At 62.8% G+C, this 56,087-nt stretch carries 47 protein-coding genes, 1 tRNA gene and 1 other annotated feature (1 of these 49 running past the window's edge); of the genes, 23 read left to right on the plus strand and 25 right to left on the minus strand.

All coding sequences use genetic code 11. The annotated features are described in order from the left end of the window. Positions 1–490 carry the 3' portion of a BLUF domain-containing protein gene (locus Q0L48_RS02805; protein WP_296716935.1) on the plus strand. It extends 41 nt beyond the left edge of the window, so 490 of the gene's 531 nt are visible here — the last part of the coding sequence; its start codon lies off the left edge, out of view; its stop codon occupies positions 488–490. A gap of 86 nt (positions 491–576) precedes the next feature. On the opposite strand, the gene Q0L48_RS02810 is transcribed toward Q0L48_RS02805, so the two are convergent. Further along, positions 577–972, minus strand: a complete 396-nt coding sequence (locus Q0L48_RS02810) for a dihydroneopterin aldolase (protein WP_296716938.1) — start codon at positions 970–972, stop codon at positions 577–579. Between the two features lie 259 nt (positions 973–1,231). On the opposite strand from Q0L48_RS02810, the gene Q0L48_RS02815 reads away from it, so the two are divergent. From Q0L48_RS02815 to Q0L48_RS02825, 3 genes are all read left to right on the plus strand, one after another. After that, complete coding sequence (locus tag Q0L48_RS02815; RefSeq protein ID WP_296716940.1) at positions 1,232–2,203, plus strand: hypothetical protein; 972 nt, start codon at positions 1,232–1,234, stop codon at positions 2,201–2,203. Positions 2,204–3,072: 869 nt separating this feature from the next. Next, positions 3,073–4,038, plus strand: coding sequence for a glycosyltransferase family 2 protein (locus Q0L48_RS02820; protein WP_296716943.1), 966 nt, complete (start codon positions 3,073–3,075; stop codon positions 4,036–4,038). Positions 4,039–4,355: 317 nt separating this feature from the next. Next, positions 4,356–5,537, plus strand: coding sequence for an acyltransferase (locus tag Q0L48_RS02825; RefSeq protein WP_296716945.1), 1,182 nt, complete (start codon positions 4,356–4,358; stop codon positions 5,535–5,537). A gap of 50 nt (positions 5,538–5,587) precedes the next feature. Here Q0L48_RS02825 and Q0L48_RS02830 read toward each other — a convergent pair whose 3' ends face one another. From Q0L48_RS02830 to Q0L48_RS02865, 8 genes are all read right to left on the minus strand, one after another. After that, positions 5,588–6,016: a hypothetical protein gene (locus Q0L48_RS02830; RefSeq protein ID WP_296716948.1), complete on the minus strand. Its 429-nt coding sequence runs from the start codon at positions 6,014–6,016 to the stop codon at positions 5,588–5,590. 11 nt (positions 6,017–6,027) lie between these two features. Next, a complete protein-coding gene (locus Q0L48_RS02835) occupies positions 6,028–7,470 on the minus strand; it encodes a GMC oxidoreductase (RefSeq protein ID WP_296716951.1) in 1,443 nt (480 codons plus the stop codon). 41 nt (positions 7,471–7,511) lie between these two features. Further along, complete coding sequence (locus Q0L48_RS02840; RefSeq protein WP_296716953.1) at positions 7,512–8,660, minus strand: phosphoribosyltransferase family protein; 1,149 nt, start codon at positions 8,658–8,660, stop codon at positions 7,512–7,514. A 64-nt stretch (positions 8,661–8,724) separates the two neighbouring features. Continuing rightward, entirely contained in the window at positions 8,725–10,206 is a 1,482-nt protein-coding gene (locus Q0L48_RS02845; protein WP_296716956.1) for a lipopolysaccharide biosynthesis protein, read from the minus strand. Positions 10,207–10,540: 334 nt separating this feature from the next. Further along, positions 10,541–10,978: a response regulator gene (locus Q0L48_RS02850; RefSeq protein WP_296716957.1), complete on the minus strand. Its 438-nt coding sequence runs from the start codon at positions 10,976–10,978 to the stop codon at positions 10,541–10,543. Positions 10,979–10,982: 4 nt separating this feature from the next. After that, positions 10,983–12,935: an ATP-binding protein gene (locus tag Q0L48_RS02855; protein ID WP_296716959.1), complete on the minus strand. Its 1,953-nt coding sequence runs from the start codon at positions 12,933–12,935 to the stop codon at positions 10,983–10,985. After that, a complete protein-coding gene (locus Q0L48_RS02860; RefSeq protein WP_296716961.1) occupies positions 12,932–13,585 on the minus strand; it encodes a response regulator transcription factor in 654 nt (217 codons plus the stop codon). Before Q0L48_RS02860 ends, Q0L48_RS02855 begins: the two co-directional genes overlap by 4 nt. Then, on the minus strand, positions 13,585–14,673 hold the full coding sequence (locus tag Q0L48_RS02865; RefSeq protein WP_296716963.1) for an ATP-binding protein: 1,089 nt from the start codon (positions 14,671–14,673) through the stop codon (positions 13,585–13,587). Before Q0L48_RS02865 ends, Q0L48_RS02860 begins: the two co-directional genes overlap by 1 nt. Before the next feature lie 191 nt (positions 14,674–14,864). Between Q0L48_RS02865 and Q0L48_RS02870 the strand changes: the two genes are divergently transcribed. Both Q0L48_RS02870 and Q0L48_RS02875 read left to right on the plus strand, forming a co-directional pair. Continuing rightward, positions 14,865–15,467 carry a phosphoribosyl-AMP cyclohydrolase gene (locus Q0L48_RS02870; RefSeq protein WP_296716966.1) on the plus strand — a complete coding sequence of 201 codons (603 nt, stop codon included), beginning with the start codon at positions 14,865–14,867 and terminating at the stop codon, positions 15,465–15,467. 101 nt (positions 15,468–15,568) lie between these two features. Continuing rightward, positions 15,569–16,252, plus strand: a complete 684-nt coding sequence (locus tag Q0L48_RS02875) for a DUF2490 domain-containing protein (RefSeq protein ID WP_296716968.1) — start codon at positions 15,569–15,571, stop codon at positions 16,250–16,252. A 33-nt stretch (positions 16,253–16,285) separates the two neighbouring features. Here Q0L48_RS02875 and Q0L48_RS02880 read toward each other — a convergent pair whose 3' ends face one another. The 3 genes from Q0L48_RS02880 to Q0L48_RS02890 all read right to left on the minus strand — a co-directional run bounded on the left by Q0L48_RS02880 (position 16,286) and on the right by Q0L48_RS02890 (position 21,535). Continuing rightward, positions 16,286–17,881 (minus strand): hypothetical protein, encoded by a 1,596-nt coding sequence (locus tag Q0L48_RS02880; protein WP_296716971.1) that lies wholly within the window; start codon positions 17,879–17,881, stop codon positions 16,286–16,288. Between the two features lie 342 nt (positions 17,882–18,223). Next, positions 18,224–20,806, minus strand: a complete 2,583-nt coding sequence (locus tag Q0L48_RS02885; RefSeq protein WP_296716978.1) for a zinc-dependent metalloprotease — start codon at positions 20,804–20,806, stop codon at positions 18,224–18,226. Between the two features lie 96 nt (positions 20,807–20,902). Next, the gene (locus Q0L48_RS02890; RefSeq protein ID WP_296716980.1) at positions 20,903–21,535 is read right to left on the minus strand and encodes a methyltransferase domain-containing protein; all 633 of its coding nucleotides are present in this window, start codon (positions 21,533–21,535) and stop codon (positions 20,903–20,905) included. A gap of 524 nt (positions 21,536–22,059) precedes the next feature. Between Q0L48_RS02890 and Q0L48_RS02895 the strand changes: the two genes are divergently transcribed. The 9 genes from Q0L48_RS02895 (at position 22,060) to Q0L48_RS02935 (ending at position 30,555) form a co-directional block, all read left to right on the plus strand. Then, entirely contained in the window at positions 22,060–22,545 is a 486-nt protein-coding gene (locus Q0L48_RS02895; protein ID WP_296716982.1) for a copper chaperone PCu(A)C, read from the plus strand. A gap of 79 nt (positions 22,546–22,624) precedes the next feature. After that, positions 22,625–24,880 carry a PAS domain S-box protein gene (locus Q0L48_RS02900; protein ID WP_296716984.1) on the plus strand — a complete coding sequence of 752 codons (2,256 nt, stop codon included), beginning with the start codon at positions 22,625–22,627 and terminating at the stop codon, positions 24,878–24,880. A gap of 22 nt (positions 24,881–24,902) precedes the next feature. Next, a complete protein-coding gene (locus tag Q0L48_RS02905) occupies positions 24,903–25,277 on the plus strand; it encodes a response regulator (RefSeq protein WP_296716987.1) in 375 nt (124 codons plus the stop codon). A 76-nt stretch (positions 25,278–25,353) separates the two neighbouring features. Next, positions 25,354–25,701, plus strand: a complete 348-nt coding sequence (locus Q0L48_RS02910) for a helix-turn-helix transcriptional regulator (protein ID WP_296716989.1) — start codon at positions 25,354–25,356, stop codon at positions 25,699–25,701. A gap of 4 nt (positions 25,702–25,705) precedes the next feature. After that, positions 25,706–26,134 (plus strand): arsenate reductase (glutaredoxin), encoded by a 429-nt coding sequence (gene arsC, locus Q0L48_RS02915; protein WP_296716991.1) that lies wholly within the window; start codon positions 25,706–25,708, stop codon positions 26,132–26,134. Beyond that, complete coding sequence (gene arsB / locus Q0L48_RS02920; protein ID WP_296716994.1) at positions 26,131–27,201, plus strand: ACR3 family arsenite efflux transporter; 1,071 nt, start codon at positions 26,131–26,133, stop codon at positions 27,199–27,201. Before arsC ends, arsB begins: the two co-directional genes overlap by 4 nt. 14 nt (positions 27,202–27,215) lie before the next feature. Beyond that, positions 27,216–27,956: an arsenical resistance protein ArsH gene (arsH, locus tag Q0L48_RS02925; protein WP_296716997.1), complete on the plus strand. Its 741-nt coding sequence runs from the start codon at positions 27,216–27,218 to the stop codon at positions 27,954–27,956. 101 nt (positions 27,957–28,057) lie between these two features. Next, positions 28,058–28,112: a sequence feature (sul1 is cis-regulatory element that is thought to sense ions involved in sulfur or methionine metabolism; They are found in Alphaproteobacteria), on the plus strand. A 92-nt stretch (positions 28,113–28,204) separates the two neighbouring features. Beyond that, positions 28,205–29,689 carry a SulP family inorganic anion transporter gene (locus Q0L48_RS02930; RefSeq protein ID WP_296716999.1) on the plus strand — a complete coding sequence of 495 codons (1,485 nt, stop codon included), beginning with the start codon at positions 28,205–28,207 and terminating at the stop codon, positions 29,687–29,689. A 14-nt stretch (positions 29,690–29,703) separates the two neighbouring features. Next, positions 29,704–30,555, plus strand: coding sequence for a universal stress protein (locus Q0L48_RS02935; protein WP_296717003.1), 852 nt, complete (start codon positions 29,704–29,706; stop codon positions 30,553–30,555). 14 nt (positions 30,556–30,569) lie between these two features. On the opposite strand, the gene ctaD is transcribed toward Q0L48_RS02935, so the two are convergent. Together ctaD and coxB are read right to left on the minus strand one after the other, a co-directional pair. Next, the gene (ctaD, locus tag Q0L48_RS02940; protein ID WP_296717006.1) at positions 30,570–33,098 is read right to left on the minus strand and encodes a cytochrome c oxidase subunit I; all 2,529 of its coding nucleotides are present in this window, start codon (positions 33,096–33,098) and stop codon (positions 30,570–30,572) included. Continuing rightward, complete coding sequence (gene coxB / locus Q0L48_RS02945; RefSeq protein ID WP_296717011.1) at positions 33,095–33,970, minus strand: cytochrome c oxidase subunit II; 876 nt, start codon at positions 33,968–33,970, stop codon at positions 33,095–33,097. The genes ctaD and coxB overlap by 4 nt, the downstream gene beginning before the upstream one ends. Here coxB and Q0L48_RS02950 point away from each other — a divergent pair. Continuing rightward, a complete protein-coding gene (locus Q0L48_RS02950; protein ID WP_296717014.1) occupies positions 33,899–34,435 on the plus strand; it encodes a DUF2231 domain-containing protein in 537 nt (178 codons plus the stop codon). The genes coxB and Q0L48_RS02950 overlap by 72 nt on opposite strands. On the opposite strand, the gene Q0L48_RS02955 is transcribed toward Q0L48_RS02950, so the two are convergent. The 5 genes from Q0L48_RS02955 to Q0L48_RS02975 all read right to left on the minus strand — a co-directional run bounded on the left by Q0L48_RS02955 (position 34,356) and on the right by Q0L48_RS02975 (position 40,197). Beyond that, the gene (locus tag Q0L48_RS02955) at positions 34,356–34,874 is read right to left on the minus strand and encodes a CopD family protein (RefSeq protein WP_296717016.1); all 519 of its coding nucleotides are present in this window, start codon (positions 34,872–34,874) and stop codon (positions 34,356–34,358) included. The genes Q0L48_RS02950 and Q0L48_RS02955 overlap by 80 nt on opposite strands. Positions 34,875–34,877: 3 nt before the next feature. Beyond that, the gene (locus Q0L48_RS02960; RefSeq protein ID WP_296717019.1) at positions 34,878–35,582 is read right to left on the minus strand and encodes a cytochrome c oxidase assembly protein; all 705 of its coding nucleotides are present in this window, start codon (positions 35,580–35,582) and stop codon (positions 34,878–34,880) included. Between the two features lie 103 nt (positions 35,583–35,685). Continuing rightward, on the minus strand, positions 35,686–36,675 hold the full coding sequence (locus Q0L48_RS02965; protein ID WP_296717021.1) for an SDR family oxidoreductase: 990 nt from the start codon (positions 36,673–36,675) through the stop codon (positions 35,686–35,688). Positions 36,676–37,236: 561 nt separating this feature from the next. Continuing rightward, the gene (locus Q0L48_RS02970; RefSeq protein WP_296717025.1) at positions 37,237–39,600 is read right to left on the minus strand and encodes an EAL domain-containing protein; all 2,364 of its coding nucleotides are present in this window, start codon (positions 39,598–39,600) and stop codon (positions 37,237–37,239) included. 126 nt (positions 39,601–39,726) lie between these two features. Continuing rightward, entirely contained in the window at positions 39,727–40,197 is a 471-nt protein-coding gene (locus tag Q0L48_RS02975; protein WP_296717028.1) for a DUF3429 domain-containing protein, read from the minus strand. 76 nt (positions 40,198–40,273) lie between these two features. Here Q0L48_RS02975 and Q0L48_RS02980 point away from each other — a divergent pair, with 76 nt between their 5' ends. From Q0L48_RS02980 to Q0L48_RS02990, 3 genes are all read left to right on the plus strand, one after another. Next, positions 40,274–41,047: an SDR family oxidoreductase gene (locus Q0L48_RS02980; RefSeq protein WP_296717030.1), complete on the plus strand. Its 774-nt coding sequence runs from the start codon at positions 40,274–40,276 to the stop codon at positions 41,045–41,047. Positions 41,048–41,141: 94 nt separating this feature from the next. Further along, entirely contained in the window at positions 41,142–42,524 is a 1,383-nt protein-coding gene (locus Q0L48_RS02985; RefSeq protein ID WP_296717033.1) for an AarF/ABC1/UbiB kinase family protein, read from the plus strand. Between the two features lie 98 nt (positions 42,525–42,622). Then, entirely contained in the window at positions 42,623–43,099 is a 477-nt protein-coding gene (locus tag Q0L48_RS02990) for a low molecular weight protein-tyrosine-phosphatase (protein ID WP_296717035.1), read from the plus strand. Here the strand turns inward: Q0L48_RS02990 and recG are convergent. Next, positions 43,096–45,159 carry an ATP-dependent DNA helicase RecG gene (recG, locus tag Q0L48_RS02995; protein WP_296717038.1) on the minus strand — a complete coding sequence of 688 codons (2,064 nt, stop codon included), beginning with the start codon at positions 45,157–45,159 and terminating at the stop codon, positions 43,096–43,098. The two genes, Q0L48_RS02990 and recG, sit on opposite strands and share 4 nt — an antisense overlap. Before the next feature lie 71 nt (positions 45,160–45,230). On the opposite strand from recG, the gene Q0L48_RS03000 reads away from it, so the two are divergent. Then, positions 45,231–45,509 (plus strand): succinate dehydrogenase assembly factor 2, encoded by a 279-nt coding sequence (locus tag Q0L48_RS03000; protein WP_296717040.1) that lies wholly within the window; start codon positions 45,231–45,233, stop codon positions 45,507–45,509. Positions 45,510–45,570: 61 nt separating this feature from the next. Continuing rightward, positions 45,571–49,086, plus strand: coding sequence for a transcription-repair coupling factor (gene mfd, locus Q0L48_RS03005; RefSeq protein WP_296717043.1), 3,516 nt, complete (start codon positions 45,571–45,573; stop codon positions 49,084–49,086). A 97-nt stretch (positions 49,087–49,183) separates the two neighbouring features. On the opposite strand, the gene Q0L48_RS03010 is transcribed toward mfd, so the two are convergent. The 3 genes from Q0L48_RS03010 to Q0L48_RS03020 all read right to left on the minus strand — a co-directional run bounded on the left by Q0L48_RS03010 (position 49,184) and on the right by Q0L48_RS03020 (position 51,354). Further along, on the minus strand, positions 49,184–49,462 hold the full coding sequence (locus tag Q0L48_RS03010) for a hypothetical protein (RefSeq protein ID WP_296717044.1): 279 nt from the start codon (positions 49,460–49,462) through the stop codon (positions 49,184–49,186). A 162-nt stretch (positions 49,463–49,624) separates the two neighbouring features. Then, positions 49,625–50,401 carry a transglutaminase family protein gene (locus tag Q0L48_RS03015; protein WP_296717046.1) on the minus strand — a complete coding sequence of 259 codons (777 nt, stop codon included), beginning with the start codon at positions 50,399–50,401 and terminating at the stop codon, positions 49,625–49,627. Between the two features lie 122 nt (positions 50,402–50,523). Then, positions 50,524–51,354, minus strand: coding sequence for an EAL domain-containing protein (locus tag Q0L48_RS03020; RefSeq protein WP_296717049.1), 831 nt, complete (start codon positions 51,352–51,354; stop codon positions 50,524–50,526). A gap of 146 nt (positions 51,355–51,500) precedes the next feature. On the opposite strand from Q0L48_RS03020, the gene Q0L48_RS03025 reads away from it, so the two are divergent. Further along, the gene (locus tag Q0L48_RS03025) at positions 51,501–52,295 is read left to right on the plus strand and encodes an NAD kinase (protein ID WP_296717051.1); all 795 of its coding nucleotides are present in this window, start codon (positions 51,501–51,503) and stop codon (positions 52,293–52,295) included. Positions 52,296–52,390: 95 nt separating this feature from the next. After that, a tRNA-Asn gene (locus Q0L48_RS03030) sits at positions 52,391–52,465 on the plus strand. Between the two features lie 136 nt (positions 52,466–52,601). Here Q0L48_RS03030 and Q0L48_RS03035 read toward each other — a convergent pair. Together Q0L48_RS03035 and Q0L48_RS03040 are read right to left on the minus strand one after the other, a co-directional pair. Further along, on the minus strand, positions 52,602–55,604 hold the full coding sequence (locus Q0L48_RS03035) for a TonB-dependent siderophore receptor (protein WP_296717054.1): 3,003 nt from the start codon (positions 55,602–55,604) through the stop codon (positions 52,602–52,604). Between the two features lie 196 nt (positions 55,605–55,800). Beyond that, the gene (locus Q0L48_RS03040) at positions 55,801–56,052 is read right to left on the minus strand and encodes a hypothetical protein (RefSeq protein WP_296717059.1); all 252 of its coding nucleotides are present in this window, start codon (positions 56,050–56,052) and stop codon (positions 55,801–55,803) included. Between the last annotated feature and the right edge of the window lie 35 nt (positions 56,053–56,087).

Here is a 56,087-nt window from a genome sequence, read left to right on the forward strand (position 1 = left end):
CAAAGCGAGCTCACCTATGTTCGACGAACCCGGCTTTCCCAGCGCACCCGACTGGGAATTCGCTGAAATCACGCTCCAGACTTTCGTTTACTGTAGCCGGGCCGCCGAGGGCATCGATGATGTCGAGGTTGCGCGCATCGTCGAGTTTTCTCAACGCCGCAATGTCGCCCGCGGCATCACCGGGGTGCTGGTTTTCGGCAGCGGTGTCTTCTTTCAATGGATCGAGGGGCCGCCCGCCGAGGTCGAAAAACTGATCGCGAGCCTGCATGGCGATACGCGACACAATGATGTCGTCGCGCTGGATCTGAGCGTCGAAAAGCGTGAACGTCTGTACCCGGGCTGGGAAATGGAGTTGGTCGAAGCTGACGATATCCGCACGGTGCTGCACGATGCGCTCGACTGCGCCGAAGACGAAAAGAACGTGGCGGCACTAAAGCGCATTCTCCAGCACCTCGATACAGAGCCGCTGGCTTCGCTCGGACGCAATTGATCGGGCGGACGGTGGCCAGTTCCGAACCGTGCTGTCCTGTTCGATCTGCCAGCTTGATTGCGGCGCAAGACTCGCTGGATGACTAGTCAGCGCTGAAGACGTCGCATCGCGGCCAGATCCTCATCCCCAAGCATCAACCGAACCCCCAGCGAGCCTGTGCCAGCCAGCACCGGCGATTTCCTGAGGCAAATCTCCACAGCGACGATCTGGCTGTAAGCCGCGCAAGCCTGTGCGATCAGCGTCATCAGGTATTCCTGCGTTTCGAATTTCCGGCTCCGAGCGATCACCGCGATCCGTGCGATCAAGGGATCGTAATCGAACACATGGGCCATGTCGTCCGACGCAACCTGAACCAGTTCAGGCGAGATCGTCAGATCGAAATCCAGAACGTGGTGATCAGGCACCACATCATCCGGCCCGTAGGTTCCGATCGATGCCGGAAGATGGAGATCGCGCAGTTCAATCCGGGCTTGGCGGGTCATTAATTCAGCTTTCTGTTCGTCCGGGCAAGAAACTCGCCGCACGAAGGCAAGAGATTTAAACGTGGCGCGTCATACAATGAGATGTCTGCAATGACAGCTTTCCGTCGCGCGAAGTTGCCTTCGCGATGTCCGATAAAGGGTGGTTTCCGGAACGGCGGCTTCCGAACGGCGGCACCCTCCCGTCTTAGAGATTTCCGGCTTTCTCGTCCAAATGATCCTCGGACCCTCACCAATGCAATCCAATTAGGGAACTTGGGTTTTGGCGCAGCGCGTGTATCGGTTTGATGGTCAGAGCCTGAAAGTATTCCAAACCGGGGCTCAACATCAAATGCTTAAATGGCAAATCCGCATCGCGGCCAATTCCCTGAAGGCCTGCGTCCCTTTTCAGGCGAAGCTGAGAAGGCTGAAGCATTCGATAAAGCCTCCCGTCCCCGGCCGACATCATGAACTTGTGCTAGACGGTATCTTTGAACAAGTTTCGATGATCAGACAGGCTGGCGGGCGGATCGAAGGCGCCAGGGTGCTCGAAATCGGCAGCGGCTGGATACCGGTTGCTCCCCTGATCTACCGGATCGCCGGAGCCCGTGAAGTTGTATTGTCGGACCAGCACAGACTATTGCACCCACGTTCGGTGCAGGCGGCGGTCGCATTCCTGCGCAAGCGAACCAGCCGGCTCGCAAGAGAATTGGATGTCGACGAGGCCAGGGTTTCCGAAGTGCTTGACGTTCCAATGTCAGGACGTCTGAGTTCGATGCTTGAAGCTCTTGGCCTACGCTACGTTGTTCCGCTGAACGGCGAAACCCTGAAGGGCGAAATCGACATCGCCTACACTCATACCGTGCTTGAACACATTCCGCCGGAAGCCCTCACCGAAGTTTTCGCACTGGTTCGTACCCGGCTCGGAAAAGGGGGGGTGTTCTGTAACGGGATCGACAACAGCGATCACCGGCGATCATACGACGAAGGCCTCTCGACGGTTGATTTCTTGAGTTATTCTGACTTCGCATGGGATATGCAGTGCATAAATCCGCAGGATTATACCAACCGCTTACGGCACTCGGATTACATATGCCTGCTCACGGAGACCGGTTTTAAATTGCTCAACACTCAGGTCCACATTGCGAAAGACGCAATGGCCAAAATCGAGCCGCAAAAACTGCCCCAACGGTTCCGCAACAAAACTGCCGAAGACCTTTGTACGACATGGAGCTTGATACTGGCGCGCGCCTGAGGCGGGCTGCCACATGACGATCGCCATGATGGCGGGCGTGAATGGCTGCTTTTGGACACGTAGCGCAATACGGCCCTATGTTGGCACAAGAGTGACGCGTCAGCCTCTCTATCATGGCTTGCTAAGTGTCGGGTACAGTCGACATTGACCAGGATTGAGCGGGAGCGCACCGCTTAGGCGGCGGACAACTCGTCCTTACGCCGATTGCTGCCGTTGCCCTGATGAAAAGGTTCCGCGGAGCGCGTCGAGCCTGAACAGCGAATTGCGAGGCCGGACGAGAAATTTCGCTTAGGTTAGATTACATTATTCGCGGCCCGCCTAAGATATCGCAAGCTGTCCACCGGCGCATTGTTGGGGCAATTCGAGTGGACGGGTGGAGTAAATCTGCGTCGTCATTGCGGTGATGAACGCAATGCGGCGGGTCCGGGCTATGTGTGCTCAGCGCTGGCGCAGCTCGAGATTGCCGAGGGGGTGGTAATGGACGATAACTCACACGATTTGATCGCGACTACGGCGCTCGCCCCCAGCGAGGGCGACGGACGGTTGCTGGCCTTCAAAAATCTGGACGATCTCGGCCCTGCGGGGCGCGCGCAACTTCGAACCCGGGCTCTCGCATGCGCTGCTAGTGGCGGTTCCCGCTACCGACGACGTGATACAAAGCGGCCGTTCGGACCAAGGGGCCTGTGCGACGCAGTATGCAGCGCTGCGCTCGACATGGCTGTGGTTCTGCAAAAGTGCAATGTTTACACCTCCGTGAAGGCAAGTCGCCAGCCCCACAATCTGGTGGGATGTTTATGATGACGGGTCATCCCACGGCCGCCCAATCGGGCGCGGACTCCCAGTCTCGTGCAGTGATCGAGGCGGCACGGGTGGTCGTCATCCTCGCAACCCACAACGGGGCGGGCTGGATCGAACGTGTGCTTGCCGGCTACGAATGCCAACAAGGTGTCGATTTCCGCTGGGCCTTGCTGGTCATCGACAATGCCAGCACCGACGCGACGCCTGCCGTTCTCGAACGTTTCCGCTCCAAGTTGCCACTCGTTGTCATAACGGAACCGCGTCCAGGCAAGAACGCCGCCTTGAACCGCGGACTTGCCACTATCGACAACCCGAATTGCGACTACATCTTCACCGACGATGATGCGGTGCCTGACAGCCGCTTTCTCGCTTCCTGGCGCAAGGCGCTCGCGCCGAGCAAGGCTTACGGTCTGTTCGGCGGAACCGTCCTTCCCTGCTTCGAAGAAGTCGATGTCACGGTTCCGCAGCGCTATGCGAAATGGTACGCTGAGATTTACGCTTGCAACCAGCGTGGCGAAGGAGAAATTCCGCCGGGCGCGATCTTCGGTCCGAACATGGGGGTAGCGGGCCATATCCTGCGTGCGGGGTTCCGTTTCAACGAAGCGATCGGGCCGAAGAGCTCGGACCCCTTCTACGCGATGGGTAGCGAAACCGAATTTTGCGTGCGCGTTGCGCGTGAGGCGAAGGCGCGGTGCTGGTTCACGGCGGCGCCCAGCGTCAAGCACATTGTGCGTCCGACGCAGACGACGGAGGAATTCATCCTTGCGCGCGCCTTTCGCCACGGCCGCGGCTGCGCGACCAAGGAGGGGGCCCTTGCCAGCGGTTTACTCGAGGTGTTGAAGAGGCGGCTTCTTCTCGCCCGTTTTGGCACTGCCGGCCTGCTGGGAAGCGCCGAGGCGCGCTGGAACGAGGCGTGGCACCGGGGCTTCCTAGCGGGTCTGCGCGACAACCTTGCCGAAGGACTGGCGCCGAGTGCCTTGATTGATTTGGCCAGTCTGAGTGATCAATGCGGCGCTGAGCCCGTTACAAAGTCCTGAGTGGAGGATCGATCCGTGCAGGGGTAGGCCTCATGCAGCCGGGCTGCCGCGCGCATCAGTGGTGATCCCAAACCTTGCAGGCTGGCTAGTCTTCTGTTGGATCGCCAGCGTTTGGTCGGGATTTCCGGCCCAGCAAAGATGTCTGTTGTCTCGATCTGAGCAAGGTCGCAGCCTCTAGGTGCTGGTTCGCTTGAGACGATGGCAGCCTGACCCGTGCCAAAGCCCGCTTTACGCCGGATGCATGGGCGTGCGGAACTCAGGTTAGAGCATTCCTTTGCCTATCCGGCAATTGTTCATCTTCCGGGATGGAGATGATCGTGACGAAGAAGCTTGCCGACATGGAGGCACTGCGGGGCTTGGCTGCTCTCGGCGTGGTGATCTACCACTACCTTTACGGCTTCGTACCAGCCGCTGGGCACAGTTCTGCCGCACCCATCAACGAGATGGTGATGGTCGAGAGGCCATTTCTGCTGGCCTTCATCAACGGCCCCTTCATGGTCTCGATATTCTTCGTTCTGTCCAGCTTCGTCCTGACCACGAGGCTTGTCAGGGAGGCAGACCCGCGGGTCGCGATCATTGCCATGGCAAAGCGCTTCCCGCGCCTGTTCCCGCTCACGCTAATCGGTGCGCTCCTGCCAGCGCTGCTGTTCGCGGCGGGCTGGACGTATAATCATCAACTCGCCGATGTGATCGGTTCGATCTGGCTCGAACGCAGCGGCGGAGTCAAAATCCGGGACGATTGGCCAGAGCCGTCCGTCTTCGGCGGCGTCCGCGATTCCATTCTGCTGTTCGGGCGCGGTCTCAGCCAGTACAATTCGGCGCTCTGGACGATGAAATACGAACTGGTCGGCAGCATTTTTGCGCTTGCCGCGGCAATGCTCTTGGGCTCGCGGCGGAAGGTTGGCGCGGACGCTGTCATCACGCTGGCGCTTGGAGTGGTGGGGCTGACGGTCCACCCGCTGATCTCGATCTGTGTCGCCACGGTGTTCGTGACGAAGTATGTCGCACATCCAGACTTCAAGATCGGTCCCTTCACCGTCGCGGCCTGCATCATCGGCGGCCTCATCCTCGGCAGCACCTACAAGTCGCTCCCCGAGGAACTGCTGATCGATCCGTGGAGCAGAAGGCAAGTGTTGCGGCTCGACTGGCTGGCACATGGGGCCGGCGCCATCCTGTTGTTTCTGGGCGTCCGAGGGGCGTCGGGAAGCTCTTTCGGCGCAGGCTCGTTCGGCACGTATCTCGGACGCCTGTCGTTTCCCATCTATGTCCTACACCTTCCGGTCTTTGCCTCGGTGGCGAGCGGTCTTATCCTCGTTCTGGGTTACAGCGAATCTTCGGTGATGCTGGCGTTCTTCGTTTCAATGGGCGTCCTTTTAGCCATCTCGCATCCCGCAGCCATGTTCGACGAATGGTGGGTCGGACGACTAAACGCGATGCTGCGCCGGTTCTATCCCCAGCGCGCACGCGCGCAAGCCGTGACCGCTGATCCTGCGCCGTAACCAAATCTCATGCGCATGAGACCGGTTGCGGCCGGTGCCCTGAACACCACTCAGGTGAAGCGGGCGAAGGGGCTCGCACAGGCCTCGCCGCCGATGAAGCGCACGTTCTGCGCTACGGGATCGGCGGAGAGATAGTCGGTTTGGGTCACGAAGGTGGTGACTACGCGCCTTTCGTATTCCTCGAACTCCCGGCCGATCCGCTGGGGCCCCCATTCCGTGAGAGGGTCGGGGCCAGCGACGGTAGCGGCGCGGTAGAATGCCAGCCGCTGCTGCGAGGGAGCAAAGGGCCGGTCTATCTCGTCTAGCAAGGCGGCGAAATGGTCGTCCGCCATACGGAAATCTCCCACGGAGCGACGAAGGATGTCGCGCACGAGCGCGGCGCGGTGGTCTTGCATCAGGCCAATGCTGCCGCCGCCGACGATGACGGCCCCTGACACAGCAATCGCGGCGAATGTCTGGCGGCGGGTCAGTTCGGGCATGATGCTATCCTTCAGACCAGGCTTGCAGCGCGCAGCGAGAGGGCGGCGGCCGTAAGGCTAGGATTGGCGATTCCGCAGGTCGGAAAGGTCGAGGTGCCGACCACGGTAAGGTTGCGCCAGCGGTGATGCACGAGGCCCGCATCCACGACCGACGCGGCAGGGTCATTGCCCATCCGCAACGTGCCTTGAAGGTGGGATTCAGTTGGCCGCTGCGAGCGCAGGACGATATCCTCCACCGGCAGCGGCGCGAGCAGATCCGGTAGCTTTGCCAGTGCGCGTTCCTGCCCTCGCTCGGCATAGGCGGAAGTGCCGCCGTAATGCACGACCACCTCGCCCTCACGATTGACGCTGACCCGGTTGCTATCCTCGACCGCCTCCTCGACGACGATCATCAGCGGCAGGCTCTGGCGCATTCGACCGGGCTCGGCCCGCAGGCCATGGGTCCAGCGGTTGTCGAAATAGACCAGCGCCGCGCCGCCCTCGCGGCGATGCTCGCCGTCGTAGAGCCCGTAGTTGAGCCCGGTGGTAATCGTGCTGCCGTCGAAATTGTCGACCCCGTCGAGCAGCACCTCCACATTGCAGCCAAAGGTTTCGTGCAGCCCGGCGCCGGTGAGCGGGTCGGCCATTCCCGAACGGTGCAGGATCGCCGGACTGTGAATGGCATTGGCGCCGAGCACAAAGCGGTCGCCCGCCACGCGCACCTCGCTTCCATCGCTTTCAACCACAGCGCCGACCACCGCGTCGCCGCGCGTTTCAAGGCGGGTGACTTTGGCTCCGAGCGCCAGGTCGACCGAGGGGTGATCGAAAAGGTGCAAGAGGCCGTTGTTGAGCGTGAACTTGGCGTCGACCGGGCACAGGCTGCAACGAAAGCTCGCGCAGCAGGCCGAACGCTGCGCGGTTGCCACCCGCGCCCGCGCTGTCGGCATGGCGAAGTGCCGATCTGGCTGAGCCGCCGCCATCAATCGGTCGGGGGCGCTCATGCGGTGCGGGGGCTGCGGGAAGGGAGACGACCGGGGCAGCACTGCGGCCATCCGCTCGTCGCCCGATATGGCCATGATCGCCTCGGCCTGGCCGTAATACGGCTCGAGTTCGTCGTAATCGATCGGCCAGTCTGCCCCCACACCGTAAAGAGAGCGCAGGCGGAAGTCGCTCGGGTGAAATCGGGGGGTCTGGGCGAACCAGCAATTCGTCCCGCCACCAAGGCCGATGGTAAAGTTCCAGACCTTGTCCGAGGCCGTCCGGAAGGTCTCCTGCGGTGCAATGTCACTGTGGCGATTATCTGCGATTTGCCGGTCGTGCAAACGATGCTGGCCCCACTCGAGCACGAGGATACGCGCGGGCGCCTTTCGTTCGAGCAGGCGGTGAAGATAGAAGGACGAGCCGAAGCCCGACCCGATGATCACGAGATCGTAGGCAGTGTCGGGCAGGCGCGCGATGTCGACGAACTGACGCATAAATAAGTGGGCTCTCCCGTTCTCTCAGTGCGATGCCGCGCTTAGGGGCGGGTTGAGCGCGCCGGCTCCCGCAATTTCCGGCTGCTGTCTTCGGCAATAGGCAATTCCGCCCGGGCACGATTTTCAGTGGGCGAACGGACCGGTCGCGATGTTTCGCCGCGTATTGCCCGCATCGCTTTTACGAACGCGCTCCTCGCCGGTTCGTAAATCGCATGTGGCAGCACCCTGCGCATCTTGCGATTGAGGGCGTCCAGGCTGGCCAGCGGAGAGCCGGACATTCTCGCGTGAACGCTGAAATTCCGCAGCCTTTGCACCGCGGCCGCGCTGGACCAGGCGTCTGGGCCGACGATCTGTTGCCGCTCGATCGACAGCACCGACTTGCCCGAGACCTTGGCGATCTCGATTGCCTGACCATGATCACTCTCGATAAACAACACCGCCTTGCTGTCTCTGTAAACCTCGCCCTTGAACTGCCCGTGCAAGCCAAGCCGGCGCCGCTCGCTGGCGGTCGGCAGGTCGAGCATCACCAACTTGTCGTATTGAACGCCGTGGCGCTCCAGCCATGACTCGGTCTCGGCGCGGTATTTCTCGAGCCGACTGGTGACGAGACATCCAATTCGCTGGGTTGGCCGATAGAGCGGCGACACGCCGGCAAGAAAGCGAAGATAGTTCGGACCGTCGTCATTCTCGGTTTCGTCCGGATCGACGCAAAGAACCCCGTCGATATCGACGCAGGCGTGCTGCAGGTAGACGTGGTGCATGAAGTTCCATTCGAACATCCGCGGCATCGGAAGCTCTTCGAAGGCAAAGTCCACCTCGTTGCGACCATCGGGAACGACATAGACAACCGCAAATGTGAACTTCGTGTCGCCAGCGAAGTGGCGGAGCCGTTCCCGCGCTTCCTGCATCGCGTTGCCGCGGTTGAGGCTGTCATCGATCACGAGAACATGCCGCGCCGCGCGGAAATCGTCGATCAGGCCCGCGTGCCGCTTGGTCGAACCGACACCCGACAGGCGGCCTTCGAGGAAACTGTCGAGATCCGCGTAACGCAGATTGAGCAGCAGCGAAATCGTGATCGCAGGGAGAATGCCGCTGCGAGGAATGCCGACGACCAGATCAATGTCGCGGGGGATGAGATGCAGATTCTTCGTGATCAGACCGGAAAGATCGGAAAGACTGCGATACTTCATCAAGGATCCCCCGGCATGGCCAACGGAGCGGGGGATCGTGGAGATTAGCCTTAAGTGCCCTAACTCACGTTAGCACGCCCCGCACCAGCGACAGGCTTTCGGCGATGGAGCGGCGTCCTTGCGGAAACAGGGCCGTGGCAAGAGTGGCTGCAAGATAGGCGAGTGCCACCGAGGCCAGAAGGTGAAGGATTTCCCGAAGCCCGCCGCCATCGGGGGCGAACCCTCCCCACCACAGGAGAGCGACGGCCGCCGCACCGCCGGCAAACAGGCATTGCAGGGCAACACGGTAGAGGTCGCCGGCCTTGACCGGTCCCTTGCGGCCGACGAAGGCATAAAGGACCGGCGCCAGAACAAGGGCATCGGTCAAAGCATAGGCCTGAGCGACCCCGACAGCGCCGCCGAGAAAAGTGATGCCGAACAGAAACGCGGCCAGCACAGTCGCGCCGTTGACGATGCCCCAAAAGGCGAATTCGTCCGATCGTTGCTGGCTCAGGAACAGCCAGCCGATGGTGGTGGTCAACGGTTGGTGTAGCCCGGCTATGGCCAGCCATTGCAGGATGACGATTGCCTCCTCCCAGCCCTCGCCCAGAAGCAGAGGAACCAGCCGCTCGGCCTCCATCAACAAGACGACAACGCCGGGCAGCGTCACGAGCATGATCTGGCGCACTGTCCGCAGATAGGCTGCGCGGTAGCGTTCGGGCTGTTCGACAAGCTGCGAAAGGATGGGCAACAGGACGCGACCGATCGGTCGCGACACCTGCTCGAGCGGCAGGAGAAGCAGCTTGTAGGCGCGGTCGTAGGCGCCGAGCATCGCCGATCCGGCGACCCGGCCGATGATGATGTCGTCCGCGTTCCGGGCAACGAAATTGGCAAGGTTGAAGCCCGTCACGCCGGTCCCGAACCGCAACATGGCCGCCACGTCCGCGAACGGTCCGGGACGCGATGGCACCCAGCCTGCCGCAAGCCACGATCCGATCGACACCACGAGACTGGAGACGATCACCGCCCCTACAAGCGCCCAAGGACCGGGATAGATCAGTGCGAGGCCGAGCGCCACGGCGAGGCTTATGGCCGCGGCCGAGGTTTCAATCGCTGCGATTGCGGCAAAGCGCAGGCCGCGATTGAGAACGGAGAGGTGCTGCGTGGCGACGCCGGACAGAAGAACCGAGGCGGACAAGGCGACGACGAGTGGTGCGACGTCGGGCTCGCCGAAAAACTCGGCGATGAGCGGCGCCAGCAACACAAGGAGAACCGCGAGCAACGTGGCGATGGCCATGTTGCACCAGAACAGGGTGCTGGCCTGGCTCTGGCGAATGGTCTTGGCGGTGATCAGCGCCTGGCCGATGCCGAGATCCCCCACAAGTGTGGCGAGGGCGACGACCGGCGTGACCATGGCGAACAACCCGAAGTGCTCGGGTTCGAGCAGGCGGGCCAGCAGGACCACCGAGACTATCTGAAAAACGAGCCTGACCGCCTGTGTGCCGCCGAGGATCAGCGTGCCCGAAACCCCTTTGGCCCGCAGGTCTTCGCCAGGCGGGAAAAGCAAGGGGTCGGAAGCTGACAGAGCATGGACCTTTCGACAACCGCTCAGTGGTATGATTGCGGACAGGCCTGCAGCCCTAGCGCGCAAAGCCGTGCTCACCCACGCCCCGCCTCGCGTCCGTGTACTGGGCGAACCGTATTGGCATTGCAAGCCAGGCGCCTCGCGGCCCGCCCCTTCTGGAAGGCTAACCGTCGCAGCGGGCGAGCGGGTGTTACATCGATTGCAGCCACTGGCTGAGCCCAACGAACTCGGTGCACTTGCGGGCGCACAAGTCGCGAGAGCTGCCGGAAGGTGATCACAGGTTGCTGGTCGGCCGAACGCGGGCCCGACATGTGCCTCACGAACCGCGCAGCCTTTCGTAGAGCCGCCTCGTCTCGAGCAAGTTTGCGATGCGCAACCCGACCTCGATAACGTCGAAGGGCTTCGAGACGAAGTCCTTGGCGCCCAATGCGAGCGCCCGGCGGCGGGCCTGGATCGTGGTGTCGGCTGTCAGCACAAGGACAGGGCGAAATTCATCCGCTGCATCATGGCGCGAGAACGCTTCGAGCAATTGGAACCCGTCGACCTCGGGCATCATCAGGTCCAGCAGGACAAGGTCGGGCTGAAGCGCGATGTAGGTCTCGAGCGCGCGCGTGCTTTCGGTCAGGCAATGCACATCGCGGTAGCCTTCGCGCTCGAGGATGTTGGCGAGCAGGCGCACGTTCGCTTCTTCGTCATCGATCGCGAGGATGCGGCAGGCGAGGATTTCCTCGCTGTCGATCAATTGGACGGCCATCGCGTCATCCTTCCTGCGCTTGCGTGACGGCCTCGTTCCTCACCGCCTCGCCGCCGAGCCGGAACCAGAAACGCGCGCCCGGTTGGCCAGCCGTGTAACCGATTTCGCCGCCCATCGACTGCACAAGGGTTTTGGACAGCGCGAGGCCAAGTCCGGTCCCCTCCGTCTTGGTCCTTTGGTTCTGCCCCAGGCGGTCGAAGGCGGTGAACAGCCGATTGACCTTGCCGGGATCGATGCCTGGCCCATCATCCTCGACGAAGAAGGTGACGCCGCCGCCGTCTGGCGCGGCCTGGGCTCCGAGCCGGACGAAGGCTCCGCCCGTGTTGTATTTGGCGGCGTTGCCGACAAGGTTGAGGATCACCTGCGTCAAGCGCCGGCGGTCGGCATGTACGCTCGGCGATCCGGCGGGCAGAGTCAGGTCGAACCGCAGGCCGGCGCTCGCCACGATCGGTTCGGCAAGGTCGCGTGCTTCGCGCAACAGAGCCGCTACGTCGATGCTCTCGGGCTCGATCTCCGCCCCGCCCGCCTCGATGCTCGAAATGTCGAGCAGGTCGTTGATCAGGGCCAGCAAGTGGCGGCCCGCGCGGGTGATCCTCTCGACCGCCTCCTGGTGCCGTCCGCTCAGGGTCTCGGCGTCGATCTCGAGCAATTGGCCGAAGCCGAGAATGGCGTTGAGCGGCGTGCGCAATTCATGGCTGGTGCGCGACAGAAATTCGCTTTTGGCGAGGCTGGCCGCCACCGCCTCCTCGCGCGCGAGTTGCAGGGCCTCCTCGCTGCGGCGACGCTCGGTCATGTCGCGGGTGACCTTGGCAAAGCCTTGCAACGCGCCGTTTTCGTCGCGCAGGGCGGTGATCACGACATTGGCCCAGAAGCGCGTGCCGTCCTTGCGCACCCGCCAGCCCTCATCCTCGGCCGAGCCGTTCGCACGTGCCCGTTCCAGCATCTGGGCAGGAAGAAAATCGCGGGTCTCGTCAGGGTAGAAGCGGCTGAAATGCTTGCCGAGGACCTCGTCCGTCTGCCAACCCTTGATGCGTTCAGCACCGAGGTTCCAGCTGGTAACGATCCCCTGCCGGTCGAGCGTGAAGATGCCGTAGTCCCGCACCCGCTCGATAACGAGCCGGAACCGTTCCTCGCTGGTGCGCAGGTCATCCTCGCGCTCGCGAAGCAGGGCGCTGGCACGGCCCAGCTTGACCGTCAGCCGCCCGATTTCGTCCGCCTCCTGGGGCAGGTCCACCAGTCGCTCGCCGCGGGCGAGCAGTTCTGCATTATGCTCAAGCTTGCTGACCCGCCGCACGATACCGGTGGAGAAGAGATAAACCGCCGCGAGGCTGCCGAGCAGGCCGACCAGCCCGCTAACAGCCGTCAGCGTGAGGAAGCGGCGGCGCACCTCGTCGACAAGCGCGCGGCGTTCATCCAGCACCACCGCCTCGCGCCGCTGGATTTTCTCGATCTCGCTCCGCACGGTATCGAGCGTCAGCTCGTTGGCCATCAGCGCCCGCTCGATCGCTTCAGACGAAGCCGCCTCTTCGCTCCGGGCAAGTTCGACCGTAGCCCGGAGGCTCGCACGCTTTTCCTCGGTGACCTGTAGCAAGTCGACGAAATAGCGGCTCACCACCGGATCCTCGATTGCAATATCGAGCCGCTGCAAGGTCGCGGGAAGCTCGATCTCGGCGGCGCGGTAGGGCACGAGAAAGCGGTCCTCGCGGGTCAGGGCATAGCCCCGTACGCCGGTCGCCGCCTCGGCCAGCAGCGCATGGACCTGGTAGATGTCGCGCTGGATCGCGAAGGCGCGGCGCACGTCGTCTTCGGCGCGTGTCTCTGCGCTACTGGCCAGGTAGAGCGAGACCAGTGAACCGAGCAGGATGGTAAGCGGCATCGCCACCACCACCAACCCCTTGAAGGCGAGCGGCCGATCGGTCCAGATCCGCATCAGCAAGGCGGAACGGCGGGCGCTCATCGCACGGCCCCTCCCGCCTGCATTGTTACCGCCAGTACGGCCGCCTGCGTTCGGTCCGCGACGCCGAGCTTGCCGATCAACCGCTCGACATGGACCTTCACAGTCGCCGGACTGATGCCGAGTTCGCGTGCAATTTCCTTGTTGGTGAGGCCCTCCGCAACCAGCGCGACCACTTGCTGTTCGCGCTCTGTAAGAACCTGCGCGAGGCTGGACGGTGACGGCGCGGCCAGCACAGGTGCCCGCAAGGCCGCAGTGACAAGCTCGAGCGGTAGGGCCGACTGTCCGGCGAGGACCTGCTCGATCGCGGCGCACAGGTCGCCGATTGCCGTGTCCTTGAGCACATAACCTGCCGCCCCTGCGCCAAGCGCTTCGCGAACATAGCCGGGCATGTCATGCAGCGTCAGCATCAGCACCCGGATCGGCAGGCGGAGCGCGGCGATGCGCCTTGTTGCCTCCAGACCATCGATCCCGGCGCCAAGGCGCACGTCCATCAACACCACGTCCGGCACCAGTTCACGCGCGTGTTCGACCGCCTGTTCGCCGGTGTCGGCAAGCCCGACGACGTCGTATCCCTTTCCGGTCAACACCGCGGCAAGGCCCTCGCGCGCGAGTTGGTGATCGTCGACGATGAGTATCCGAGCGCTGCTCATCATAGACTCCCGCGCGGCAGCCGCGCTTCGACCGTGACCCCCCGCCCCGGCTTGCCGGACCATTCGAGTGTGCCTCCGAGCGCGCTCATACGTTCGTTCATGACGTCGATTCCGACCCGGTGGCCAGTCGCGCCGTCCTGCCCGCGCACCGGGACAGCGGGGCCGCGTCCTTCGTCGATGATCCTGAGGACAACGGGATCGTAATCCAGCCGCGCCTCGACGCTGACCGCGCAAGGGCCGCCGGCATGCTTGTGGATGTTCGCAATCGCCTCTTGCGCAACCCGGAACAGCGCAGTCTCGATCAGCGGAGCGAGCCTTGCGTTTTTTCCTTCGAGCACCATCCGCACAGCAAAGCCTTCGGCTGCGAGCCCTTCTCCCAATGATTGCAGCGCAGCCAGCAGGCCGAGGTCGTCGAGGAGGGTCGGGCGCAAGCCGGCGATCACACGGCGCAGTTCGGACACCAGGCCGCGCGCGACCTGCTTGGGTGCGGGGCCGGCAGCCGCAGCACCGGCACTTTCCGCACCCTCCAGCAGGCGGACAAGCGCGGTTGCCGTCTGCGCAACGCCGTCGTGCAGTTCATGACTGACCCGCCGGCGTTCCTCCTCCTGCGCGGTGAAGACCTTCTCCAGCATCAGCGCGAGCCGCTTCTCGCGCTCCTGCAGCGCAGCGAGCAGCTCGCTGCGTTCGCGCTCGCGCGCAATCCGGTCGATGGTCGTGCCCATCAGTTCGAGATGCATCCGAAAAGCTTCGCGATCCTCGACATCCGGGACCGCATCAATCTCTTCAAGATCGGGGATGACAAGCCGCGCCACCACCGCACCGCCCGCTCCTGGTGCCCTTATCGCGATGCCTCGCGCGCCATCGGCACGAGCGATCTCGGCGGACTGGCGGCCGGCGAAGAACGCGAGGCGTTCCGCGCACGTCTGCAGCACTTGGTCCAACGTACCGTCATCGGCCCTCGCCAATTCGCGCCCCGATATCGACAGCAACCGCAAACGTGCCGCGCGCGCCTCTGAAGCGCGGTAGAGCTCGCGCAATTCGGCAACCGTCTCGGCATCGGATGAAAGGGCGTAAGGGCGCGTCACCATGCTCTCCAGCTTAGAGCCTTGAAGCAAAAGCGCATAGGCCACCCGGCCTAGGCCGCAAGGGGAGCCGAATGGCCGATTTTCCGGAGAGCGCGAAACAGTATCTCTTTTCCACGTGCTGCGACCGAGCCCCTGACGACAGGTGGTGATGCTGCGACGCGCGTTCGGACCACGTGCTAATGGAGACACCTGCCATGACCAAGACCTCCCTCGCCATCGCCGCTGCGGGCATCGCTCTCGCCGTGGGCACGCCCACCTATGCCCAGGCCATGACCGCACCCATCGGCGCGGGCACCAATATGCAGCCTACCGAAGCCCAGCTCGAATGCATCACCGAAAAGGAGGTGATCGCGCGGCAGGGCGAATGGGGTGACGGCATCGTGCGGATCGGCAAGGTCTTCCGCGATGGCGGCGACTACCGCGAGGCAGCTGCAGACCACATCGACGAGTTCTATGCCTATGATCTCAGCCTCGTGCTGTTCAAGCCGACGCTTGCCGCGGTCGAACAGTTCCGCTCAGGCTTCGATGGGGCGCTCTCCTATTTCGTGGGCGGCAACGAATCCTTTCCCGAAGACAAGGGCTTCGCGATCAAGCCATGGACCAAGGTCCGCTGGCAGAACGCCGGGATCATGAACAATGTCTGTCACATGGCCGTGGCGATGGGGAACTACTACTTCACCCCGGCCGATGGAGGCGCAGAGACCAAGGTCGAATACACGATCGGGTACATCCGCGACGCGCAAGGCAAGCTGAAGATGGCCGTCCACAGTTCGACCATTCCCTATAGCGGCGGTTGATCCGCCCAGGCCCGCTGCGCCGCTTCCGGCTGGATCGGCGCAGCGGAGACCATGACTTTGCTTCCGCCCTCGTTCCGCCCCCCTAACCGAGTATCCATCCCATGGCGAATAACGCGCCTCTCAAGATCGCTCTGGGCGCGAGCGCGCTCGCGTTGACGGCCTCCCCCGCCGCTGCAACCGAGGACGACTTGAACGTTTGGGCCGGTCAGTTCGTCGTGGCCGACGTGGACGAGGATGGCGACTGGTTCGTGCGCGGGGAGGCGCAGGAACGGTTCACGAATGATGCCGACCGGCTCGGCCAGCTGCTGCTGCGCATGCTGGTCGGCTATCGCCTTAACAAGGACGTGAGCATCGGCGGCGGCTATGCCTATATCCTCACCGACCCCGTCGGCCCCGTCAAACTGAACGAACACCGCTACTATCAGGAACTGAATGTCAGGCTCTTCGACCGGGACGGCATTACCCTCGACAGCCGCACCCGCCTCGAGCAGCGCACCTTCGAAGAGGGTGAAAGCACCTCGTGGCGGTTCCGCAATTTCGTCCAGCTGCGCGTTCCGGTCAGCGAGAACAACAAGCTGGTCGCCTATACCGAGCCCTTCATCGAGCTGAACGAAACCGATTTCCAGCGCGGCGGCCTCAGCGTGTGGCGCAATTTCGCCGGGGTCTCGATCCCGATTGCGGAAAGGATCGAGGTGGTGCCGGGCTACCTCAACCAGACGGTATTCCGCGAAGGCGAAAACCGCATGGACCACGTGGCAAACGTGAACCTGTTCATGTCTTTCTGATCAGGCGTACGCCGCCATGCTTGAACCACAATCCTAGCTTGAAAGCCGGGCAACAAGCGCTTCGGCAACCGGGTCGCGGGGACGCACTTTCAGCGTGGCGTGGGCTTCGCGCAAAGCCCCTTCTTCGTCGCCGGTGGCAAGAAGCGCCTGAGCGAGATCGCGGCGCACCGGATACCAGAACGCAGGCGGATCGCTGAAGCGGCTGAAATCTTCGGTTTCCTCGATCAGCGCAGCTTCCGCAAAAGAAGCCGCGGCGTCGTGATAGCGCCCTTCCATCATCGCCCGCCGCCCGACCAGCACCGCCCGCGTGATCGCCAGCATCTGATCGGCGGCGGCCAGCCGGTTTTCCTCCTCGGCGTCCGACAGTTCCATCCGCACGGGAATTGCGTCCCGTTCCGCCATCATCTTGTCGGTGTCGCCCAGAAACGCGTAGGCCTCGCCGCGCGCATAGTGCCATGCCGCCTTGAGATAGGGCAGCTTCGGCTCCTCCAGTTCGAGCACGTCCATAGGGCTATCGAACCGCGCAACCGCGAAATAGGCCGACGACAGCAGCAACTGGCCGAAAAAGCCGCCTTCCTCCTGCGCCTGCGCGCGGGCGACCAGCGGGCGGGCGAGCATCAGGGCAGTGCGGGAATCATCCGCCATCATCGCCCCGCCCAGCCCGAAAATCACATTGTGGGTGTGATAGGGGATGTTCCAGACCTGCATCGGATCGTCATCGCCCATCATCATTGCCTGATGTTCACCGATCTGCACCGCGATGCGGTTGGCCTCGGCGGCCTCGGCATAGCGCCCGACCCAGTAATAGGTGTGCGACGGCATATGGACGAGGTGGCTGGCATCCAGCTTCATCGCTGCCAGCCGGTCGGCCTGGCTCTCGGCCAGGCTCGGCTCGCCGTAAATCTCGGTAGCGTGGATGTAGAAATGGATCGCGCCGGTGTGATCGGGATTGCGCGCCAGCACCGGCTCCAGGAAATCCATCGCGACGCGCATCGATTCCTTGCCATAATCGGACGTCATTTGCGCATCGGCGGCCAGCGTCTGCATTGTGGCGTGTTCAGGATGAGCCGCTGCCAGACGCGCCATGGCGGCGGCATAGGCAGTGTCGCGCTCCGCCGTGTCGCCCTTTCCGCGATAACGTTCCACCAGCGCGGCAGCGAAGCCGGTTTCCAGATCGGACCCGCCCGCCTTCGCCAACGCAAGCGCGCGCTTCGCCACCGCCAGCGGCTCTGCGCGTTCATCCATCTCCTGACCGTAATTCAGGGTCGGCCCCAGCGCATAGGCGTGACCGGCAAGGCACATCGCACAATCGGGGTCCAGCCGGACCGCTTCGGCCATCGCGTCGATCGCTTCCTGATGGGCAAAGGCGAACGCCAGTTCGATCCCGTTATCGAAGAAAGCCTGAGCCTCGGGAACGGTAGTTGCGATCGGAAATCCGCCATTGCCGTAATTCGGCAGCAGTTTGGTGCCTGCCGGGTTCGGCGTGGCGGCATGATCGGAGTGGCTGCCAGCAGAGGCGGCCTCAGCCGCAGCGCTGACCGCTTGCTCGCTATGTCCGCCTTGATCGTCCTGCGCTGATACGCTTGTCGCAACCAGTGCTGCCGATGCAGCAAATGCCCATTTGAACATCATCTATTCCTCTGATCCTGCCTGCTCTTCGGACGCTCGGGCGCGTCAGTCTGTCCATAAACCAGCGCGGCTGTCAGCGTAGCTGCGGCCCATACGACAAGCATTTTGTTCATTCGTGCCCCCAACCGCCGAGCGGAGGCCGGAGAGAAATCTTCCGGCACCTGATTGCGGCGAGAGTGGAGAACGGCTTGGGTCCGGTCAATCGAGCGATCGTCAAAAAAACGTCAATCCGCCTGTCCTTTCGGCGCGCTTCTCCCAAGAGGCCGTCCCCGACGCCCTCACCGACATCATCGACCATTTGCCAATGACATCAGCGCGCGGGCGCGGGCCGGCCGATTGGTGTCAACGACGCTCGAATTCCGCGATCAGCGCCTTCAGATGCGCCCGGTGCGCCCGGGTTTCTGCATCCGCAATCGGCGGGGTGGCGATGGCCTTGATCCGGGCAATCCCCGCCAGCGCCGCCGAGCGTGCGACGTAATCGAAATTGGGCAGTGGTCGCGGCCCTCCCGGCGTCTGCTCGACCCCGCCACCTTGACCGGCGGCAACGGCGATAAGACGCTGGAGGTATTCGATCTGGAGGTTCTGGCGGTAAGTGTTGACCGGCGTCAGGCGATCCGCGTTGAACACCGCCCCGGTCAGCTCCTCCATATAAGCGCCGACGGAATATTCCCCGCCATAGCGGCGGGTGTCCGTCAGCCGCGACAGGACGTTGGGATGCAGGAGGTGATTGAGCAGAGACTGCTGAATGCGCAGCGCCCGTGCATGCGGCTTGGGATCGATATTGGTGCCGAAGGAACCGAAACCGCGCCGCTGCACCTGCAACTGGCCCAAGAACGCCTCGCCAGCTTCGAAAGCGTCTGGAGCGAAGGCGACTTTGCTCACAACCCCGAGCGCGCGCCGTTGCTCCGCCACCGGAACCGGCACCAGCGGCTGTTCGGCCCCCGGCTGCCCCACCGCGCCGCGATTATTGTAGATCCCCGCAATCCACCGCGAGGCGATTTCCGCCACGCGGGCCTTCTGACCGGTCAGGATCAGATAGCTATCGTAGAGAGCCTGATAGCTCTCGCCGGTTTCGAGCACACGCGTCGGCAACAGCGCGAGCGTCTGGTCGATCAACGTGGCCTGTCCCGCCGCCCAACCGATCGGATCGCTGGAAAGGTCGTTGATCATCACCCGCGGATCGATGTGCATTCCGGGCGAGCGCATGTCGTCGGCATCATTGCCGAACGCAAGCACGGGCTCGGTCGAGCGCGCGAGGATCGCATCCCGAGCGGTGTTATCGGTGGTGTAGCCGAACTCGATTGCCCAGATGTCGTAGGGGCCGGGACGAACCGTCGCGAACTGCCCCTGCGGCTGACCGGGCGCGGCGATATTGATCGCCGGATAGTCCATCACCGAACTGGCCGGCGGCGCCGAGGGCGATCCGAGCGTTTCGAGCGACACGGTGTGGGACGAGCGCATGTTGTGATTGAGGCCCAGCGTGTGGCCGATTTCATGCAGCACCAGATAGTAGACCATCTCCCGAACGAGCTTTTCGGTCAGCGCTTCGCCCGCACCCTGCGCCACCAGCATGGCGCGCGCGGCCATCATGTTCGACTGCAGCAGCCCCGCCAGATCGCAGACCGCGCCGCCGTGCCGCCCGTGCGCTTCCGCTCCGCCGATGCCAGCCTGCCCTGTCGCCGGAAGCGCGGCGGTATCGAAAACTTCCGAATAGCGCAGGCGGTTGGTCAGGAAGGAATATTCCAGCATGATGTCCGCGCCGATGATCTCGCCGGTGCGCGGGTTGGTGAAGCTGGGGCCGTAGCCGCCGAACGGCGGGTTGGGCGACGATGTCCACCGCAGCACGTTGTAACGGATGTCGCCTGCATCCCAACCGGCATCGTCGGGCTGGATCTGCACTTCGACCGCGTTCGAGAAACCTGCTGCCTCGAACGCCTCGTTCCAGGCGAGCGCAGCGTCGCGGATCGTGCCGCGCAGTTCCACCGGCGTGGTGTTCTCGATCCAGAACGTGATCGGTTTGACCGGGTCGGAAATCGCCGCTTCCGGGTTTGTCTTCTCGAGCCGCCAGCGGTTGATCACATCCTTGAACGGCGTGTGCGAGAACGAGGTCAGATCGGTCGACTCGCCGGTAAAATAGCCCACCCGGTAATCATCGGCGCGCGGTTCGAAACCAGGCTCGGGCATGGCCAGAAACGAATGCTGCACCAGAATCGCGACCGAGCGCGGATCGGTGATGTCCGGATTGCCGAAATGCACCGGCTTGAGATTGTCGAACACATATTCGACGCGGATGTCGGTGTTGGCGGGGAAGTTGCCGAACTCGGTGATCTGGGTCTTGTCCTTGGACAATTCGCCCAGCGCGAAGCTGGAACCCGGCTTGGCATCGGGCGATTGCCACGGCTGGATCCGGTGCAGCGCCTCCCCTTCGAGCAGAGCATCGGCCGAGATCAGGATCCGCTTGCCGTCCTCGCTTTCGGCCGCGATTGCGACATTGCCGATCGGCGCGCGTGCAATATTTGCGCTGGACGCGCGCGACAGGGCGCTGGCCTCATCGAAATAGTAACTGGTGTTCACCGCCTCGACCTCGACGCGATCGAACCGGCGATTGAACGTCACGATCCTGTTTTCGCGGAAATTGCCCCGAAAAGCGCCGGCCTCGACCGGGCCGTTTTCGGTGTAGGTTAGGTAGATGAACTCGTCGCCGAACTGCTCTGCGTCGATCTCGAGGAAAACCTCTCCGGTTTTCAGGTTCCGGTAGATCGGGAACAATCCATCGGACCTGTCCAGATCAGCGACAAATTTGGAGAGGGATTTTTCCTTCTTTTCCTCCGCGGCAGCTTCTGCCTTGTCCTTTTCCTTGTCCTTGGCGTTGGCGCCCGATGCCGCGATCAACGCCGCGCTCAGGAAAAGAACCCACTTCTGCATACCGCCCCCTCGATTGAACTGCCCTCGCCGGTCAGTTTGCGATGATCGCCAATGCGATGCAAGCAGTTTGCAGAAGTCAGTTCAGGCCCGAACACCTTACCTCTGGGAGAGCTTCCAGCCCCAGGTGAGCAGGCATGGGGGGACGTTCAACAGCGCGAAACCGGTTTCCACCTTGCCGAACCGTTGCGCTGTAAGCCTGCGCGCAGCATCGCGGAACTGGTAGGTCAGGAAAGCCCCGCCCTCGCGCAGCACCGAATAGGAAGTATCGACGATTTCCTGACCCTGTTCGACCGACAGGGCAGAGAACGGCAGGCCCGAAAGGATGTAATCGGCCTTGGCGTGTCCCGTCGCCCGGATGAACTTGTCGACATCGGTGGCCGAGCCGAGAACCGCATGGAAACGGTCATCGTGGATCGATTGCCTGAGGTAATCGATGAAGCGGGAATTGGTGTCGATCACCAGAAGCTTGCCGTCGGCTGGCAGGCGATCGAGAATATGCGAGGTGAAGGTACCGACCCCCGGACCATATTCGACGAACAGGCTGCAATTTTCCCAATCGACCCGTTCCAGCAACGCATCGATCGTGCTTTTGGATGAAGGAACGATCGAGGCAACCATGCGGGGATGATCAAGAAAACCGCGAAAGAAGATCGCGGCGGAATGGGCGAATCGCATGATCGGCTTTCGCGGTTTTTGGATCGCCGGTTCGTTCAATTCGTCTACGTTCATATTCTTCCACCTGAGTGAGATGCTGCACCAAAGGGAGCGCATCCTGATTAAGACACAGCACCACCATATATGCACCCGCTCTGCGAAAACCATCCGCAGAGGCGGTCGTTCAGCTTTCCAAAGCCTCCGACATCCCGGGCGATCACCGCGCGAAATGCAGCGCTTTCCGGCTCAGGAGCAACACGCTCGCGGCCGAAATGCATAAATGTGGCCCCATGCGCGCTCCCTAGACAATGTGAGCGATTCATCAATGCAGAGGATGCCGCCTTGCCACTTGATCTGATCCGGCAGGCAAGGATTTGAGGAAATCCGATGCGACGGCGCGTTCGAGCGGAAGCGATCCAAAATCACATTGGAGCCCTGCGGTCGCTAACGTGGATCAGCATAGCTGCCTGACCCGTCCGGGATGGCCGCCGCCGCCGACAGAGCGACCAAACCCCTACCCATGTAAGGAAAGCGCGGGCTCGGGCCTGCTAGCCTTTCGATAAGGCCGCTGGCCGCAGCCCTGACTGATGAGGTGATCCTTGAGCAAACACAAATGGCTCATTGCAGTTTTGATTATCGGAGGATTGGTCGGCGCAGTGATGCTGTTGTGGCCACTTTGGCAGACGGCCACGGAGTCGGACACGGAAGCCTCGCAAGCGCCCGATTTCGGTTCGACCATCCGGGTCGAGAGCCCGCGAATCATGCTGCCGGAACGGGCTGGCGGTGCGGCAAGGGTCTATCTCGACATCACCAATATCGGCGAACAGACGGCGCTTCTCACCGAAGTGCGGTTGGCGCATGCAAGCGCCACCGGAATGCAGGAAACGGAAGGTCCCGCCTGGATGCCGGTCGCGAACCTCGCAATCGAACCGGGCGAGACACTGAGCCTACATCCCGACGGCGAGTTTGCCGCCATCTCGAACTACGATTCGAACGTCGTGCCAGGCGCGATGATCGATGTTACACTCGTATTCGGCACATCGGCGGCGATCACTGTGCCGGCGCAGGTTTTCAAGGCGGTTTGATCCGCCGCGCCGTCGCCCCGATGTTCGGGGCAGCCGCTTCAACTCACACGTTCCCGATAGGGTTTGCGAACGGGAGAAAATGACCATCGCTTCCAGAACTGAACGACATCAGGAGGCGCTATCCGCGTTCGGCGATTTCGTCCTCGACAATGCCGACCTCGACGACATTCTTACCGAGGCGTGCCGCCGTGTGGCGCACGGGCTTGATGTCACCCTTGCCAAGGTGATCGAGATCGATCGGAACGACGACACCGGACTGGTCCGCGCCGGGATCGGCTGGCGCCCGGGGATCGTCGGGCAAGAGCGTGTGAGCCTGTCGGAAAAATCGTCAGAGGCGTACGCTATCGAGAAAGCCGAGCCGGTGATCTCCAATGACATTTCCGAGGAGGACCGGTTTAAGTTCCCGCAATTCCTGATCGATCATGGTGTCGTGGCGCTGGTCAACGTCCCGATTTTCTTGCCCGGGCGTAAGCCATTCGGCCTGTTGCAGGTGGACGCGCGCGAGCGGCGCGAATTTGGCGGCGAAGACATCACTTTCCTGAAAACCTACGCCATGATCCTCGGCCCAGTCATCGATCGCCACCGGACCGTATCAGCGCTCAAAACCTCTGACGAACGGCTCAAGTTGATAGAGAATGCGCGCGCTTACGTCATGATCGTCAGCGACACCAACGACCGCATTACCGATTGGCTCGCAGGGTCACAGGATATCCTCGGCTGGTCACCCGAGGAGGCAATCGGACAGCCAGCCGCAATAATTTTTACCGACGAAGACCGCGCTGCGAACGTGCCCCACGAAGAACTGGCGCGCGCAGCGGCAACCGGATCAACAGCAGACCGTCGCTGGCATCAACGGCGCGACGGTTCCCGCGTCTTTCTGGATGGGCAGATGATCGCGGTAAAGGATGCCAGCGGCACGCCGACGGGTTACTTGAAAATCGCGCAGGATGTGACCGACCGGGTGCAGATTGAAGCGGCGCTCAGGGAAAGCGAGAACCGGCTGCGCCAGTTCGGCGAAGCGTCGCAGGACATCCTGTGGATGCGCGACGCGCAGACCCTCCAGTGGCAATACCTCACGCCGGCGTTCGAGAGCATTTACGGAATGTCCCGGCATGACGCCCTGGAGGGCAATGACTTCGACAACTGGATCGCAATGATCCTTGAGGAGGACCGCCCGCTGGTGCTCGACGCCATCGACCGCGTTCGCGCCGGTAAGCATGTCACGTTCGACTACCGGATCCGGCGCCCTGCGGACGGCTCGATCCGTTGGCTGCGCAACACCGACTTTCCGATCACCGACACGCGCGGCAAGATCACGCTGGTTGGCGGGGTGGGCCACGATCTGACCGAATTGCGCGAAACAGAATTGCGGCTCAAGGTGCTGATGGAGGGCATCCCCCAACTCGTATGGCGCGCCGACAATCAGGGAGACTGGACCTGGTCCAGCCCGCAATGGAGCGAATATACCGGCTATTCGATCGAAGAGAGCAAAGGCGATGGCTGGCTTCAGGCATTCCATCCCGATGATCGTGAGGCTGCACGCAGCGCCTGGAACGAGGCGGTCCGCACGGGCAGTTTCGCAGTCGAGGCGCGTATCTGCAATGCGTCCACGCAGGAATATCGCTGGTTCCAGACCCGCGCGCTACCGGTTCGCAATGATCGCGGGTCGATCATCGAATGGCTGGGCACATCGACCGATATCCATCAGCTCCACGAACTGCAGGGCCGACAGCAGGTGCTGGTTGCCGAACTGCAGCACCGCACGCGCAATCTCATGGCTGTCGTGCAATCGATGTCGGAAAAGACGGTACGAGCCAGTGCCGACCTCTCCGATTTCAAGGAACGCTTCGGACATCGGATCGCGGCGCTTTCCCGCGTGCAATCCCTGCTATCGAGACTGAACGACAGCGACCGCATAACCTTCGATGAATTGATCGATGCCGAACTCAATGCGCTCGACGGCCGGGCGGGTCAGGTTACGCTCGATGGTCCCGGCGGGGTGCGCTTGCGGTCCTCGACGGTGCAAACCCTGGCAATGGCGCTGCACGAACTTGCCACGAACGCGATCAAGCACGGCGCCCTCAGCCAACCTGCGGCAAAGCTCCGTATCGGCTGGGCGCTGCTTAGCGACACCGACAGTGAATATCCTCTGCTTCAGATCGACTGGCGCGAAACGGGCGTGGCGATGCCGCCCGATTTCGCGGAGCGGGCCAGCGGCCATGGTCGCGAGCTGATCGAATACGCGCTGCCATACCAACTCGATGCCGAGACGAGCTTCGCTCTCCATCCGGACGGTGTTCACTGCACTATTGTGCTGCCGGTATCGGCGCGCTGATATCTTGAGGAAACAACACTGAATGACCGCGCTCCCCCTGAAGAATTGCCGAATTCTGTTGATTGAAGACGAATACCTTCTCGCCACCGAGATGCGTGATGAGTTGCAAGATGCCGGTGCAATCGTGGTCGGTCCGGTGGCAGGGCTGTCCAAGGCGCTCACTCTGATCGAGGCGACCAAGGTCATCGATGGTGCGGTGCTCGATGTGAACCTGCGAGGCGAAGCGGCCTTCCCTGCAGCCGAAGTTCTGCAAGACCGCAAGGTTCCCACGCTGTTCGTAAGCGGCTATAATCTCGATATTATTCCTGAGCGGTTTGCTAAAACCCCGCATTGCGAAAAGCCGGTTGCGGCCCATCGGGTGATCGAAACTCTGATCCGGACGATGCAAGAGCCATAGCGTCGCACGACATCACCGAAATGCATTGACTTGCGCCACGTCCGCGATATTTCGATATTTCTCGAAAGGTGGTGTGATGGACGCTCTCGATCCTCAGGACTGGGCCGTGGATGCTCTTGGCGCGCTGGCGCATGAAACGCGGCTGTCGGCGTTCCGATCGCTGGTTAAGGCCGGACCGCAAGGGATGATTGCAGGTGCGATTGCCGAACATCAGAGCGTGCCGCCCTCCACCATGTCACACCATCTGGCGACGCTGGAGCGCGCTGGCCTTGTTAAGGCGACGCGTGAAAGTCGGCTGATCCGCTACCGCGCCGATTTCGCCGGGATGCGCCGCCTGCTGACCTTTTTGATGCAGGATTGCTGCGATGGCGCACCCGAGATGTGCGGCAACCTGCTGACCGAACTTTCCTGCGCTGCGGAGTAATCGCATGAACACCGACATCATCATCTACCACAACCCGAATTGCGGCACGTCGCGGAACACGCTGGCGATGATCCGCAACGCCGGGATCGAGCCGCATGTGGTGGAATACCTCAAGACCCCGCCTTCGCGCGGGCTGCTCGAAAACCTTATCGCGCGCGCCGGGATCACGCCCCGCGCTTTGCTGCGCGAGAAAGGCACGCCGTTTGCCGAGCAGGGACTGGATGATCCTGCGCTGTCCGATGCGCAGCTGATCGACGCGATGATGGCGCATCCGATCCTGATCAATCGTCCACTCGTGGTTTCGCCGCTCGGCGTAAAACTGTGCCGCCCGTCCGAAGCGGTGCTCGATCTGATCCCCGCCGATCAGCGCGGCGCTTTTGCCAAGGAGGACGGCGAACAGGTTGTCGATGCTTCCGGGCAGCGCGTGACATGAATCAGACCCTCGCCGCTCCCGCACCCGCCGCCTCGCCGCTCGGCACATTCGAACGGTTCCTTTCGTTGTGGGTGCTGCTGGCGATACTGGCCGGCCTCGCTCTCGGATTGGTCGCTCCCGGTGCGGTCGGCGTGCTGGCGGGGCTCGAATATGCTTCGGTCAATCTCGTGGTCGCGGTGCTGATCTGGGCGATGATCTATCCGATGATGGTCGGCGTCGATTTCGGCAGCATCAAGGACATCGGACGCAAGCCCAAGGGGCTGGTGATCACGCTGGTGGTCAACTGGCTGGTCAAGCCGTTCACGATGGCGGCGCTGGCGGTGCTGTTCTTCGATTACCTCTACGCCGGGCTGATGAGCGAAGCCGACGCCGATCAGTACATCGCCGGGCTGATCCTGCTGGGCGCTGCGCCCTGCACCGCCATGGTGTTCGTATGGTCGCAACTGACGCGGGGCGATCCGGCCTATACGCTGGTGCAGGTATCGGTGAACGATCTGGTGATGATCGTGGCATTTGCTCCGCTTGTGGCGCTGCTGCTGGGGGTGACCGACATCGTGGTGCCGTGGAACACGCTGCTGCTGTCGGTGGCGCTGTATGTGGTGATCCCGCTGGTCGCCGGAGCGCTGACCCGGCGGCAGGTGATCGCCGCGCACGGCGGCGATGAGGCGGCGGTCGATGCCTTCACTGCGCGATTGAAACCGTGGTCGATCATCGGCCTGCTAGCGACGGTGGTGCTGTTGTTCGCATTTCAGGCGGGCACGATCGTGTCCAATCCGCTGCTGATCGTGCTGATCGCGATCCCGATCATCATCCAGTCCTATGGCATGTTCGCGGTCGCCTATGCCGCGGCAATGGCGTGGAAGGTGCCGCACAATATCGCCGCGCCCTGCGCGCTGATCGGCACGTCGAACTTCTTCGAACTGGCGGTGGCGGTTGCCATCGGGCTGTTCGGCCTCTCGAGCGGCGCGGCGCTGGCGACCGTAGTGGGTGTGCTGGTGGAAGTGCCGGTGATGCTGTCGCTGGTCGCCTTTGCCAACCGCACCCGCGACCGTTTCCCCGCCGCCTGACCGGAAGCACAGCGATGACCCGTCTGCGCCCCTTGCCCGATCCCGATCACTTGCCCGCACTGCGCCGCGAATATCTTCATCGCAACCCGGCGAGCAGCCTCGGCGCGATCGATCCGCCGCCGCGCATTCTGCTGCTCTACGGCTCGCTGCGGGAGCGTTCCTTTTCGCGTCTCGCGGTGGAGGAGGCTGCGCGGCTGTTGCAATTGTTCGGCTGCGAAACACGCATCTTCGATCCGTCGGACCTGCCGCTGCCCGATCAGGTGAGCGGCGACGATCACCCTGCGGTGCACGAACTGCGCGAACATTCGCTGTGGTCCGAAGCGCAGGTGTGGTGCAGCCCCGAACGCCACGGGACCATCACCGGGATCATGAAAGCCCAGATCGATCACCTGCCGCTGGCCTACAAGGGCTTGCGCCCCACGCAGGGCCGCACGCTGGCCGTGATGCAGGTCTGCGCCGGTTCGCAAAGCTTCAACACCGTCAATTCCCTGCGCGTGCTGGGCCGCTGGATGCGGATGGTTACCATTCCCAACCAGTCGTCCATCGCCAAAGCCTACGAGGAATTCGACGAAGCCGGGCGCATGAAGCCCTCACCCTATTACGACCGCATTGTCGACGTGATGGAGGAACTGGTGCGGTTCACCGTGCTGCTGCGTCCGCACGCTGATCAGCTCGTCGATCGCTATTCCGAGCGGAAGGAGCGCGACGAGCCGGTGGCAACGCCGGTGGAGGATGCCGATATCGCTTCGATCTGATATCGCGGAGACGTTCGGTCACCCGGAACAGAGGCTGCGTCGGCACCGCACCCTTCGCACTTGCAGCAATGGCCGACTTCGCATATTGCCCGCATCTATTCGCCGGACCCGGATCTTTCCGGGTGGCTCGGCCCGGCGCCTATCCCCGGGATAACCTTTTCTTCTCGTTCGATCCGCTTCCTGCATCGCGGCCAAGATAGCCAGCGCGCCGGATTTCGCGGGACGTCAGGTTGCAAGCAAGGTCAAACATGCCAAATTTCGAAACCCTCAAGCGCGAGTGGTTGTCCAACCCGCGCGGTGACATTCTGGCCGGGATCGTCGTGGCGCTCGCGCTCATTCCCGAAGCGATCGGCTTCTCGATCATCGCCGGGGTCGATCCGCGCGTCGGGCTTTATGCCTCGTTCTCGATTGCGGTGATCATCTCGCTGGTTGGCGGCAGGCCGGGCATGATCTCCGCCGCCACTGCAGCTATCGCGGTGCTGGTGCTGCCGCTGGTGCGCGATCACGGCGTGGAATACCTGTTTGCCGCCACCATCCTGATGGGCGTGATCCAGATGATTGCCGGGTTCCTGCGATTGAACCTGCTGATGCAATATGTCTCGCGCTCGGTCATCACCGGGTTCGTGAATGCGCTGGCGATCCTGATCTTCATGGCGCAGTGGCCCGAACTGACCGGCGTGCCGGTGCTGACCTATGCGCTGGTCGCAGGCGGCCTCGCGATCATCTACCTGTTCCCGTACCTGACCCGCGCCGTGCCGTCGCCATTGATCGCAATCGTGGTGCTGACCTTGCTGGTTTACTACACCGGCTTCGATGTCCGCAGCGTGGGCGACATGGGCGAACTGCCGACATCGCTGCCGATGTGGCTGATCCCCGACGTGCCGTTCACATTGGAAACGCTCCGGATCATCCTGCCGTTTTCGGCAACGATGGCAGCGGTCGGGCTGCTGGAATCGATGATGACCGCGCAGATCGTCGATGATTTGACCGATACCCCGTCGGACAAGCAGCGCGAGATGAAGGGTCAGGGCATCGCCAACTTCTTCACCGGTTTCCTCGGCGGCATGGGCGGCTGCGCGATGATCGGGCAATCGGTCATCAACGTGAAGTCCGGCGGTTTGACCCGGCTTTCCACCTTCGTGTCCGGCACGTTCCTGCTGTTCCTGCTGATGGTGCTGGGCGGACTGGTGGCGATCATTCCGATGGCCGCACTGGTCGCGGTCATGATCATGGTGTCGATCGGCACGTTCTCGTGGCGGTCGATCAAGGATATCCGCTATCACCCTTGGCAATCATCGGTCGTGATGGTGGTCACGGTCGTCGTCACCGTATGGACCCATGATCTTGCGCAAGGTGTGCTGTCGGGCGTGATCCTGTCGGGCCTGTTCTTCGCCAGCAAGGTGAAGCGGCTGTTCACCGTGGAATCGCAGCTTTCAGACGACGGCCTGACCCGTCACTATCAGGTCTCGGGGCAGGTATTCTTTGCCTCATCGGATAACTTCGTGGATGCCTTCGACTTCAAGGAGGTGCTCGACCGGGTCGTGATCGATGTCAGCGATGCGCAGTTCTGGGATATTTCGGCGGTCGGCACGCTCGACAAGGCGATCCTGAAGTTCCGGCGCGAAGGCACGGCGGTGGAGATCGTCGGCCTCAACGAAACCAGCGCCGCGCTGATCGAACGCTATGCCACGCATGACAAGCCCGGCGCCGACGCGCAGCTGGGCGGGCACTGATGGGAGAGAGACCAATGGAACGCATCCTCGCCGCAATCGACGCGTCTGCCCACGCGACCAGCGTGTGCAAATACGCTGTCTGGGCGGCAGAGCGCCTGTCGCTGCCAATCGAACTGCTCCACGTGGTCCAGCGGCAGGACGCGGTCGCCGCGCGGCGCGATCTGTCGGGCGCGATCGGGCTCGGCGTCAAAAGCGACCTGATGGAAGAACTGGTGCGATTGTCGGAAGAAAGCAGCCGCGCCGAGATCGAAAAAGGCCGCGTGCTGCTGGCTGCGGGCGAGCAGATCGTGCGTGAGGCCGGGGTGGACGATGTCACCACCCTGCACCGCCACGGCGGCGTTGTGGAAACCATCCTCGAACGCGAGGAGGATGCGCGGATCGTGGTGCTGGGCCGGCGCGGCACCGATCACGAATTCGCGCCCGAGCATATCGGATCAATGATCGAACGGGTGGTCCGATCCAGCATCAAGCCGGTGATGATCGTATCGCGCGCCTATTCGCAGCCAGAGCATGTGGTGTTCGCCTATGACGCCAGCCCCGCGGCGAAACGCGCGCTGGAACGGCTCGCCAATTCACCGCTGTTCGATGGCCTGCCGGTCACTATCGTCATGGCCGAAGCATCGGGTGAGACCAAGCGCGCCGCGCTGGCGGAGGCTGAGGCGGTGTTCGCGCCCGGCCACCCGGTCAGCAGCGTGGTCGACGCCGGCAAGGCCGAAAAGGTCATTCCGCAGGTCATGGGCTCGGTCAGCAATCCGCTGCTGTTGATGGGGGCCTATGGCCACTCGCCGATCCGCAACCTGATCGTGGGCAGCACCACCTCGGAAATGATCCGCACCATCCATGCGCCGGTGCTGCTGGTGCGGTAGGACGGCGCAGCGCGTCAGGCCAGCCACGCGGCGAGATACACCGCCACCAGCACGATCAGTCCGGCCCCTGCGCTGAACTGGCTGAACAGGCGCAGGATCAGCAGGTCGCCCGCCCTCACCCGCGAAACTAACCCTGCCCGGCAGCGCGCTGCGACAAAGCCGCTGCCGATGGCGGTCAGCCCCGCGTGAAGCGCGCCGTATAGCGACAAGGCCACCACGCAAGCCGCATAGGCGTGGCTGGTCGCAGGCGCGGTCAGCAGCGACGGGATCAGGCCGAAACCTATCGCGCTCGTAGCCCCACCTGCCGAGGCAATCGCCAGCCACCAACCTCGCGCCCTGCCCTTCCCCTGCCGGTTGGCACCAACGGCACCTTGCGAACCCAGCGCCGCCGCACCGAGGCCCGCAAGGATGAGGGCGGCGACCAGCCAGTCGGGCGCGATCATTGCCACAGGCGGCCAGTCCGACACGCGCGACAGCAGGAACACATAGCCGAACAATAGCGAGACAAGCAGCGTCGCATCGAAGACCAGCGTGAACACCATACCCCACCAACCCGGCGACTGGTCACGTGCAGGATGGGGCAGAAGCCTGTGCCCCTTGCCGATGTCGACCGGTTGCGGGTCCTCGCGCAGCCCGCTTTGCCACAGCCAGCGCAGACAGACGCCGACCAGCACCGCCGCCAGCACCGCCGAACCGGCGTAGAAACCAAACAGGAAACATCCCGCCGCGCCGAACAGCGCCAGTGCGGCCAGCAGCGGCAGGAAAGTCGGCCCAGGCAGGATCAGCACGTAATCCGGCCTGCCATCCAGCGCATCAACGGCCAGAGTCTCTCGCTGGCCCGGAACCGTCGGCCCGGCGAGGAAGCCCGCCCCTCCCGCGATGCAGACGGGAAGCTCCGGATCCTTCCACAGCGGGTCGCGCCCGGTCACTTCGGGCAAGCTGGCAAAGTTGTAGGCCGTCGCCGGGCTCGGCATGGCCCATTCGAGCGAAGCGGCCTTCCACGGATTGGTCGTGACATGCGGAGCGAACCGCCATTGCACCAGCATATCCAGCAGCACGAGCGCAAAGCCGACCGCCAGAATGAACCCGCCGATCGAGGAGACGAGGTTGGGCACCTCCCACCCCAGCCCTGCGGCATAGGTGTAGACCCGGCGCGGCATCCCCAGCAGCCCGGTCAGATGCATGATGAAGAAGGTCAGATTGAAGCCGGTGAACACCGTCCAGAATGCGAACTTGCCCAGCCCGCGATCCGACTTGCGCCCGGTGAATTGCGGCGTCCAGTAATACAGGCCCGCGATCACCGGGAACACGAACCCGCCCACCAGCACATAATGCAGATGCGCAACCACGAAGTGGGTGTCGTGCACCTGCCAGTCGAACGGCACCACCGCCACCATCACCCCGGTCAGCCCGCCGCTGACGAAGATGAAGAAGAACCCGAAAATCCACAGCATCGGCAGGCTCAGCCTGGGCCTACCTTTCAGCAAGGTCGCGAGCCAGGCGAAGATCTGCACCGCGGTCGGGATCACCACCAGCAGGCTCGCCGCCGAGAATATCGCGAGGCTGAGATGCGGGATGCCGGTGGTGAACATGTGGTGCGCCCACAGCCCGAAGCTGAGGAACGCCTGCGCAATCAGCGCGCCCACGATCCACGAATAGCCGACCATCGGTCTGCCGCAGAACACCGGCAGGATTGTCGATACTACCCCGGCGGCCGGCAGGAAAATGATGTAAACCTCCGGATGGCCGAACAGCCAGAACAGGTGCTGCCACAACAATGGATCGCCGCCGCGGGTCGGATCGAAGAACGGCAGGCCGAAGGCGCGCTCAAGTTCGAGCAGGATCGAACCGAGGATCAGCGGCGGAAAGCCCGCCAGCATCATCGCCGCCGTCACCCACAGATACCATGCCAGCAGCGGCATCCGCATCAGTGACATGCCCGGACTGCGCACTTTCAGTACGGTCACCATGATCTCGACCGCAGCGCAGACCGCCGAAATCTCGACCACAGTGATCCCGACCAGCCAGATGTCGGCATTGATGCCGGGAGAATAGGGCTTGGACGACAGCGGCGTGTACATGAACCACCCGCTATCGGGCGCGACCCCGGCCAGCAGCGCGCCCAGCAAGGTCAGCCCGCCCAGCAGATAACACCAATATCCGAAGGCGCTCAGGCGCGGAAAGGCGAGATCGCGTGCGCCCAGAAGTTTGGGCAGCATATACAGGGCAAACCCCTCGATCAGCGGGATCGCGAACAGGAACATCATCACCGTGCCGTGCATGGTGAAGACCTGCGCGTAATCGGCGGCATCGAGAAATTGCGTGCTCGGCCCGGCCAACTGCGCGCGGATCAGCATCGCCAGCACCCCGCCCACCAGGAAGAATGCGATCGCGGTCAGCATGAAGCGGATGCCGACGACGGTATGATTGGTCGCCGCGAACCTGCCGAACCGGCCCTTTGGCGGCGAATACAGGTCCTGCATTTCGTAATGCAGGCCAAGCGCGTGCCCATGATCGGCGGTTTGCTGCGGTTCTCCGCTCATGAAATGCCCAATGCCTCGAATACCCGATCCGTCCAGCGTTCGATGATGTCGCCCGCCGGAGCGCTGCGTTGATCGAGCACCGGCAGCGGCGCGGCCTCGACATTGTCAGCTGCGGCCAGCGCGGCGGCGTAATCCGCAGGCGGATGGGCGTGCACCTCGAACTGCATATGGGCATGGCCCTGCCCGCAATATTCCGAACATTGGCCGTAATAGATCCCGGGTCGGTCAGCCTGCAGCCGAAGCCGATTGAGCCTGCCCGGAACAGCATCCATCTTGCCGCCGAGCCGCGGCACCCAGAATGAATGGATCACATCCCCGCTGGTGATGGCGACCGTAAATTCACGGCCCGCAGGAACATGCAGGACGCCGTCCGATTGCTGTCCGCCGGGATAGGCGAAGCGCCATTCCCAGCGTTCGGCATGGACCCGGATAACCTCGGCGCCATCCTCACGCGCAAGCAATTGTTCGCCGCGCAGAAAGGCAAACGCCATCAGCGCGCTGAGCGTCAGCGCCGGGAAGATCAGCCCCCACCCCACCAGAACGCGCCGGGTGGAGAACGCCCGCTCCCGATCGCGGGTGGCCATCGCATAGATCGCGGTCGCCATCACGCCGGTTACGATTGCGGTCGCGCTCCAGAACATGATGAACCACAACGCTTCAACCCGCTCGGCCGCTGGCCCGGCAGGGTCGAGCGCCGAATAGACACCCGAACAGGCCGGCAGGGCGATGAGCGGGGGGATCAGCGCGGCGAGCCGCGTCGTTCGTCCGTAACCTGCGCTGATTCCGTGTGTTGAAGTGGCATGGCCCGACTCGACGAAGCAAAGGACCTCGGCGTCTCCTCGCGTATCGCGCTGGCCGGTCACCCGATCCACGCCATGCTGGTGACGTTCCCCATCGCCCTGATCGTGGCGACATTGGGCGCGGATATTTTCTGGTGGCTGCTGGCCGATCCATTTTTCGCCCGCGTGGGTCTGTGGACCAGCGGCTGGGGCTTCGGCATGGGCGTGCTTTCCGCTGTTGCCGGCACGGTCGAGCTGCTCGCCGGGCCGGGCATCCGCCGCAATCCTGCCAGCTGGAGTCACGCGGTCGCCGCCATGACGCTGCTCGCGGTGATCGGAGCGAACTGGGGTTGGCGCCTGCCCGATCCCGAAGCGGCGATCATGCCGTGGGGCCTGCTGTTGTCGGCAGGCGGCCTGGTGATGGTCGGCATTGCAGGCTGGCAAGGCGGAAGGCTGGTGTTCGAACATGGCGTCGGCATCATTGTCGATGAGAAAGCTGAGGTGCAGAAAGAGCCGGAGCCGGATCTTCCGAACGTTTCAGAAAGCCCGGCTCGCTGAGCCATTCGGGCAAGATGTCGTTGTTCAGAGCAGGCTTGGCCAGCACGAGGTAGAAAATCGCGCACGCCGCCGCGCCCACGGCAATGACAATGATCCTGATGCGCAGCGTTGGCTGCTGTGCGCCTTCTTCCGCCAGATGGGTCAGGACATAGGCGTATTGCACATGCGCCACAGCCAGCACCGCCACCGCCGCCAGTTTCGCGAACATCCACGGGTGCAGCGCATCGCCGACGAACAGCAAGGCGCTGCCCGCCGCAACCGCGATGAAGCCCGCAGGCGAAACAAGCCCCATGTAAGCGAACCGACTCGCCATGCGGATCCGGGCGAAGTCCTGCTGGTCGCGAACGGTGCTGTGGCCCACGAGCAGAGCGGCGAGGTAGATCAGCCCGGCGACCCAGATGGCAACGCCGCAAATATGAATGAACTTGAGCCACAGCATCGCTCAGGCCGCGATCCGGCGGCGGGTGTGCGCGACAAGCCGCATCATCGGCGGCCACGCAGCCAGGATGGTCAGCGGAAGGCTGCCGACCCACATGATCAGCCCGGCAAGCTGCTGATCCTCTAACACCCCGAAACCGAGGCTCTGGGTGGTCAGGAAATGCGGGGCATAGAGCGCGCGGGGTGCGAATGTCAGGATCGCACCGAGCATTCCCATCTGCATCACCATCGCCGCGATGACGAAGAAAACAGTTGTGGGGAGCAATTCCTCACGGGCCAAAGCGCGCCATAGCAGCATGGCCGATCCGAGCAGTGCGAACTGACCGAACCAGTATGCAAGATCGCTCGACAGGGCCAACTCATACGCCGCCGGAAGATGCCACAGCCAGAACACCGCGAGATGAACGCTCAACGCCGGGACGAGCGGCACACGGTTAAGCCGCAGCGCGTCGGCCAGCAGCGGCGCCGCCCCCAGCACGATGACGAGATGATGCACCGTTCGTGCCGAAAACAGGCCTGCGCTCAGGGCACACAGGGGCGAGACATAGGCAACTGCGAGTAATCCGATACCGATCCGGACGCGCAGACCGTGGCGGTGCAGACCCAATGCCAGCAGCGCCAAGCCTGCTAGCACCACCGGATCGAAATTCCATGCAGCAAGGATTCCGCCGGGCTCCGGGGCCGGACCGCAATAGGGGATGTAACCCAATGCTCACCCTCCTTCGCGAATTGTGCAGCGCTCTGGAGCATCAGCAACTCTGCATCGGCGCCGCGTTCGGCACCGAGACAGGATCAACGCTCCAGAGAGCGAGTCACCGGTTCCTGAGTGCCAGTCCCGCCACGCCAGCGGCGATGGCCACCCCCGCCAGCGATGTGAAGGGATAGCTGCGAAGCGTGGTGTAAACGCTCGTATGGCGCATGTGCTGTTCGCCATAGCGGTCGCCGCGCCCGCCTCCGGTGTGGTACCCGCCGCTCTTCTCGCGCTTCGGCTCGTCCTTGTTGATCGCGGTCTTGAAGAAGGCGTAGGCGAAGACCTGATCGGCAAGATTGGGGAGAAACCGCGAGAACAGCGTCATCGCCCGCCCTGCCCCGCCGACGATCATGTCGCGCGTCGGATGCTCGGCTGCGCGGCAAATCGCCTCTGCAACAATATCGGGTGAATAGACCGGCGGCGGCACCTTGGATCGTCCGTCCATTTGGTTGAGCGCATGCTCGCCAAACGGGGTGTTGATCCCCGAAGGCTGGATCAAGGTGACCGAAACCGGCGCATCTTCGTCAATCAGTTCAAGCCGCAGCGAATCGATATAGCCTTTCACCGCGTATTTGCTGGCGGTGTAGGACGACAGCACTGGCGCGGGCATTTGCGAGGAGATCGACCCGGTGGTAATCAACGCGCCGCCGCGCTGCTTGAGGTGCGGCAGGGCCTCGGTCGCGCAGTGGACCACACCCCAGTAATTGGTGTCGAACAACTGGTGGTGATCCTCGTCGCTCAGTTCCTCCAGCTTGGCATAGGCCCCGACCCCGGCGTTGCTGACCCAGGTATCGAAACCGCCATGGCGCTCGATGACGGTCCGGACCGCGGCCTTCACATCCTCGCGCTTGCCGACATCTGCGCTGATCGTATCGCAGCGCCCGCCCTCGGCACGGATTTGCTCCGCCGCCGATTTCAGGCCGTCCTCGTTGCGGGCGATGATGACAACATTGGCACCGCGTTCTGCAGCGTGCCGTGCAGTTGCCAGCCCGATGCCGGACGATCCGCCGGTGATGACGATGGTCTGTTCTTCGAGGGGCTTCAGCTTCATTGATGGCTCCATCACGTTCCAGATGTGTCCTGCTGCCCGAAGGCTTCTCCGGCCCACAGCAATGCGGACCCGCGCGCGGGCAACCAGGGGCGCCGACAGGATTACCCGCCGCGCAAAGCAGCGGAGTTGGTCATCGGCAGGGCGTGAAACGAACTAAGCCTGCGGTCGCGCCGCTCACCATAACCTAGGTCAAAGGGGTGGCTCGCTGTCGCGCTTGTGGGGTCTTTCAACGATCCGGCTGGCTGGACCGCAGTAGGGCCACACGTCCGACTTGGCGTGGACGGCGCGCTGGGCTGAGAGGATCGGATACTAGCGGATCTTAACCATCCGCTGGAGAAATTCCGAGGAGCCGCGCTATGCTACGCCCTTGGATACCGTGGCTCGGGCATCAACCGAACCTGCATTCACAAACAAAAAAAGCCCCAGTTTCCCGGGGCTTTTTATTGATTGTTCGAGCTTTGGATTAGCGGCTGCCGAACAGAAAAACGATGTAGGTCCACATAAGAAACTCCTATCAGCTGCAGGTGCTGTAGGATCGTTATAACACATGGTTAACCTTAATCAACTGTTAACTACGTTCTTCCTTAGGCCCATCATTTTCAAAAGATCGGGCATTGAGATGGCTCGAGAAAACAGGAAACCCTGAGCCTGATCGCAGCCCATCGCGCGCAACTCGGCAGCAACTGCTTCGGTTTCCACACCCTCGGCCACGACAACCTTGCCGAGCGAATGCGCGATCTCGATGGTGGCCCGCACAACAGCGCGGCTCTCCTCCGAACGGGCCATCTGCTGGACGAACTTCTTGTCGATCTTGAGCTCGGAGCTGGGAAGCTTCTCCAGATATTCCATATTGGATTGCCCGGTGCCGAAATCATCGATCGAAAGGCCGATGCCGCGCTGTTTCAGCGCCGCGATCTGCGGCGCGATGAGCTGGTCTTCCAGCTTCGCGGTCTCGGTCAGTTCGAGTGTGAGGTTTGCTGCAGGAAAGCCGAGCCGGCCCATGATCGTCATCATTTCGAACAACAGGTGCGTGTCGCTCAGGCTCTTGGCCGACATGTTGATCGCCAGCTTGAAGGCCGGATCGATTGCAATCGCCTGCCTGCCCTCCGACAGTGCCGCCTCCATGACAATCAGGGTGAGCTCGTTGATCCGATCGTTGGCTTCAGCCGCCAGCACCAATTCCTGCGGGTTCACGTATTCTTGTCCGTCGGGCTTCCAGCGGATCAGCGTTTCTGCGCCCACAATGTGTCCGGTCGCCAGATCGATCTTCGGTTGATAGGCGACCCCGACAGCGCGTTCGCGCAGCCCCCGCTCCAACACACGGACGATCTCGAGCCGATGATTGCGCGCCTCCAGATATGCGGCATCATTGATAATGAAGCGCGCACCGCGTGAGGCCGCATCGTCTGCCGCCTGCATGGCCTTCTTGATCCGCTGTCCAACCGGCAGGGCATAGTTCGTATCGATACCCAGAGCAGGCGCGCTGCTGGTCGACTGCCAATCGTAACTGATTGCAGTCTTGAGCATCGTCGAAAGCCCGTCCGCGTGGCGTTCCAGGCTGCCTACCTCCATGCGCGGTGCGAACCACACGAGGACATCACGCTCGAACGCGACGTCACCTGCGTCGCCCGGCCCTTTAACGTAGGTAATCAGGGTGTTGACGAATTCGCCTAATTCGCGCGCACTCCAGTCTTCGGAGATTTCGGACAGGTTGGAAATCTTCAGCGCGTAAATATCCCGTTCGGCATTGGTCTTGTCGAGGCTCAAGGCCGAGGTGGTCATCGCATCGACCTCGCTGCTGTAATACTTCTTGGCTAGCCGATGAAAACCGATCGTTGCGCCGATTAAGGCGAGCATGGCCGACATGATGTCGATGCTCACGAGAAACTCGTCCATCAACAAAGCCAACGGTGGCAATCCGCACGTCGCAAACCACAGTGGTCGTTTCGACCGCGAACGCGCAACTGCGTGGGAGAGAATGGCGAACCCTGCAATCAGAAGTGCGGGAAACCACATCACATCGACCGGTGCGCCGCGCTTGAGCGTATGCGCGCCAAGGATGTGGAAATAACTACCCGGAACTCGCCCAAGGAACGGCATGTGAAAAAAGTCAGCTGAAGCGATGTAGCTGTTTCCGATCACAACGCTTTTGCCTTCAAGTTCGGAAGCCGGAATCCGTTGCCTAAGGATATCGGCATAGCTGAAAGTAGGCACGGTCGTGACATCGAAAGCGAAGTCAGGGCGATAATTGATGCTTCTTCCGCCATAGTCGGCCAATAGGGCCGAGATTGATTGGTAGGCCTTCCCATCAACTTCCACCTCAGTCGGAAAAGTGACCGACAAGCGAAATGGGCTACCCAACCCGGTCATGGCCGCAAGCGCGACATGCTCGCGGAACTGCTCCAAGGGCACGATCTTCTCGCTCTCGAAGAAGCCCAAGGAATGATACGGCGACACCCCCAACCACACACGGCCCTTATGCCGCGCCAGCGTACGTGCAAAATGGGCATCGGAGGCGGGGGTTTCGGGATCTGCATGGGCACGGTCGAAAACGATCTTGTCCACGCCGGAGGCGACCAGTCGATCGATCAGTGCGCTGTCGTCAAAGCGCGAAGGCAATGGTTTGCCGAGCTCGTTCAGCGTGGCGTCGTCGACTGTAACCATGATGATGTCCTGCGGCGCAGGTCTTGAACGCAATTTCGCCCGCACAGCTCGGAAACCATCCTCTGCCGGCAGCGGCAGATCGATAGCAGCCGAAACAAGGCCAAACAGGATAGCGAAAATGGCGATCTTGATGCGCTTACGCTTGAGTAGCGCCTCGCCCGAATTTTGATCCGGCTGATCGTGGGCTTCATCGTGCACCACTCCGCCGTCGCCGGAATTGCGACGAAAAATTCCTTTCAATGATGCCAAAGATGAAATCATGGCGCGCCCGGACTATGTGAACCCGGGTTTGGCTCTAGGCAAGAATGGTTAATTCATCGCGAACGATACCGGCGCGCCTAGCGGCCGGATCTGGATGAAGCGCCGGCAATGCGTAGCGCGGACGCTTTAAACGACCTGTCCGGCGAATAGTCCCAGCGCGATGGTCAGGCCGCCCAGACCGATTGACAGGTGCGTTCTGAGCCGCATGAAGTCCTTCGACGCATAACCCAGAGCACGATCGATGAGGGGCGAGAGCAAGATCAGCGCGCCGAGGTAAAGCAATGCCGGTCCGGGCCATTCCCAGCCGAACGTCCACGGCAGGAACAGCGCCACCGCCAGCAGGCTCGGCATGACAGCGACCAGATAGATGCCAGCCGAAGACCTGCCGGACTGCACTGCCTGCCCCCACCACACGCCCCCAAGGAAACTGAAGATCGCGGCGGCATAGGCGAACCCGCCCGCAAGCGCGGAATATCGCCATTCATGCCCGGTCGCGACCATGGTAAGGCAGATGATCTGCGGCAGGAGCCCGGCATATCCGAGCAAGCGAGCGGCGGGAGACAGGCTGGTAGCCTGCGGGGTTGGTGATCCGTCCATGGGGCGACAAACCATGCCGGGCCTTCGGGTTCCCGCGCGCTTGCTCAGAACCGGCATTTGCGACAGGAATGCCCGCATGAACCTGTTCGACCTCACCGGCCGCACGGCCATCATCACCGGGGGCAATGGCGGACTGGGTCTCGCAATGGCGCGCGGGCTGGCCAAGGCGGGCGCCAATGTTGCGATCTGGGCGCGCAATCCTGACAAGAACGCCGCCGCACGGAGCGAACTGCAGACGTTGGGAGCGGGCGAGATCATCGCGCTCGCCTGTGACGTATCGGAGGAAGACGAGATTGCCTCGGCAATGGCGAGCACTCTCGCCGAATTCGGGCGCGTCGACGCCTGCTTCGCCAATGCGGGCGTTTCGGGCGCAGGTACTGCTATCGCCGACATCACCGCCGACGGGTGGGATCACACGATGGCAATCAACACCCGCGGTGCGGCGCTGGTCTACAAGCACGTGTCGCGCCACATGATCGAGCGGGCAAAGGCAGGCGAGGCGGGCGGAAAGCTGATCGCCACCTCATCGGACCAGTCGATCATGGGGGTTAACCGTTCGTCCGATTATGCCGCCTCCAAAGCGGCCCTGAACGGCCTTACCCGCGCCGCTGCATTTGAACTCGCGCGGCACCAGATCACCGCCAACGCACTGCTTTTCGGCTATTACGAGACCGATATCACCGCGAAGGCCGATCCGCGTTTCGGTGAATGGATCGCGCGGCGGATCCCGCTACGACGTCCGGGCGATCACGCCGGGCTGGAAGGGTTGGCGGTATTCCTTGCCTCCTCTCATAGCGATTACATCACCGGGCAATGTCTGCCGGTAGATGGTGGTTTATCCATTTCTTGAACCTATCTCGGTCGAATGACACGGTTTCAGCCGGAACGCAGTTCGGGCCTATCCGTTTCGCCGCAAAGCCTCTCGTAAATGGAACGATCCCGCCTTGGCCGACGACGATATCCCCGACTTCGACAACCTGCCTGAAGACCGCGCCCGCCAGCGCGCCGTGCCATCCGGTCGGATTGCGCGTTTCGGCACCTTTGGCCGGCTGGTCGGCGGTGTAGCAGGCGGAATGGTGGCCGAGGGCGCGCGGCGCCTCGCCAGCGGTGAAGGCATATCCACGCGCGACCTCATCCTCACCCCCGGCAATGTCCAGCGCCTGACCGATCGCCTGTCGCACCTGCGCGGCGCGGCGATGAAGATGGGGCAGATGATCAGTCTGGATGCGGGCGATTTCCTGCCCGACGAATTGTCGCGGATCCTCGCAACCTTGCGCGATCAGGCGAATTTCATGCCGACCAAGCAACTCGACACGGTGTTGCGCGCTGAATGGGGGCCGGACTTTCGCAAGCAGTTCCGCTGGTTCAACCCGCGCCCGATTGCCGCTGCCAGCATCGGTCAGGTGCACAAGGCGCTGACCCGCGATGGCGAGGAACTGGCGATCAAGGTGCAGTATCCGGGCGTCGCAAAGAGCATCGACAGCGACGTCGATAATGTCATCACGCTGCTGAAGGTGGCAGGCTTCGCCCCGCCCGAACTCGAAATGGAAAAGCTGATGGCGGCGGCCAAGCAGCAGCTACACGAGGAAGCCGATTACCAGCGCGAAGGCGAGCAGATGGCGCTTTACCGGGAGCGGCTGGCGGATACCCCCGGCTTTGTCGTGCCGCGCTTGCACGAAGGGCTGACGCGCGGATCGATCCTGGCGATGAGCTTCGAAGACGGCGTCAGTATCGAGGAACTCGGCAACGAACCGTCCGAGCGCCGCGACGAAGTCTTTGCCCGGCTGATCCGGCTGGTGGCGCGCGAATTGTTCGATTTCGGCGTCATGCAGACCGATCCCAACTTCGCCAATTTCCGCTATCGGCGCGAAACCGGCGAGATAGTGCTGCTCGATTTCGGCGCCTGCCGTCCGGTCGATCCGGCGGTGGCGAACGGGTATCGCAAGATGCTCGATGCCGGGCTGAAAGGCAGCGCGCAGGAAGTGCTTGCCGCCACCATTGAAGCGGGCTTCATGATGCCGATCGTCGCCGAAAAGCACCCCGAGCGCGTGAACCGGATGATCGATATCGTGATAAACGAGATGCGCGAAGATGCGCCTTTCGATTTCGGCGACCGGGCGTTCATCCCGTTGCTGCGCGAGGAAGGTTACGCAATCGCGCAGGACAAGGACACATGGGCCTTCCCTCCGATCGAAACTTTGTTTGTGCAGCGCAAGGTCTCCGGCACGGCGCTGCTCGGAGCGCGGCTGAAGGCAAAGGTGAATATTCGCCGGATCACAGAAGAGGTGCTGGCGACCACTTCCCCTCTACCTGCCCGCGCAGCCTGACCCATTTCGGGTCTACGTCGCACTGAATTGTTTTCGCGCTTTTTTCTTGTGGAGGCTCTGCTATATGCCCACCCATGCAGGGGGCGGGGCATAACACTTTGTCGATTTTGTTCGTGTGTCTGGGCAATATCTGCCGGTCACCGATGGCGGAGGGGGCGTTTCGCGCCGCTGCGATGCGCAACGAGCTGAATTGTAGTGCGGATTCGGCTGGCACGGCTTCATACCATATCGGCAGCCCGCCCGATCCGCGCGCGATCGCGGCAGCTAGCGCGTACGGCGTGGACATCGCTGGCCAGACGGCACGCCAGTTGGAACGCGATGACTTCTTTCGCTACACCCACATCTTCGCGATGGACGAAGCTAACCTTGTCGGCATTCGCGCAAAGGCTCCGCGCGACGGGACCGCAAAGATCGCAATGCTTAACGATGCGCTCGAAGAACGCGTCCGCAAGTCCATCGCGGATCCCTATTACGGCGACGAGGAACTGTTCGCGAAGGTATGGGAAGAGATTGCTGCCGCCGCCGAAGCGCTCGCTGCCCGCTTTGCAAGCGAGGGGCTTAGCGCCCGGCTTTAGCCGCCGCGCAGCAGTTGCACGCCCCAGTCGCGTTCGAACAGGTACAGCAGCAGCCGCGCCGCTTCGCCCCGTTCGCTGGTGAGGCCGCCGTCGCGATCGACCAGTAGCCGCGCGTCGGCGTGGGCAACGGGGAGCAAGCGCTGCACCTGATCCAGATTGGCGATCCGGAAAGCCGCCTCGCCCGACTGCCTTGTGCCCAGCAACTCACCCCCGCCGCGCAGCTCGAGATCTTCCTCGGCGATGCGGAACCCGTCCTGCGTTTCGCGCATCAGCGCCAGCCGCGCGCGGCCCGTTTCGGTCAGCGCCCCGCCGCGCAGCAACAGGCAGGTGGATTTCTCCGCGCCCCGCCCCACGCGCCCGCGCAACTGGTGCAGCTGCGCAAGGCCGAAGCGTTCTGCCTGTTCGATCACCATCAACGTGGCCGATGGGACATCCACGCCGACTTCGATCACCGTGGTCGCCACCAGCAACTTCGCCTGCCCGCTGGCAAAGCGTTCCATGGCTGCGTCCTTGATCTCGGAGCGCAATTGGCCGTGCACCAGCACGACGTCTTCGCCGAAACGCTCCTTCAGCGCCGCATAGCGCATTTCGGCGGCGGCGATATCGGCGACTTCGTTGTCATGCACCATCGGGCAGACCCAGTATGCCTGCTGTCCGCCTGCCAGGTGCCGGGCGACACCTTCGACCACCTCATCCATACGTTCCTGCGGGATCACACGGGTATCGATCGCCTGCCTTCCGGGGGGCAACTCATCGAGGCGGCTCACATCCATCTCGCCATATTGCGCCAAGGTGAGCGATCGCGGGATCGGGGTCGCCGTCATCGCCAGCGTATGCGGCGCACGCCTGCCCTTCCCTGCCAGCGCCAACCGTTGCGCCACACCGAACCGGTGCTGTTCATCTACCACCGCAAGGCCCAGATCCTTGTAGGCGACGGTGTCCTGAAAAATCGAATGGGTGCCGACGAGCAGCTGGATCGATCCATCCATCAGCCCCATCAGAATGCTCTCGCGCTCCCGGCCCTTCGCCCGCCCGGTCAGCAGCGCGATCTCCACACCTGTCGGCGCGAGCATTCGGCGCAAGGTTTCGTAATGCTGCCGCGCAAGGATCTCGGTCGGGGCGAGCAACGCCGCCTGCTTGCCCGCCTCGACCGCGATCAGCATGGCGTTGAGGGCGACCACCGTCTTGCCCGCGCCGACATCGCCCTGCAGCAGCCGCAGCATCGGCGCGTCCTGCGCCATATCGCCTTCGATCTCGGCGATGGAGCGGGTCTGCGCGCCGGTCAGCGCGAAGGGCAGTTGCAGCTTTGCCCACAAACGCCCGTCCCCCACCAACGCCTGCCCCTTGCGGCGCCGCCCTTCGGCCTTGACCAGCAGCAGCGCGAGGCTGTTCGCCAGCAATTCATCATAGGCAAGCCGGTCACGCGCGCGTTCCTCGGTGGTTTCCTGCGCAAGCTGCAAGGCCGCGCTCCATGCAGGCCATCCGCTGCGTTCCAGCTGGCCCGGTTCGATCCATTCGGGCAGATCGGGCAACCGCGCCAGCGCCTGTTCCACCAGCCCGGCGACGCGCGGCTGGGTCAGCCCTTCAGCAAGGCGATAGACCGGTTCGGACAACCGCCCCATCTGGCCTGCGCTGTCCACCTCGACATGATCGGGGTGTACGATCTGTAGCATGTCGCCATATCGGTCGAGCCGCCCGGCGACCCAGCGCCGTTCGCCCACAGGCAGCAGCTTCCTGGCGGAATAGGCCGCCTTGCCGAACCATGTCAGCGCGCAAATATTGCCCACCGCGTCCTGCGCCAGCACCCGGTGAGGCCCGCGGCTGCCGGATCGCGGCGCGCGGTGTTCCACAGCGGTAAGCGCGATGATGACCTGCTCGCCTTCGGTGCCTTCATCCAGATCGGCGATCGACCGGCGACTGACAAACCGTTCGGGCAGGTGATAGGCGACATCCTTCACCCGCGTCAGACCCAGCCGTTCGAGCGGCTTCATCAGCTTCGGCCCGACGCCCTCCAGCGTCTCGACTTCGGCAAACAGCGGATTGAGAGCCTCTGGGCGCATGGCGGTTCGCTATCATCCATCGGGTTGCATTGCGAGTTGAAGCGGCGAAGACCTGTGGCTAGGTGGACAGCATGACCGACACACCGACTTTCGCCCAGCGTCTCGCCCGCGCCAAATTCCGTTCGTGGCATCGCGGCACGCGTGAGGCCGATTACATGATCGGCGGTTTCTACGATCGCTATCATGCCGATTGGGGCGATGCCGAGCTGGCATGGTTCGAGGCGCTGCTGGACGAGGACGATGTCGACGTGATGGCATGGGCACTCGGCTCCGTCCCGCCGCCCGAACATCTCGCCGGGGACCTGCTGGGCGCGATGCAGAAACTCGATTACGTCGACATTCCGCGCTGATCGCGCGCGCCTGCCCGTTCGCGCAACCTTCTGGGGCGCGCGGGGTTTGACTGGATAGACCATGCCCGACCTTAACCGCATCCTGACGGCCAAGGAGCCGCTGACCCTGTCCTCGCTGCCGCGCGGCAGCCTGCCGCTGGTGCTGGCCGATCTCGCGCGGGCGGCGCATGGCGTCAAAGGCGGGCAACGCGCCGTGTTCATCGCGCCGGACGAGGCGGCGATGCGCGCGGCGGCCGATGCGGCGAAGTTCTTCGCTCCCGAGATCGAGGTGCTGACCTTCCCGGCGTGGGATTGCCTGCCCTATGACCGCGCCAGCCCTGCCCTGTCGATCAGTGCGGAACGGCTGGCCGCGCTCCACCGTTTGCAGAACCCGGCGGCAACCGCGCAATTGCTGGTGACCACCGCCAACGCCGTGCTCCAACGGGTGCTGACCCCGTTCCGGGTGCGCGAAAGCGTGCGCGAGTTTCGGGTGGGCACCAGCATCGGCCACGCCAGCCTTGCCGCGCTGCTGACCCGGCAGGGCTATAACCGCACCGACACGGTGATCGACCACGGCGAATTCGCGGTGCGCGGGTCGATCGTCGATATCTTCCCATCGTCGCTGGATGCCGGTTTGCGGCTGGATTTCTTCGGGGACGAGCTGGAAAGCCTGCGGCTGTTCGATCCCGCCACGCAGCTCACCATCGAGCGGATCGATTCGCACCTGCTGCTCCCCGCCTCCGAAGCGCTGCTGGACGAAGACAGCATCAAGCGGTTCCGCAGCCGTTACCGCGAGCAGTTTGGGGCAAACGCCACGCAGGATCCGCTTTACGAAGCCGTTTCGGACGGACGGCGACTGGCAGGGATGGAGCACTGGCTGCCGCTGTTCGAGGAGCGGCTGGCGACCCTGTTCGATCACATCGCGCCGCATGATCTGGTGGTGATCGATCAGGGCGCGCTGGGTGCGGTGGATGAACGGCTGACCGACATTGCCGATTACCATACGCAGCGCGGGCGGATCGCGGGCGAGCGGGCCGGAAGCTACCGCCCCCTCGGCCCCGACGCGCTCTATCTCACCCGCGCGGAGATCGACGCCGCGCTGGCCTCAGCCCCGGCCCATCGCGCCACCGGCTTCGTGTCGGAAAGCACCACAAATCTGGTCGATTTCGGCTTCCGTTCGGCGCGCGATTTCTCGCCCGAGCGCGGGCGCGGCGAAAATGTTTACGAAGCCGCCGCCGCGCATCTCAAGGCGGTTGCCAAATCCGGGCGCAAGCCGCTGTTCGCCGCCTATTCCAACGGCAGCGCGCGGCGTATCGCCTCGATCCTGGAGGAAGCCGGAGCGCCCACGGTACTGGCGGATGGCTGGCAACAGGGGCTCGGCCTTGCGGCAAAATCCAAGGTCGCGGTGCTGGTGCTGCCGCTCGAGACCGGCTTTGCCAATGATACGCTCGAACTCGTCACCGAAGCCGATGTGTTGGGCGACCGGCTGGTACGCCGCAAGAAGAAGCGCAAGGATTCCGACGCCTTCCTCGCTGAACTTCAGGCACTTTCGCGCGGCGATCTGGTCGTCCATGTCGAACACGGGATCGGCAAATATCTCGGGCTCGAACCGATTGCCGTGGGCAAAAGCCAGCATGATTGCGTCGCGCTGGAATATGCGGGCGGGGACAAGCTGTTCATCCCGGTCGAGAATATCGACGTTCTCAGCCGCTACGGCTCGTCCGAACAGGCCGTGCCGCTCGATCGGTTGGGCGGCGAGGCATGGCAGCGCCGCCGCGCCAAGCTGAAGGAACGCATTACCGCCATCGCCGGCGAATTGATGCAAGTCGCCGCCGAACGCGCGCTGAAGCAGGCCACCATTCTGGCGACCGATCAGGCCAGCCTCAACCAGTTCGTCGACCGCTTCCCGTGGTCGGAAACCGACGATCAGGAACGTGCCATCGCCGATGTGCTGGGCGATCTGGAAAGCGGGCGACCGATGGACCGGCTGGTGTGCGGCGATGTCGGCTTCGGCAAGACGGAAGTTGCCATGCGTGCGGCGTTCGTCGCGGCGATGGCGGGGCAGCAGGTGGCAATCGTCGCCCCCACCACCCTGCTCGCGCGCCAGCACTACCAGAACTTTGCCGAAAGGTTTACAGGCTTCCCGCTGAAGGTCGGACGGCTATCGCGGCTGGTCGCGGCCAAGGAAACGACTGAGACGCGCGAAGGGCTGGAAAACGGCCAGATCGATCTCGTCGTCGGCACGCACGCGATCCTGTCCAAGTCCACCAAGTTCAAGAACCTCGGCCTCGTCATCGTCGACGAGGAACAGCGGTTTGGCGTCACCCACAAGGAAAAGCTGAAGCAGCTGCGCGCCGATGTGCACGTCCTCACTCTTACTGCGACCCCGATCCCGCGCACCTTGCAGATGGCGATGAGCGGCCTGCGCGAGCTTTCCACCATCCAGACCCCGCCGGTCGACCGGCTCGCGGTGCGCACCTACGTGATGGAGTGGGACGACATGGTGATGCGCGAGGCCTTGCTGCGCGAACATCACCGCGGCGGGCAGAGCTTCATCGTCGTGCCGCGCATTTCCGACATGGCCAATGTCGAGGAATGGCTGCGTGAACACGTGCCCGAGATCAAGCCTGTCACCGCCCACGGCCAGATGAGCCCGAACGAGGTCGAGGAGCGGATGGGCGCGTTCTATGATCGCAAGTACGACGTGCTGCTATCGACCACCATCGTCGAAAGCGGGCTCGACATTCCCAGCGCCAACACCATCATCATCCACCGCGCCGACCGGTTCGGCCTTGCCCAGCTTTACCAGCTGCGCGGACGTGTGGGCCGGGCAAAGCTGCGCGCCTACGCCTATCTGACACATGAAAAGGACGTGGCGCTGTCCGAAGTCGCGCAAAAGCGGCTGAAAGTGCTCGGCGACCTCGACAGCCTTGGTGCAGGCTTCCAGCTCGCCAGCCACGATCTCGACATTCGCGGCGCGGGGAATCTGCTCGGCGACGAGCAATCGGGCCACATCCGCGAAGTCGGCTTCGAACTGTATCAGGCGATGCTGGAGGAGGCGATTCTGGCCGCCAAGGCGGGCGAAATGGGTCTGGAGCCTGCGCGCGACAAGGTCTCGCCCCAGATCACCGTCGATGCACCGATCATGATCCCGGAAGAATACGTCCCCGATCTTGCGGTGCGCATGGCGCTCTACCGCCGCCTCAATCAGGCCGACGGCCAGCACGAGATCGAAAGCCTCGCCGCCGAGATGATCGACCGCTTCGGCGATCTGCCGCAGCCGACCAAGAACCTGATCCGCCTGATCGAGATCAAGCATCAGGCGGTCGGCGCCAACATCGCCAAGATCGATGTCGGCGCGCGCGGGACGCTGGTGACGTTCCACAGGGACGACTTCCCCGATCCGCTGGGCCTGATCGCCTATGTCGAGCGGCTCAACGAAGGCGGCAAGGAAACAGCGCGGCTGCGCCCCGATATGAAGCTGGTGATCAACCGCGCATGGGGCGATCCGATCAGCCGTTTGAACGGCCTGTTCCAGCTGACCAAGGGCCTGAGCGGGATTGTGAAAAAGGCGGCGAAGGCAAAGAAAGCGGCCTGAGGGTCAGCTTGCCCCGACCACCCAATGCAGTTGCGGCGCCCCACAGTGCTTTGTGGGACGCCGCAAAATCACAGTTCAGCAGCAAAATTGGCTGCGATTATTCCATCTCGTCCGCGACTTCGTTGATGGCGTCGGCCCGTTCATCGCCGATGTCATCGATCCGCTCGGCACGCTGGTTGAGAGCATCTTCACCCGCGTCGGTCGGCATTTCATCGGCGCGTTCTTCAAGGGCTGCGGCGCGGTCATCGCCGTAGTCTTCGACGGCATCGGCGCGTTCTTCCAATGCGTCTCCGGTTTCCTCCACCGCACTATCCTGCCCGCAAGCAGCGAGGGCAAAGGCGGGAACGGCCATGATCGCAATCAGGTTCTTCTTCATGATTTCTCTCCGGTTGAAGGGTTCTCAAACTGGTTCGAAACCATTCAACAAGGATAGGTTGGCCGGTGTTCCATTGCGCCGGGTGAGCCGTTCACCGACATCGCCCGGTTGCAGAACCGGAGGATCGCCCTTCCCCCGGCCATAGGCGCCGCGCGCTCCAACTCAGGCGGCTTGCACCGACACGCTTTGGCCGTTCATCTGCAAACCCCGGAAGGCTGTCAGGAAAGCCACATCGCCGCTGTCACGGCCGATCCCGATCTTTGCCATCTCGAATTCCTTGGCCATGCCGGTCGCGTCGACCAGATGCCACGTATCGCTCAGGAACACTTCGGCCACAGCATGGAAATCGGGAGGGTTCACGCCCGGCGCGTACACGCTGGCAAACCGCGCCGGAATGTCGGCGGCGCGGGCGAGCGTGATCATCAGGTGCGCGTAATCGCGGCATATGCCTTTGCGGTCATGGAACGTATCGGCCGCCGTCGTGTCCGAATCGCTCGATCCCGCTACATAGGACAGGTTCCCGGCAATCCAGTCGCGCATGGCGATTATTCTGGCCCCGCCTTCCAAAGCACCGAACTCGTTTTCGACAAAATCGGCGAACTGATTGGACGGGCAATATCGCGACGGCAGAAGATACTGCACAGCCTCGCCCGGCAACCGGTGAAGCGGCACGGCCGACAGCCCCGCCCAGTCACTGCCGATCCGGTCAATCGATACGGTCGCCTTGTAGTCGACAAGGATATGACCCTGCAGGCGAAGCCAGATGCGTTCGCCGATGCCGTCCTGTGCCGGAACCCGGACAAGGTGCTCATACCGCGAGACCGTCATCTGCGCGTGCTCGATAACCTGATCGGGGAGCGCGGCAGCTTCCACCTGCAGCAAGACATCGCATGATTGCTCGAACCGGTAGTCAAGTTGCACGTCGATCTGGAGCTTCACGATTTTCGTTCCGTTCGGATAAGGTCGCCAGAATGTGACGAGGCAGTGGACAGCATAACCCCGCCAGGCGTTGCTTTGTTTCGGCGCTGGCCGAGATAATCCGGGCAGCGCCGTCCGCCGCCTTAGCCGTGCCCCATTCCCCGCGCCGTGCGCGCCAGCGCCAGCACGCTTTCGCTCGGCATGGGCTGCGCGCGCAGGAAGCCTTGCCAATAGTCGCAACCTTCGGCGGTGATCGCGGCTCGCTGGATTTCGCTCTCGATCCCTTCGGCATAGACTGCGAGGCCCAGCGCCTTGCCCAGCGCCACGATGGCTCGCAGCACGGCGAGCGCAGTTGCATCGCCCGGCACGCCATCGACCATCGCCTTGTCGAGCTTCAACGCATCGAGCGGCAATTCGCGCAGATAGCGGAAATTGCAGAACCCTGCTCCGAAATCGTCGAGCGCGGTGCGGAAGCCGAGGCCGCGCAGAGCCTTCAGCGCGCTCGCCGCCTGCGCCAGGTTGCGCAGCAGCAGATCCTCGGTGATTTCCAGCATCAACCGCTTCGGCGCAATGTCCGACCGGCCGATCAGCGCAGCGAAATCGGCGGCAAACCGCGGATCGCCCAGTTCCTCCGGCGTGATGTTGAGCGACAGCGTGAGCGCCTCCGGCCAGGTCGCGGCATCCTCCAGCGCGCGGGCCACCACATGGCGCGATAGCGGCGCGACCAGCGCAGCGCGCTCGGCAATGGCGAACAGGTCACGCGCGCCGATTTCGCCGAGTGTCGGATGCCGCCAGCGTGCCAAGGCCTCGGCCCCGACCACCGCCCCGCTGGCGCAGGCGAATTGCGGCTGGAACAATACCTCGATCTCGCGCCGGTCGAGCGCGCGCAGCAGATCATTCTCTAGCACACCCGGGCGAACGCCGGGCAAGCTGCCAATCGCCGATCCGCGCAATGAAGCCCGTGCCTGTTCCATTTGCGCCCCTTCCGACACGACCCTAGCTTGTGATTGTGCGACTGGCCTGCATCAATTGCAATCCGACCGAATCTGGCACATCAGGGCGATCCGATTGCACGGCGCCGGGGATAAGTCACATCCCGGCGACACCCGGGGAGGGAAAATTGGCCAGCAACGCAGCACCGTACGAGCGCCTCGCGCTGCTCGCTTCCGATACGCCGCGCGCGCAGGAGGCGTTCGCAGCCCTGTCGGCGCAGGGCGAGTGGGTGCCGCTGGAACAGGCCGATGCCGTGGTGGTGCTGGGCGGCGACGGGTTCATGCTGCACACGCTCCACGACATGATCGATGCCGGGCGGGTGATCCCGGCCTACGGGATGAACCTCGGCACGGTCGGCTTTCTCATGAACCGGTATGACAAGCGCGCCGCAATCGCATCGCGCGTTGCCAAGGCGCGCCGCTGGAGCATTGCGCCGCTGCGGGTCGAGGCGATCACCCAGGACGGCGAGAGCCACGAATTATGCGCCATCAACGAAATCTCCCTTCTGCGCGAAACCCGGCAGACCGCGAAGATCGAAGTTACCGTGGGCGACCGGGTGCGGATCAAGGAGCTGGTGTGCGACGGGGTGCTGGTGGCGACGCCGGCCGGATCGACCGCCTACAACCTGTCCGCCAACGGCCCTATCCTGCCGCTGGACAGTAAGCTGCTGGCTCTCACTCCGATCAGCCCGTTTCGCCCGCGGCGCTGGCGCGGGGCAATCCTGCCCGACCGGATGAAGATTATCCTCAAGGTGCTCGACCCGGCCAAGCGTCCGGTTGCCGCGGTGGCCGATCAGAAGGAACTGCGCGACATCGCCGAGGTGCGCCTCGCCATCGCGCAGGACATCGCCCTGACGCTGCTGTTCGACCCCGGCCAATCGCTGGAGGAGCGCATCGTGGCGGAGCAGTTCGTCACCGAGTGAGATGGGCACTTGCCGATCAAAACCCGCTTGCAATCCGCTGCCCTCCCCCATATAGGCGCGCTTCCGCTCTTCCTTAGACCGCTTGGAAGAGTTGCTCCCCGATAGCTCAGCGGTAGAGTAGGTGACTGTTAATCACTTGGCCGTAGGTTCGAATCCTACTCGGGGAGCCATTTTCTTCTTACATTTGTGCTGATTACGCTCGTCGCCCCGGACCTGATCCGGGGTTCGGCTTGTCGTATTCTGCGCCCAAAAAAAGGCACCGCAGGATCGCTCCTGCGGTGCCCTTTGCCGTGCCTGATCCGAGGATCAGAAGCCGAGGCTGTCGGTGTTGATCCGCACCCCGGCATAGAAGAACCGGCCCAGCCAGCCCACCGGCTGCGATGCGCTCCCGCGCGAGGGCAGTTCGTTGCTGAGGTTGTTGACCCCGAGGAAGAAGCTCGCCTGCTCGTTGTCGGTGCGGAACTCGGCGCGCAGATCGTGGACGAAACGGTTGTCGAGTTCGATCACATCGGGTGCGGCGATATCGGGATCGGCGGCGATCTGGTCGATTTCGTAACGCAGCTGTTCGCCGACATACCGGACCCCGTAGTTGAGGCTGATATTGTCGAGGTTCCAGGTCAGGTCGGCCACGCCGCTCCATTCGGGATAGCCGATCTCGCCGCGTTCCTGATCCACGGTCCCGCCATTGGCCGGCAGGAACTCGAACTTGTCCAGATAGCCCACCGTCCCGCTGAGATTGAAGGTGCCGAGATCCCCATCGCCGGGCTCGAAGCGGTAGCTGACGGTCAGGTCGGCGCCCGCGGTCTCGACGAAGGCGACGTTCTGCGGGCCGAGGATAAAGCTGCTGATATAGCCGGTGCCCTGCTCGCGCGAGATCCGGTCGCAGAACACGTTGTCGAGCGTCTCGGAGTCGACGCAGAACTCGGCCGTTTCATCCAGAGACGGTGTACGCACCGCATCGCTGAGGCGGATGTCGTACCAGTCGGCTGTGATCAGCAGGCCGGGAACGAAGCTCGGCTGGACGATCACGCCGGCCGTCCAGGTCGTCGCGGTTTCTTCGCTCAGTTCCGGGTTGCCCGAGAAAATGCCTTCGCGGCTGGCACTCGACTGCGGATCGAGGCTGGGATCGAAGGTGTCGAAATCCGCACCCAGGCCGTTGATCAGCGCCGCGCAGTTCGCCTGCCGGAACGATGTGCCCTGGTTCCGGTTGACCGGGCTGCAGGGGTCATCGAAGAACGCGAACGTGCCGGTGCGCGGCGCGAACAGTTCGGTGATGTTCGGCGCGCGCACCGATTCCGAATAGCCGCCGCGGAAGCGGATATCGCGGATCGGGGCCCACTGGCCGTTGACCGACCATGCCTCGGTGCTGCCAACGGTGGAGTAATCCGAATAGCGGCCGGCGACAGTGAATTCGAGCAGTTCGAAGAACGGTCGGTCGGACAGGATCGGCACGTTGATCTCGCCGAACACTTCCCACACATCGAAGCTGCCGGACTCGTCGGCGAGCAGTGCAAGATCTGCGAGCACGCCGCTGTTCGGATCGAAATCGGTCACCTGCGTGGAGATGTCGTCCGGACGGAAGTTGCTCTTTTCCTTCCGGTACTCAGCGCCGAATGCGAAGTTCACAGCGCCGCCCGGCAGTTCGAAGTAGTTGCCGAAATCGCCTGTGATAAAGGCGTTGGCGACGTGCTGTTCGATGCGATATTCGTTCGAGGTGTCGGTGAGCACGAAGTCGAGCGCCGCCTGACTGGCCACCCCTTCGCCGAACAGGTTGAGCGGAACGCACTCGCCCGGCTGGAAGGTCTGCGGCGCCTCACCGTAGTTGAAGTTGCCCGCGTCAGCGATCGCGCCGCCATCGACGTTCACCCGGCAATCGAACACCCCGTTGGGCGTGCCGGTGGTGAACTGTCCCACGTCGACCACATCGAGCGCCGCGAAGTAGCGGTCTTCGATACGCTGGTTGGTGGAGACGTAGGTGGTGTCGTTGCGGCCATAGACATAGCTCGCCTCGAACCGCACCCGATCGCTGATGTTGCCGTCGAAGCCGACGACGGTGCGATAGAGATCGCGCTCGAAGTTCTCGTTGCGCGTGCCGAGGTCGAAATTGTCGCGATTGAAGAACAGCCCGCCATAGGTGCCCAGCCCGGCGGCGCGGACGGTGTCGGGGATCAACGGATTGTCTTCGGAGATGTAGGTCGCGAAGTCGAAGCTCGGTTGGGCGACAGTGAAGTTGTCGCTCTTCACGTACTTGCCCTCGGCGAAGAACCGCAGGTCGGGCGAAATTTCGTAGTTGAAGAAGGCGTTGAACGCATGGTGTTCGGTGCCAGCCTGCAGGTCGCCCTGATAATCGGCGATCGGGGTGTTGTCGCCGCCGACTGCGAGGAAGTTCGACTGCGGCAAGAAGGTGCCGGGATCGTAGGGCCGACCATCACCGCCAAAAACCGGCGAGAAGCTTTCATCAATGATCAGCGCGCCCCCCGGCGAACTTTCAGCATAGCCGAGGCGGTTCAGAAAAATGTTGTCGGGAATGTTCGGATCGTCGGGAATGTCGTTCGGGTTGCGCACCAGACGGTCCGCCTCGTAACGCCCGGACGGACGGTCGCCGAAGCCGACGCGGTCATCCTTGCGGAATTCATAGGACAGCGCGATGTTCGCCCGGTCGTCAGCGAAGTTCTTGCCGACGGTGGCCGAAAGGAAAAGGCTTCCCGCATCGTCGAAATCGGACATGCCGCCCTGCGCGCGTATATCGACGCCTTCGAAATCGCGGCGCATGATGAAGTTGACCACGCCCGAAACGCCGTCTGCGCCATAGACCGACGAAACGCCGCCGGTCAGTACGTCGACACGCTCGATCAGGCCGACCGGGATGGTGTTGATATCGACCGCCGCTTCGCCCGAAACGCCCGCAACATGGCGGCGTCCGTCAACCAGCACCAGCGTGCGGTTAGCCCCCAGATTGCGCAGGTTGAGCAGGTTGACGCCCGCTGCACCAGTGCGGGCCTGTGAACCGGCAGCGTCGAAATTCGCCTCCGAGTTGAACAGCGCCGGGGTTTGCGTGAGCAGTTCGGTGACGTTGGTAACGCCCGACTGGACGATGTTCTCGCTCGTGATGGCAACGATCGGGGTCGCGGTCGCGGCTTCGGGCCGCTGGATGCGGGTGCCGGTCACGACGATGGCGTTGACCTCTTCTTCGGCGGCAGGTTCGGAAAGGATTTCGGTGTCTTGCGCGACCACCACGGATGGCAATGTGGCCGCAAGAGCCAGAACGCCCGCGCCAGACATGAAGCGCAGATTCTGAAAACTAATCAAATTACGTCGCATGGAAAAATGCATCCTCCAGAGAGATATATCAATCGCAGTCGTATTACCGACCATCTCTGGAATCATGACTAAAGCACTGTCGCCTCACAACGGCGAATTGAGCAGACCGGATATTTCCTATCTTCGAGTCACAATTTTACAACAATATGTTTTTACTTGGATTTTAGACCCACCTCAACCGATACTACATTACCGAAAACGCCGTCCGATTGCGCGCACATAGGTTATTTTCCCAAGCCGCAAATAGCCGATTGGACGCCTTTTCGGTGAAATGCGCTATATCTTCGACAAGCTGCAGGTATGCAGAAAACGGCATCTCGGGACCGGCGGGCAGATCGACAACACTGCAAAAATCGGGAGCCGGAGCATCCGCCGCGCGAACGGGCAAATAAGGCTCCGCACCGGCGAGCGGCGGTCTAGAGCGTTTTCCGCTCATTCTGGTTCATAGCCGCATGATCTGAAGTAATTGGC

Source organism: Erythrobacter sp. (assembly GCF_024305245.1).
Lineage (GTDB): Bacteria > Pseudomonadota > Alphaproteobacteria > Sphingomonadales > Sphingomonadaceae > Erythrobacter.

Coding starts and splice junctions, on each gene's coding strand:
- Q0L48_RS02975 (WP_296717028.1), bottom strand. CDS start 40,197: ATGGACGGATCACCAACCCCGCAGGCTACCAGCCTGTCTCCCGCCGCT.
- Q0L48_RS02870 (WP_296716966.1), top strand. CDS start 14,865: ATGACCAAGACCTCCCTCGCCATCGCCGCTGCGGGCATCGCTCTCGCC.
- Q0L48_RS02935 (WP_296717003.1), top strand. CDS start 29,704: ATGGAACGCATCCTCGCCGCAATCGACGCGTCTGCCCACGCGACCAGC.
- Q0L48_RS02865 (WP_296716963.1), bottom strand. CDS start 14,673: ATGGTGACGCGCCCTTACGCCCTTTCATCCGATGCCGAGACGGTTGCC.
- Q0L48_RS03020 (WP_296717049.1), bottom strand. CDS start 51,354: ATGGAACAGGCACGGGCTTCATTGCGCGGATCGGCGATTGGCAGCTTG.
- Q0L48_RS02955 (WP_296717016.1), bottom strand. CDS start 34,874: ATGCTGTGGCTCAAGTTCATTCATATTTGCGGCGTTGCCATCTGGGTC.
- Q0L48_RS02950 (WP_296717014.1), top strand. CDS start 33,899: ATGGCCCGACTCGACGAAGCAAAGGACCTCGGCGTCTCCTCGCGTATC.
- Q0L48_RS02810 (WP_296716938.1), bottom strand. CDS start 972: ATGACCCGCCAAGCCCGGATTGAACTGCGCGATCTCCATCTTCCGGCA.
- Q0L48_RS02980 (WP_296717030.1), top strand. CDS start 40,274: ATGAACCTGTTCGACCTCACCGGCCGCACGGCCATCATCACCGGGGGC.
- Q0L48_RS03010 (WP_296717044.1), bottom strand. CDS start 49,462: ATGAAGAAGAACCTGATTGCGATCATGGCCGTTCCCGCCTTTGCCCTC.
- Q0L48_RS03000 (WP_296717040.1), top strand. CDS start 45,231: ATGACCGACACACCGACTTTCGCCCAGCGTCTCGCCCGCGCCAAATTC.
- Q0L48_RS02880 (WP_296716971.1), bottom strand. CDS start 17,881: ATGTTCAAATGGGCATTTGCTGCATCGGCAGCACTGGTTGCGACAAGC.
- Q0L48_RS02890 (WP_296716980.1), bottom strand. CDS start 21,535: ATGAACGTAGACGAATTGAACGAACCGGCGATCCAAAAACCGCGAAAG.
- Q0L48_RS02835 (WP_296716951.1), bottom strand. CDS start 7,470: ATGCGTCAGTTCGTCGACATCGCGCGCCTGCCCGACACTGCCTACGAT.
- Q0L48_RS02850 (WP_296716957.1), bottom strand. CDS start 10,978: ATGGCCGTCCAATTGATCGACAGCGAGGAAATCCTCGCCTGCCGCATC.
- Q0L48_RS02855 (WP_296716959.1), bottom strand. CDS start 12,935: ATGAGCGCCCGCCGTTCCGCCTTGCTGATGCGGATCTGGACCGATCGG.
- Q0L48_RS02875 (WP_296716968.1), top strand. CDS start 15,569: ATGGCGAATAACGCGCCTCTCAAGATCGCTCTGGGCGCGAGCGCGCTC.
- mfd (WP_296717043.1), top strand. CDS start 45,571: ATGCCCGACCTTAACCGCATCCTGACGGCCAAGGAGCCGCTGACCCTG.
- Q0L48_RS02900 (WP_296716984.1), top strand. CDS start 22,625: ATGACCATCGCTTCCAGAACTGAACGACATCAGGAGGCGCTATCCGCG.
- Q0L48_RS02970 (WP_296717025.1), bottom strand. CDS start 39,600: ATGATTTCATCTTTGGCATCATTGAAAGGAATTTTTCGTCGCAATTCC.
- recG (WP_296717038.1), bottom strand. CDS start 45,159: ATGCGCCCAGAGGCTCTCAATCCGCTGTTTGCCGAAGTCGAGACGCTG.
- arsB (WP_296716994.1), top strand. CDS start 26,131: ATGAATCAGACCCTCGCCGCTCCCGCACCCGCCGCCTCGCCGCTCGGC.
- Q0L48_RS02910 (WP_296716989.1), top strand. CDS start 25,354: ATGGACGCTCTCGATCCTCAGGACTGGGCCGTGGATGCTCTTGGCGCG.
- ctaD (WP_296717006.1), bottom strand. CDS start 33,098: ATGAGCGGAGAACCGCAGCAAACCGCCGATCATGGGCACGCGCTTGGC.
- Q0L48_RS02830 (WP_296716948.1), bottom strand. CDS start 6,016: ATGCCCGAACTGACCCGCCGCCAGACATTCGCCGCGATTGCTGTGTCA.
- Q0L48_RS02885 (WP_296716978.1), bottom strand. CDS start 20,806: ATGCAGAAGTGGGTTCTTTTCCTGAGCGCGGCGTTGATCGCGGCATCG.
- Q0L48_RS02840 (WP_296716953.1), bottom strand. CDS start 8,660: ATGAAGTATCGCAGTCTTTCCGATCTTTCCGGTCTGATCACGAAGAAT.
- arsC (WP_296716991.1), top strand. CDS start 25,706: ATGAACACCGACATCATCATCTACCACAACCCGAATTGCGGCACGTCG.
- Q0L48_RS02930 (WP_296716999.1), top strand. CDS start 28,205: ATGCCAAATTTCGAAACCCTCAAGCGCGAGTGGTTGTCCAACCCGCGC.
- Q0L48_RS02905 (WP_296716987.1), top strand. CDS start 24,903: ATGACCGCGCTCCCCCTGAAGAATTGCCGAATTCTGTTGATTGAAGAC.
- Q0L48_RS02965 (WP_296717021.1), bottom strand. CDS start 36,675: ATGAAGCTGAAGCCCCTCGAAGAACAGACCATCGTCATCACCGGCGGA.
- arsH (WP_296716997.1), top strand. CDS start 27,216: ATGACCCGTCTGCGCCCCTTGCCCGATCCCGATCACTTGCCCGCACTG.
- Q0L48_RS02860 (WP_296716961.1), bottom strand. CDS start 13,585: ATGAGCAGCGCTCGGATACTCATCGTCGACGATCACCAACTCGCGCGC.
- Q0L48_RS03040 (WP_296717059.1), bottom strand. CDS start 56,052: ATGAGCGGAAAACGCTCTAGACCGCCGCTCGCCGGTGCGGAGCCTTAT.